Origin of the sequence: Sphingomonas sp. GM_Shp_1 (genome assembly GCF_026540895.1) — a bacterium.
Taxonomy (GTDB): Bacteria; Pseudomonadota; Alphaproteobacteria; order Sphingomonadales; family Sphingomonadaceae; genus Sphingomonas.
The window spans coordinates 1-57274 of sequence record NZ_JALNUR010000022.1; the positions used below are offsets into that span (position 1 = coordinate 1).

Consider the following 57274-nt stretch of genomic DNA (forward strand, 5'->3'; position numbering starts at 1 on the left):
CTCTTCGGCGCGCGCACGCTCCTCCTCGGCGCGCTGCTGACGCTCGGCATCCTCGCGGCGACGCGATTCTTCCTGCATCGCCAGGCGCTGTTCCTCGGCCTCACGCAGCAGGCGGGCCTGACGCTCCTGCGCCGTCTCGTTCGACGGAACGGGGCGCGGCGGGGCGACCGGCGCGGCCGCCACGGGGGCGGCCGGTGCCGGAGTCGGCGCAGGCGCGGTCGCCTCGGGGGCTCCACCCTGCGGGCCCAGGACGCGACGGCGCTTCGTCTCGACGATCACGGTGTTCGAGCGGCCGTGGCTGAAGCTCTGCTTCACCTTGCCGGTCTCGACCGTGCGCTTCAGCCCCAGGGGCTGGCGCATTCCGAGTTTCGGCTTGTCGTTGTCGGTCTCGCTCACTCAAAATCCTCGTGTACGGTCACGGCCGGTCGGTCACCAGTAAGGTCGGACGCCGATGCGCCTTGCGAGGCCGTTTCGCAAGGCGTTGCCACAGGGTCGGGTCCGATAAAATGCAGCCAGCGGTCGAGCGCTTCGCTCACCCGCTTTGCCGCGTTACGATCTGTCAGGCCGATGTGTACCACATTTTCGCGGCCCAACGCCAATGACAATATGGGGCGTGTGGCGGGCAGTGCCAACCCCTTGAGATCCGAACCTTCACGGTCCGATCCCACGCGCCACGCCTGAGCCAGCTTGCGGCACCCATCCTCGCCCGCATCGGACGCATGATAGAGCGCGTGCAACTGTCCCGAGCGCGCCGCCGTCGCGATCTTGTCCGATCCGGTCAAGAGCATCCCCGAGCGCGACTCGAGGCCCAGCCGGTCGAGCGCATTGCGCTCCAGCGCGGCGGTGATCAGGTCGGGCAAGTCGTCGGGAATGACGAACTCGCCCGTCTTGAACGCGCGCGCCAAGGCCCCCTTCAACCGCCCCTTCTGAATCGCGGTTTCCAGTTCGGCGCGAGTCACGCCGATCCAGCCGCCCCGGCCCGGCGCCTTGGCGCGGACATCGGGGAGGACCCGCCCGTCGGGCGCCAGCGCCAGACGGATCAGGTGCGGGCGTGCGTCATGCTCGCCCGACAGGATGCAGCGGCGGACCGGCCCGTCGATCGAGTCGCGGGCGGCCTTCGCGGCATTCCGGGGACCCCGGCCCTTTCCGGCCGGAGCGGTATTTACGCCCGCGCGCTCATTGTCCCGGTTCCGCATGCGCGTCTCCCGGGGGGTTCGAGGCGGGGGCGTCACGGTCGGCGATCAACTGACCGCCCGCACCGTAATTTTCGGTGGAGACCTCCTCGATCACGATCTGGACGGCGGCCGGGTTCTTGCCCAGCCGCTCCACCAGCGAACGAGTCACGTCGGCGACGATCTCGGCCTTTTGCTGCTTGGAGGCGGTGCCCGCCAGACGGATCGAGACGAACGGCATCAGGCTTCGTCGCCCTCCGCCTGAGTCGCTTCCTCGGCCACGGGCTCTTCCTCGTCGGTGAACCAGTGGGCGCGAGCGGCCATGATGATCTCGTTGCCCTGCTCGTCGCTCAGGCCATATTCGGCCAGGATGCCGCCCTTGGGGGCGGGACGCGGGGCGTCGTCGCCACGGCGACGCGGCTCGGCGCGCTTCTTCTCGACCAGTTCGTCGGTCGCCAGGTCGGCGAGATCGTCCAGCGTCTTGATGCCCGCCTTGCCCAGCGTGACCAGCATCGCCTCGGTCAGATACGGCATCTCGGCCAGCGCGTCCTCGACGCCCAGCGCACGACGCTCGTCACGGGCGGCCTGTTCGCGGCGGTCCAGCGCTTCCTGCGCACGGCTCTGCAGCTCCTGCGCCAGGTCTTCGTCGAAGCCCTCGATCGCGGCCAGCTCGTCGAGCTCGACATAGGCGACCTCTTCCAGTGCGCCGAAGCCCTCGGCGACCAGCAGCTGGGCGAGCGTCTCGTCCACGTCCAGTTCGTTCTGGAACAGCTCGGAATTCGCGACGAACTCCTTCTGGCGCTTCTCGGAGGCGTCGGCCTCGGTCAGGATGTCGATCGCCTTGGCGGTCAGCTGGCTGGCCAGGCGCACATTCTGGCCGCGACGGCCGATGGCGAGGCTGAGCTGATCGTCGGGAACGACGACTTCGATCCGGTCCTCTTCCTCGTCGATCACGACGCGGCTGACATTGGCGGGCTGGAGCGCGTTCACCACGAAGGTCGCGGTGTCGGGCGACCAGGGGATGATGTCGATCTTCTCGCCCTGCATCTCCTGCACGACGGCCTGCACGCGGCTGCCCTTCATGCCGACGCAGGCGCCGACGGGATCGATGCTCGAATCATGGCTGATCACGCCGATCTTGGCGCGGCTGCCCGGATCGCGTGCGGCGGCCTTGATCTCGATGATGCCGTCATAGATTTCGGGCACTTCCTGCGCGAACAGCTTCTTCATGAAGTCCGGGTGCGCCCGGCTCAGGAATATCTGCGGACCACGGTTCTCGCGGCGGACGTTCAGGATCAGCGAGCGGATGCGGTCGTTCACGCGGACGACTTCGCGCGGGATCTGCTGGTCGCGACGGATCACGCCCTCGGCGCGGCCCAGATCGACGACGATATGGCCGAACTCGACGCGCTTGACGACGCCGGTGATGATCTCGCCCTGGCGGTCCTTGAACTCGTCATATTGACGGTCGCGCTCGGCGTCGCGGACCTTCTGGAAGATGACCTGCTTGGCCGCCTGCGCCGCGATGCGGCCGAATTCGATCGGAGGCAGCGGATCGACGATGAAGTCGCCGATCTGGGCGCCCTTTTGCAGCTTCTCGGCGCCCTTCAGGTCGATCTGCTTGTAATAATCGTCGACCTGCTCGACCACCTCGACGACGCGCCACAGGCGGAGGTCGCCCGAGTTCGGATCGAGCTTCGCGCGGATGTCGTTCTCGGCGCCGTAGCGGGCACGGGCGGCGCGCTGGATCGCGTCCTCCATCGCCTCGATGACGATGCCCTTGTCGATCATCTTTTCCGAGGCGACCGCATTCGCGATCGCGATCAGTTCCGCCTTGTTGGCGGAAATGGCGGTAGCCATCAGTGCCGTCCTTCCGTGGTGGCGCCGTCCTGTTCGGGCGCGTCCTGATAATAAACCTCTTCCGCGCCCTCGACGGACAGCGGCACCGTCGCGGCGATCAGCCGGTCGGTCATGACGAGCTTGGCGTCCTCGATCGCGGCGAAGGGCAGTTCGTGGCGAACCTCCTCGCCATCGACGATGACGACACTGTCCCCCTCGACCCCGGCCAGGTCGCCCTTGAACTGCTTGCGGCCATTGCGCTTCTCGGCGAGCGTGATCCGCGCCTCATGCCCCGCCCAGTCGGCAAAGTCCTTCAGCCGGGTCAGCGGGCGGTCGATACCGGGCGAGGAGACCTCCAGCCGATACGCATGGTCGATCGGATCGCGGCCCTGTTCCTCCAGTGCGTCCATCACGTCGGAAATCCGGCGCGACAGGTCGGCGCAATCGTCGATGTTGAGCTGGCGCGTATCGGGACGCTCGGCCATCACCTGAAGCGTGGGGTCCGACGTGCCGCCATACATCTTCACGCGCACGAGCTCGAAGCCGAGCGCCTTGGCCTCGGGTTCGATGAGTTGCGTCAGAAGGGCGATGTCCGCCATGAAAGCTCCAGATGTGCCGGTGCGCTGCCGCGGAACCCGTCCCGCAGCCTCTTTCACCCGACGATGTAAGAGAATGCCGCATTCTATACGCGCAACTCTCTTGCGAAACAAGCGCGCATATCGAAACGTTACCCCGCATGATCGGGGCCGATACGGCCCCGGACGGGAGAGACGATGATGAGATTGCCGCTGCTCGCCACCCTGCCGGTGGCGCTGATCGCCTGTTCGGGCAATGGTCCCGGACCCGACGAGACGGGTGCGACACCGCCGGTCGCGGTCGCTCCCGGCGGCACGCCGTCCCCCTCGCCCTCCGCCTCCGCCACGCCGCCCGCGACGGTGGTCGACGGCCAGCCTTTCGGCCGCACCGTCATCGCCGATTTCGACGCGCCATGGGCGATGACCTTCCTGCCCGACCGGCGGATGCTGGTCACCGAGAAGGACGGTCGGATGCTGCTGGTCGGCGCGGACGGGCAACAGCGTCAGACGATCGCGACCATCCCGGTCGATTCGGCGGGCCAGGGCGGGTTGATGGACGTGGTCCTCGCCCCCGATTTCGCACAGTCGGGGCGCATCTATTTCAGCTATTCCGCCGCGGCCGAGGGCGGCAAGCGGGTCGTGCTGGCGCGCGGCCGGTTGCAGGAGACCAATGGCGCGGCCCGCCTCGCCGAGATCGAGGCGCTCTGGCGGGCCAGTCCGGCGGTGACCGGCGACGGCCATTATTCGGGCCGCATCGCCTTTTCCCCCGATGGCCAATATCTGTTCTTCACGGCGGGCGACCGGCAGAAATTCACGCCGGCACAGGACCCCAAGGCGACGCTGGGCAAGGTGCTGCGCCTGACCCCGGACGGCCAGCCCGCGCCGGGCAATCCGCTGGCCGCGCAAGGCTTCGACCCGGCGGTCTGGTCCTATGGCCATCGCAACCTGCTCGGCATCGCCTTCGATGCCTCAGGCAATTTGTGGGAGCAGGAAATGGGGCCCAAGGGCGGCGACGAGGTCAATCTGATCCTGCCGGGCCGCAACTATGGCTGGCCCAACGCCTCCAACGGATCGCATTATGACGGGCGCGACATTCCCGACCACCGCGCGGGCGATGGTTACGAAGCGCCCAAGGTCTGGTGGAACCCGGTCATCTCGCCGGGCGGGCTGATGATCTATTCGGGCTCGCTCTTCCCGCAATGGCGCGGCGACGCCTTTATCGGCGGACTGTCGAGCAAGTCGCTGGTCCGCGTCGACCTGAACGGCACCAATGCGGCCAAGGGCGACCAATGGGACATGGGCGCGCGCATCCGCGAGGTCGAGCAGGGGCCGGACGGCGCCATCTATGTGCTGGAGGATGGCGGCGAATCGCAAGGGCGGCTGATCCGCCTGACCCCGGCCACCCCCTCCTGATCCGGCTCGTCCCGCCCATCAGGTGGGGCGGCACGGCGCGAATGTCGGACAATTTACTTGACCGGCGCGGGCGGCAAGGCGATCCTGTGACCGGGCGGAGAAGGGCGAAAACGCCTCGCTTCCCCATAAGGGGAGACGCGTGAGATGCCATTGACCTACCGCATGCCGCCCAGTCGTGCGCGCACGGTCGAGGTGCATTCGCGCGACGCCCGGCTGTCGCGCGGCCTGTCCGGCACCAATTTGGAGCGCGCGGGCGACTATAATCTGCGCACCGTGCTCCAGGTGATCCGCATCCACGGCGAAACGACCCGGATCGCCATCGCCAACCAGACCGGCCTGACCCCGCCGACCATCGCCAACATCACCGGGCGGCTGACCGAGATGGGGCTGATCCGTACCGCCGGGCGGCTGCATCGCGGGCGCGGCCAGCCCGCGCTCAAGATCGAACTGTGCCCCGACGGCGCGTTCGGCATCGGCCTGACCATCGATCGCGACCATCTGGCCATCGCGATCCTCGATCTGAGCGGCAGGGTTCGCGCCCGCGCGACGCGAGAGATCGGTTTCGCCAGCCCCGACGACGTGCTGGCCTTCATCCGCGACACGCTGGGTCCCGCGCTGGTGGAGGGCGGCGTCGACCGTTCGCGGGTGCTGGGCGTCGGGGTGGCGATGCCGGACGGGGTCGACCGGTCGCTGCCCAACCAGACGCGCGGCTATGACGCCTGGGTCGGGGTCGATCTGGAGACGCTGCTCGCCCCGCTGCTGCCCTGGCCGATCCACCGCGACAACGACGCCGCCGCCGCCGCGCTGGGCGAGGCACAGTATGACCAGGATTTCGAGTGCCCCAGCTTCTTCTACCTGCTGATCACGGCGGGCCTGGGGGGCGGGCTGATCATCGACCGCAGCTATCATCGCGGCGCGCATCGCCGGTCGGGCGAGATCGGCCTGATGCCCGATCCCACCGCCGACCGGCCGGGCGCGGTGGTGCAGGACACCGTGTCGCTGGCGGGGCTTCAGGTCCGGCTGGCGGCGGCGGGCCTTCGGCTGGAGTCGCCCGAGACGCTCAGCGAGCATGACGACCCGAAGCTGTCCGCCGTGCTCAACCAGTGGATCGTCGATTCGATCGCCTCGCTGATCCAGCCCTTCGTCGCGGTCACGACCCTGTTCGATCCGCATGCGATCCTGATCGGCGGACGCCTGCCCGCCTGGCTGCTCAACCGGCTGGCGGAGGGGTTGCGCCAGGCGCTGGCGGGGATCGAACTACCCGCCCGCCCGGTCATCCGTCCCGCCCGCACGGCACAGGACGCCCCGGCGATCGGCGCGGCGATGCTGCCCTTCATGGACCGGCTGCTGCCGTCCGACTCGATCCTGATCCAAGCCGGGCGGGGTTAGCCCCTCCCCCTACTCCAACCCTAACCCCGTTCGGCCTGAGCGAAGTCGAAGGCCAAGGGAATCCCGCGCCTCCAAGGCACCGGGAACGGTCCGGCGTGGCCTTCGACTTCGCTCAGGCTGAACGAGGGTAGGGAAAGAACAAAAGGGCCCGCCTCCCCTTTGGAAGCGAGCCCTTCAGGCATCTTACCAAGTCCAGCGGCTATCAGCCCGCCATATCCTCCAATTCGCGACCGCGCGTTTCGTTGACCATCGCGCGAACGAAGAAGAACGAGACCGCCGCGAAGAAGGCATACCCGAAATAGGTCACGCTCAGGCCCGGCGACACGGCCAGCGCCGGGAAGCTGACCGAGATGGCGGCATTGGCGATCCACTGGGCGAAGCCCGACACCGCCAGGCCCGAACCGCGGATCTGGTTCGGGAACATCTCGCCCAGCATGACCCACATCACCGGGCCCCAGCTCGCGTTGAAGAAGATGACGTACAGGTTCGCCGCGACCAGCGCGATCACGCCATTGTTGCCGGGCAGGGTCACGCCGCCGTTCGCACCGGTGACGGCGGTCGAAAAGGCATAGGCGACGATCGCCAGCGTCACCGCCATGCCCGCCGATCCGATCAGCAGCAACGGCTTGCGCCCGATCTTGTCGACGGTCGCGATGGTGAACAGGCAGGCCGCGATCGACAAGACGCCCGACAGGATGTTGGTCTGAAGCGCATAATCCTCGGAGAAGCCGACCGCTTCCCACAGGGTCGCGCCGTAATAGAAGACGACGTTGATGCCGACGAGCTGCTGGAAGATCGCCAGACCGATGCCCGCCCACAGGATCGGGCGAATCTTGCCGGTGGTCTTGTCGACCAGATCGGACAGCTTGGGCTTGTGATGATCGGCGGCCAGGCTGGCGCGGATCTCCGCCACCTTGCGGGTCGCCTCGGCCTGGCCGAACAGCTTGGTCAGGACGGTGTGCGCCTCGCCATCGCGGCCCTTGGCGACCAGGAAGCGCGGGCTTTCCGGGATGATCGACAGCGCCGCGAAATAGATCGCCGCCGGGATCGCCTGAAGCCAGAACATCCAGCGCCAGGCGGGATAGCCCAGCCAGAATTCGGCGGTCGAGCCACCGGCATAGCGCGCCAGCGCGAAGTTCGCGACGAAGGCCCCGGTCAGGCCGGTGATGATCATCACCTGCTGCACGCTCGACAAGCGACCGCGAATCGCGGCGGGCGTCACTTCGGAGATATAGACGGGCGAGATGACACTGGCCGCGCCGACGCCCAGACCGCCGATGATGCGCGCGAAGATGAAGATGGCCGAGCTGCTCGCCGCCCCCGCCAGCAGCGCGCTGACCAGGAACAGGCCGGCGGCCAGCATCATGACGTTGCGGCGGCCGATCGCATCGGCCAGGCGGCCCGCCCCGAACGCACCGATCGCCGAGCCGACCAGGATCGCGCCGACATTGACGCCGACGCCCAGGCGACCGAGATCGAAGGCGGCCTCCAGCCCCTTCTGGGTGCCGTTGATGACCCCCGAATCATAGCCGAACATGAAACCGCCGATGGTCGCGACGGCGACGATCGCGGTGATGAAACCATGATTGACGCTGCCAGCGTCCAATCCCCTTGTCTTGTCGGTCACCTCGGGCCCTCTCCTGATCCGTGCATGGCGTCTTCGCCTATCGACACGGCAATGCTCTGTCACCGGCGCGATATGCGACCGGTCATCATGGTAACGCTATCTTAAAACACCGCGCCGTCAAGCATGCGCATTTACCGCCATTCCCCCATTGCGACGGAATGTCCCCGCGCATCAGATTTCGCGCGGGCGGCGACGCGGGGCGGCGTCCGACTGGCGGCGGATCAGGCTGTAGTCGAGCAGACGGTGCGGGGCGGCATCGCCATTCTTCTGCCGGATGACGGTCGCCATCATCTCCACCGCCGCGCGCGCCATATCGGCGATCGGCTGGTGGATGGTGGTCAGTTCGGGCCAGATCGTCGTCGACAGGGTGGTGTCGTCGAAGCCGCACACGGTCAGGTCGCTCGGCACGTCCAGCCCGCGCCGGTGCGCCACCGCCACGCTGGCCGCCGCCATGTCGTCGTTGGAGGCGATGATCGCGGTCGGCGGCTCGGGCAGGTCGAGCAACCGCTCGGCAGCGTCCAGCCCCGAGCGATAGGTATAGAGGCCGGGCGCGACCAGATCCTCGTCGAACGGCACGCCCATCGCCTCCAGCGCGGCGCGGAACCCCTCGTAACGCCGCGCGCTGGCGGTCAGATTGGGGTTGCCGCAGATGAAGCCGATCCGACGATGGCCCAGCGTCATCACATGCCGGGTCATCTCCTCCGCCGCCGCGCGGTCGTCGATCTGAACCGCCATGGTCGTGTCGGGCATCTCCTCGGGCGCGCGACCGGTCGCGACCACCACCGAGGGCACCCCCGCCTCGCGCAGCAGCGCCAGCACCGCCTCCGCCTCGCAAAGGGGCGGCGGCAGGATCACGCCGTCGATACCGCCCTTGATCAGGTGGCGCGCCACCTCGACCTCGTGATCGCCGATCTCGCATTTCTCGACCACCATCTGCACGTCGAGGCGTGACGCCTGGTCGAGCGTACCGAGCAGGAATTCGCTGAGGAATCCCTGGCTGGGGTTGCTGTAGAGCATGCCGATGCGGATCTGCGCCGCCCCCGCCAGGCTGCGCGCGGCGGGGTTGGGGGCGTAGTTGAGCTGGGCGATCGCCGCCTCCACCTTTTCGCGGGTGGCGGGGCGGACATTGGCCTCGTTGTTGATGACGCGCGAGACGGTCATCAACGAAACACCGGCGGCGCGGGCGACGTCACTGATCGTGGGAGCGCTGCTGCCGCGGCGCGAAGTCCTGATGCTCATAACGTTTACGCTTCCACCTTTCGGGCGCGAGACGCAATGCTTTGCGCATGTTTCTGTAAGGAGTGCCCCGATGGTAGCGCTTGATTCCCCCGGGCCGGACGTCTAGGGGCCGCATCAGCATCAAGAGTCGGGCCGTCGCCCGGCACCAACCTGCCCCCCGGCAAGGTGGTGCCTCTCCGACAAGGAGGGGGATGTGGCCAGACCGGCAACAACGGGACGATCAGCCACTTTCTCCTCCATCCGACTCGCCCGATTGGACGAAGGATTTGTGATGGACGTGGCCCCCCAGCAATTTGCGAGCGACAATTACGCGGGCATCTGCCCCGAAGCCTGGACCGCGATGGATCAGGCCAATCGCGGCTATGTCCCCGCTTATGGCGAGGACCCCTATACCGACCGCGCCGCCGACGCCTTTCGCACGCTGTTCCAGACCAAGTGCGAGGTGTTCTTCGCCTTCAACGGCACGGCGGCCAATTCGCTGGCGCTCGCCGCGCTCTGCCAGAGCTACCACAGCGTGATCTGTTCGGCCTCCGCGCATGTCGAAACCGACGAGTGCGGCGCGCCGGAATTCTTCTCCAACGGCTCCAAGCTGCTGGTCGCGCAGACCGACGACGGCAAGCTGACGCCCGAGGCGGTGCGCGCGCTCGCCACCGGCCGCTCGGACATCCACTTCCCCAAGCCGCGCGCGGTGACGATCACCCAGCCGACCGAGACGGGGCAGGTCTATACGCTGGCCGAGATCCATGCGCTGTCGGCCACCTGCCGCGATCTGGGGCTGCGGCTGCATATGGACGGCGCGCGCTTCGCCAATGCCTGTGCCGCGCTCGGCTGCTCGCCCGCCGACATGACCTGGCGCGCCGGGGTCGACGTGCTGTGCTTCGGCGGGACCAAGAACGGCATGGCGGTGGGCGAGGCGATCCTGTTCTTCGACCCCGTGCTGGCGGAGGATTTCGACTATCGCTGCAAACAGGCGGGGCAGCTGGCGTCCAAGATGCGCTATCTGGCCGCACCCTGGATCGGGATGCTCGACAGCGGCGCATGGCTGTCCAACGCCGCGCACGCCAATGCCTGTGCCCGGCGGCTGGCCGACCGGGTGGCGGGCCTGCCAGGCATCGCGCCGATGTTCCCGGTCGAGGCCAATGCGGTGTTCCTCAGCGCGCCGCCCGCCGTGCTGGATGGCCTGCGGGCACGCGGCTGGCGCTTCTACACCTTCATCGGCGGCGGCGCGCGCTTCATGTTCGCCTGGGACGCCGACCCGGCGCGGGTGGACCAGCTGGGCGACGACATCGCGGCGGTGGCGGTGGAGGCGTTGCAGGCGGCTTAAGGCCGGATCGACGTTCCTATTCACGCGAAGACGCGAAGACGCGAAGAATGTGTTCGCGCGGAGGCGCGGAGAACGCAGAGAGGTTGAGCCTGAGGCGACGGATTCATGCGGCGCGCTACCGAGAGGGTATGATGTCTCTGCGCCCTCCGCGCCTCTGCGCGCAAAAAAGGATTGGTGTCTTCGGTTGAATTCCTGGGCGGGATCGACCTTCAAGCAGGAGAGGCCCCCTTCCTCCCCTGTAAGGGGAGGGGGACCATGCGCAGCATGGTGGAGGGGTGTCCCCGCTATCGAGAGCGCGACACCCCTCCATCAGGCCTGACGGCCTGCCACCTCCCCTGCCAGGGGAGGAATGGGTGAATGACGATTGGCTCCAGGCTTCGCCCCGACAACCCGCGCCCGTCGGCCATGAGGATGCAGTGATCCTATCGGCTCGTCTGGAACCGGCCATCCAGACGGTCGCCGATGGACCAGAGTGGCTCCGGCACCGGTCGGCGGCATTCCCGGGTTTCGCAGATCGTCACCACGGACGAGCTTTGGTCGGCCTCGTCGTGGTACGCCCATTCCGCGCCGCGTTCCGATGCGCCGCTACGGCGCGGTTTCGGCCGCGAGGCGATCCAGCCAGGCTTGCGCCTGCTTGGGCTCACCGACGGCCTCTGGCCCAACCGGGCCGCGTGACGCGAGAAATTCGGCGTGAAGCGCAAAGGGCGGCAGGCCCAGCTGGGTTCTTGCCGCGTCGATCTCCTCGCCCATCTCGGTCAGTTGCGCCACGATCGGAGCCGCCGCCGCACGGGCCGTCCGGTCCTTGCGATGGTCGAACAGCCCCCATTTGCCCGCCGCGGTCGTCTTCAGCGCGGCGATCAGTGCCTCGCGATAGTCGCGTTCCATATCCTCGCGGAGCGCGTCGAGCCGCGCCAGTCGATCACCCTTGGCCATCTCCGTGCCTTAGGCGGCGGTCATCGGGTCGGCAATCTCTGCTCGGTGGCTCAGCGGGCGGACGCCAGTTCGATTTCCACCCGGCGGTTGCGCGCACGGCCCGCGCTGTCGTCGCTGCCATCGGGCTTTGCATTGGGGGCGATGGGGCGCGTCTCGCCCAGCGCGATGAGCTTCATGTCGGCGCGGGCGATCCCCTTGCCCGCCAGATAGTCGCGCACCGCCTCGGCCCGCTTGCGCGACATGATGCGATTGGCCTCGTCATCCCCCTCGCTGTCCGAATGGCCGCTGAGCACGATATGGCCGCCCTTCACCCTGGGATCGGCGGCGAGCCGGTCGAGCGCCGCGCGGGCATCCCGGTCCAACGCCGCGCCGCCCTCGGCAAAGCCGATGGTCGACAGGCTGGCCCCGGGGTTGGCAGCGACCTCACCGGGCAAGGCGTCGGATTTGGGGGGCACGGCCCCGCTGGTATCGGCGGAGGGTGACGGGTCGGGGACCGGCAGTTCGATCGACACGCCCTTGGCCCCCGCCGCGCGGGCGACCGCCGTATCGCCGGTGTCGCATCCGGCCAAAGCCAAGGCGAGCCCGGTCATGGCCGCCAGCCCCCCCGATCGCATCCGCATTCGCATCCCCCTTGCCCGGTCCGGCCCCGACCGATCCGCTCGGATGTGAACCATAAGGGGACGATTGCTGCGGCGCAAACCGGAGAAGCGCGACACGATGCTTGGGGGAACGGACCAGATCGAGACAGGCGTGCCGGGCTATTCCCCGGTGGGGGGCGGGATGACGCCGCGCTCCTCGCTCAGGATACGCCACCCCGCCAGGAACAGCGCGGCGACCACCGGGCCGACGACGATGCCGCTCAGCCCCAGCATCTCGATCCCGCCCAGCGTGGTCAGCAGCACGATCCAGTCGGGCAGGCCAGTGTCGCGTCCGACCAGGATGGGCCGCAGGATATTGTCGGCCAGGCCGATGACCAGCACGCCCGAGGCGACGACCACCGCCCCCTGCCAGATCGCACCCGTCGCCAGCAGGTAAATGGCAACCGGCACCCAGATGATCGCCGGACCGATCGCGGGCAGCAGCGCCGCGATCGCCATCAGCACGCCCCAGAGCAAAGCGGCGGGCACCCCGACGATCCAGAAGGTGATCGCCCCCAGCGCGCCCTGGACCAGCCCGACAATGACCGACCCCTTGATCGTCGCGCGCACCACCGCGACGAAGCTGTCGGCCAGCCGGACGGCCACCCCCTGCTCCAGTGGCAAGGCACGGACGAAATTCGGCCCCAGCCGGTCGCCGTCGCGGATCAGGAAGAAGGCGACATAGAGGCCGACGCCGAAGGCCAGCGCGAAGGCGAAGGCGTTGCGCCCGATCGACAGCGCCTGGGTCGCGATCTGGCTGACGCTGCTGCTCAATGTGCGCGAGACGCGCTGTTGCAATCCCTCGAAACTGCCGATGCCCGAACTGTCCATCATCTGGCGAAGACGGCTGGGCAGCGCGTCGCGCACCTGCTGGAAATATTGCGCGAAGTCGATCTGGCCGCTGCGCATCTTCAGATAGACGCCTGATGCCTGATCCACGACCATGCTGCCGATCAACAGGGTCGGCACGACCACCGCGAAGGTGATGATCAGCATGGTCAGCCCGGCGGCGGTGTTGCGCCGCCCCCCGGTCTTCTCCAGCAGCCAGTGGAACAGCGACCGGAACAGGATCGCCGCCAGCCCCGCCCACAGCAGAGCGACGAGAAAGCCGGAAACGACCGCGATCAGGCCGATGGTGATGAGCGCCAGGAAGAGGATGAATCCTCCCCGTTCGATCTTCTGCCGGTCGATGATCATCCTAACCCTCCCCCATTCGCATCGCGGCCTAACCGTCACGTCGCCGCAACGGTTCCGTGACTTGGGTTAATCGGATGACGGGGTGTCATCGATTTTGAGCACGGCGGTAAAGCCGCCCTCCCCCGGCCCGTTCAGCCTGAGCGAAGTCGAAGGCCACGCCTGAACCTTTCCTGGGATACCGGGGAAAGGGATTCCCTTGGCCTTCGACTTCGCTCAGGCTGAACGGCTTGAAAAAGCCCGATCCTCCCCTGCAAGGGAGGGGGACCATGCGCAGCATGGTGGAGGGGTGTCGCCCTCTCGATGGCGCGACACCCCTCCGTCAGGCCTTCGCCCTGCCACCTCCCCTTCCAGGGGAGGAATGGCCAACCTTACTCCGCCGCCACCGCCTCGACGCTGTCGTCGAGCGGATGCGCCAGGCGGGTGAGCATTTCCTTCGGGCAGACCTGCCAGAAATGCCCGGCGACGCGGTCCCAGTCCTCCAACAGGCCCTTCGACCACTTGCTGTCGGTACGCTCGGCATGTTCGGCGACCAGATCGCGGAGCACGCCCTCCCAATGCGCGGAAGCCAGACGCTGCCACACGATATTCTCGGGGTTGGCGCGGCGCGGGAAACGCTCCTCCGGATCGTAGATGAAGGCCATGCCGCCGGTCATCCCCGCCCCGAAGTTCGCGCCGACTTCGCCCAGCACCACCGCGATGCCGCCGGTCATATATTCGCAGCCATTGGCGCCGCAGCCCTCGACCACCACGGTCGCGCCCGAATTGCGCACCGCGAAGCGCTCGCCCGCCTGGCCCGCCGCGAACAGGCGTCCGCTGGTGGCGCCGTAGAGGACGGTGTTGCCGATGATCGTGTTCTTCTGGCTGGCCAGCGGCGAGCTGACCGCCGGGCGCACGATGATCGTGCCGCCCGACAGACCCTTGCCGACATAGTCGTTGGCGTCGCCGAACACTTCCAGGGTCACGCCTTTGCACAGGAACGCGCCCAGCGACTGGCCCGCGCTGCCCCGCAGACGCACGGTGACATGCCCGTCGGCCAGCTTGCTCATCCCGAACTTACGGGTGATCTCGCTCGACAGCCGCGTGCCGACAGCGCGGTGGGTGTTGCGCACCGAATAGGTCAGCTGCATCTTCTCGCCGCGCGAGAAGACGGCTGCGGCATCCTTGATGATCTGCGCATCCAGGCTGTCGGGCACTTCGTTGCGGAAGGTCGACAGGCTGAACCGCCGCTCGGCATCGGTCGCATCGACCTTCGCCAGCACCGGGTTGAGGTCGAGATCGTCGAGATGCTCGGCACCGCGGCTGACCTGGCGCAGCAGCTCGGTCCGCCCGATCACCTCGTCCAGCGAACGGACGCCCAGCCGCGCCAGGATGTCGCGCACTTCCTCGGCGATGAAGGTCATCAGGTTGATGACCTTTTCCGGTGTGCCGGTGAACTTGGCCCGCAGCCGCTCGTCCTGCACACAGACACCCACCGGGCAGGTGTTGCTATGGCACTGGCGCACCATGATGCAGCCCATGGCGACGAGGCTCAGCGTGCCGATGCCGAATTCCTCCGCGCCCAGGATCGCCGCGATCACGATGTCGCGCCCGGTCTTCAGGCCGCCATCGGCGCGCAACCGGATACGCCCGCGCAGGCCGTTCAGGGTCAGCGTCTGGTTGACCTCCGACAGCCCCATTTCCCACGGGGTCCCGGCGTACTTGATCGAGGTCTGAGGGCTGGCGCCCGTGCCGCCGACATGGCCCGAGACCAGGATGACGTCGGCATGCGCCTTCGCCACACCCGCCGCGACCGTGCCGATGCCCGCCGAGCTGACGAGTTTCACGCAGACGCGCGCACGCGGGTTGATCTGCTTGCAGTCATAGATGAGCTGCGCGAGATCCTCGATCGAGTAGATGTCGTGGTGCGGCGGCGGCGAGATCAGGGTCACACCCGGCGTCGCATGGCGAAGCTTGGCGATGAACTCGGTCACCTTGAAGCCGGGCAACTGCCCGCCCTCACCGGGCTTGGCACCCTGCGCGACCTTGATCTCGATCTCGTCGCAGGCGTTCAGATATTCCGCCGTCACGCCGAAGCGACCGCTCGCGATCTGCTTGATCGTCGAGTTGGCGTTGTCGCCATTGTCATAGGGCTGGTAGCGCAGCTTGTCCTCGCCGCCCTCGCCCGACACGGCCTTCGCGCCGATCCGGTTCATCGCGATGGCCAGCGTCTCATGCGCCTCCGGCGACAGTGCGCCCAGCGACATGCCCGGCGTCACGAAGCGCTTGCGGATCTCGGTGATCGCCTCGACCTGATCGACCGGCACGCCTTCCGAGGGGAAGTTGAACTGGAGCAGGTCGCGCAGATAGACCGGCGGCAGGTCGCCGACCCCGCGCGCGAATTGCAGATAGGTCGAATAGCTGTCGGTCGCTACCGCCGACTGAAGCAGATGCATCAGCTGCGCCGAATAGGCATGGGTCTCCCCCCCATCACGCTGGCGATAGAAGCCACCGATCGGCAGCGTCGCGACATGCTGGTCCCAGGCGGCCTCGTGGCGGAGCATCGCCGAATAATGGAGCGAGTTGTAACCCTCGCCCGAAATCTTGGCGGGCATGCCGGGGAACAGGTCGTTGACCAGCGCGCGCGACAGGCCCACCGCCTCGAAGTTATAGCCGCCGCGATAGCTGGAGATCACCGCGATCCCCATCTTGGCCATGATCTTGAGCAGGCCGTCCTCGATCGCGGTGCGATGGTTGGTCAGGCATTGTTCGATGCTAAGGTCGCCGAACAGCCCGCGTTGGTGGCGGTCGACGATGGCGGCTTCGGCCAGATAGGCGTTCACCGTAGTCGCGCCGACGCCGATCAGCACCGCATAATAGTGCGTGTCGAGGCACTCGGCCGAGCGCACGTTGATCGACGCATAGGAGCGCAGGCCCCGGCGGACGAGATGCGTGTGCACCGCCGCCGCCGCCAGCACGCCCGCGATCGCCACGCGGTCTTCGGAGACATGCTCGTCGGTCAGGAACAGCTCGGAACGGCCTTCGCGCACCGCCTGTTCGGCCTGGTTGCGGATACGCTGGATCGCGGCGCGTAAGCGATCGGGACCGCCATCGGCCTCGAAGGTGCAGTCGATCTCGGCCGCCGAACGCCCGAAATGCGCCTTCAGCCGGTGCCAGTCCGCGCCGGTCAGGACCGGGGACGGCAGGACCAGCACGCGCTCACGCCGATCCTCGGTGTCGAGGATGTTGGCGAGATTGCCGAACCGGGTCTTCAGCGACATCACATAGCGTTCGCGCAAAGAATCGATCGGCGGGTTCGTGACCTGCGAGAAATTCTGGCGGAAGAACTGGCTGATCAGGCGCGGCTTGTCGGAAATGACCGCCAGCGGCGTATCGTCGCCCATCGAGCCGATCGCTTCCTTGCCCCCCTCGGCCATGGGGGACAGGATCAGCTCCATATCCTCCATGGTCTGGCCTGCCGCGACCTGACGGCGCAGCATTTCGGCGCGGGGCATCCGCACCAGCGCCTGCTCCTCGGTCGGCTGGGGCAGCTGGTCCATGGTCAGGAACTCGCCGATCATCGCGGCATAGTCCTGCTCGCCCGAAATCTGGTCCTTGATCGCGCGGTCGTCGTAGAGCTTGCCCTCGGCCAGATCGACGGCGATCATCTGCCCCGGGCCCAGACGGCCCTTGGCGGTGATGGTCGACTCCGGCACCACGACCATGCCGCTTTCCGAACCCACGATCAGCAGGCCGTCGGCGGTCAGCGTATAGCGAAGCGGGCGCAGCGCGTTGCGGTCCATGCCCGCCACCGCCCAGCGGCCATCGGTCATGGCGAGCGCGGCGGGGCCGTCCCACGGCTCCATGACGGAGGCGAGATACTGGTACATGTCGGCATGCGCCTTGGGCGCGTCGAGATCCTTCTGCCATGCCTCGGGCACCAGCATCAGCTTGGCGGTCGGCGCGTCGCGGCCCGACCGGCAGATCGCCTCGAACACCGCGTCGAGTGCGGCGGTATCGGACGCGCCCGCCGGGATCACCGGCTTGATGTCCTCCGAATTGTCGCCGAACGCGATCGAGGCCATGCGGATCTCGTGGCTGAGCATCCAGTTCTTGTTGCCACGGATCGTGTTGATCTCACCGTTATGCGCCAGGCAGCGGAACGGCTGGGCCAGCCACCATTGCGGGAAGGTGTTGGTCGAATAACGCTGGTGGAAGATCGCCACGCGGCTCTCGAACCGATGGTCCTGCAGGTCGGGATAGAAGACCGACAGGCTCTCGGCGAGGAACAGCCCCTTGTAGATGATCGAGCGGCAGGACAGCGAACAGATATAGAAGCCGCTGATCTGCGCCGCGATCACCCGCTTTTCGATGCGACGGCGGACCAGATACAGGTTCTTCTCGAACTCGGCGGCATCGACCTCGTCGGGCATCGGCCCGGCGATCATGATCTGCTCGATCTCGGGCCGGGTCGCCTGCGCCTTCAGGCCGATGACCGACACGTCGACCGGCACCTGGCGCCAGCCATAGATGGTATAGCCCGCCTCAATGATCACGCTCTCGACGATGGTGCGGCAGGTCTCCTGCGCGCCCAGGTCGGTGCGCGGCATGAAGATCATGCCGACCGCGAGACGGTTGGGCAGCACCTTGTGCCCCGACGCCGCGATGGCATCGTCGAAGAAGCGGTGCGGCAGGTCGACATGCAGCCCCGCGCCGTCGCCGGTCTTGCCGTCCGCATCGACCGCGCCACGGTGCCACACGGCCTTCAGCGCATCGATCGCCGACTGGACGACCCGGCGCGAGGGCTGGCCATCGGTGGCCGCGACCATACCGACGCCGCACGCATCGCCCTCGAACTCGGGGCGGTACATGCCATGCTCGGCGAGATATTGGCGCTGGTCGGTCATCATGTCTTGTCCTGCTGGAACGTCCTGCATCGGGGTGGCATCGCGCATCATGCCGCTTGCCTTTCGCGCGCGGCGGTCTTGGCTCGCGCCTTCAGCCACTGGTGCATCGCCTTGGCGACGTCGCGGCCGTCGCGGATCGCCCAGACCACCAGCGACGCACCGCGCACGATGTCCCCGGCGGCGAACACGCCGTCCAGGCTGGTCATCAGCGTACGGCCATCGACCAGCACGGTGCCCCAGCGGCTGACGCCCAGTTCGGCCGTCCCGAACAGGCTCGGCAGATCCTCGGCATCGAAGCCCAGCGCCTTGATGACCATGTCCGCCTCCAGCAGATGGTCGGCACCCGGCTCGGCCTCCGGCGCGCGCCGTCCGCTAGCGTCCGGCGCACCCAGCCGCATCTTGGCGGCGCGCACGCCCGTCACCGTCTCGCCCCCTTCGAAGCCGAGCGGCGCGGAGAGCCAGACGAACTCGGCGCCTTCCTCTTCCGCATTGGCGACTTCGCGCTGCGAGCCCGGCATGTTCGCGCGGTCGCGGCGATAGAGGCACTTCACCGACTTGGCGCCCTGGCGGATCGCGGTGCGGACGCAGTCCATCGCGGTGTCGCCGCCGCCGATCACGACGACATTCTTGCCCTCGGCATTGAGCGAGCCGTTCTCGAACGCCTCGACCGCGTCGCCGAAGCTCTTGCGGTTGGACGCGGTCAGATAGTCGAGCGCGGCGATCACGCCGTTCGCGCCCGAACCGTCCACATCGACATTGCGCGCCTTGTACACGCCGGTCGCGATCAGCACCGCGTCATGGCGGCGGCGCAGTTCCTCCAACGTCGCATCCTCGCCGACCGAGAAACCCTCGTGGAAGACGATGCCGCCCGCCTTCAGCCGCTCGACCCGGCGCATGACGACGGGCTTTTCCAGCTTGAAGCCGGGGATGCCATAGGTCAGCAGGCCGCCCGCCCGGTCGTGCCGGTCATAGACATGGACCTCATAGCCCGACACGCGCAGATATTCGGCGGCGGTCAGGCCCGCAGGCCCCGCGCCGATCACCGCGACCGACTGGCCCCGCTCCGGCCCCGGCACCAGCGGCTCGACCCAGCCTTCTTCCCAGGCGGTGTCGGTGATGAACTTCTCGACCGATCCGATCGTGACCGCGCCGTGGCCCGAAAATTCGATGACGCAATTGCCCTCGCACAGCCGGTCCTGCGGGCAGATGCGACCGCAGATCTCGGGCATGGTCGAGGTGCTGTTGGACAGCTCATAAGCCTCGCGCAGCCGCCCCTCGGCGGTCAGGCGCAGCCAGTCGGGGATATGGTTGTGCAGCGGGCAATGGACCGAGCAATAGGGCACGCCGCATTGCGAGCAGCGCCCGGCCTGATCCTCCGCCGCCGGGGGCGCATAACGTTCGGCGATCTCGCGGAAATCCTCCGCACGAACCGTCGCGGCCCGCTTCGCAGGATAAGCCTGATCACGGCCTACAAACTTCAGCATAGAATCGTTCGCCATATGCGCCTCCGAAGAGCCGGATATTGCGCGAACGACCTTATGTCACCTCGAAATCGACATATAGGACATAGTATATGCCCTATTTATATGCCCCGAACCGGGCGGAAGCCGCTTATTGCGACCAACCCGCAATAAATAAGGTCCGGTTCGGTATCAATGCATGCTCAATAGGGCCAGAGCGATGCCGCCCGCCACGATTCGGTACCAGGCAAAGGGGCCGAAACCATGTTTTCCCACGATTCCAACGAACCAGCGCACCACCAGCAACGCGACGACGAACGCCACGATAAAGCCGATCGCGATCTCCAGCGGTCCGACGCTGTTCCCCGCGCGCATGGCATCCATATGCCCCGCCGTCTCCACGACGCTGGCGCCCAGCATGGTGGGGATGGCGAGGAAGAAGCTGAACTCCGCCGCCGTGCGCCGCTCGACGCCCAGGGTCAGCGCGCCCAGGATCGTCGCGCCGGAGCGGCTGACCCCCGGAATCATCGCCAGACACTGAAGGAAGCCGACGCCCAGCGCCGTCCGGGCCGGAACCGCCGCGATGCCGCGCGTATTGCCGGGCTTCACCAGCCGCTCGATGACCAGGATCGCGACGCCGCCGACGATCAGGGCGACCGCCACGACCTTGGGCTGGAGCAGCAGCGCCTCGATATGCTTCTTCGCCAGCACGCCGATCACGGCGGCGGGGATGAAGGCGATCAGCAGGTTGCGCACGAAGCGGATCGAGCCGGGATCGCGCTTGGCCAGCCCGACCAGCACCGTCCAGAAGGTCCGCCAATAGAGGACGACGACCGCCAGGATCGCGCCCAGCTGGATGACGATGTTGAACATCTGCCACCGTGCGTCGTCATAGCCGAGCAGCGCGCCCGCCAGGATCAGGTGGCCAGTGGACGATACCGGCAGGAATTCGGTGACCCCTTCGACAATGCCGAGGATGATGGCGGCTATCAGATCGTTCACGCGAGTCCCCAAAAAATAAGCCCCGCCGCCATAGGGCGACGGGGCGATGAGCGAAACGGCAAAGACGGCGAGACCGGGACGGTTCAGGCCGCCAGGGTCTCCGTCCGTCGTCCAAAACGCCCCGCCTTGCGGAACCGCACCAGATAGTCGGGTGCGACCGTCGCGAGCGGTGCGGGCGTGACGCCCAGTTCGGCCAGACCCGGCGCACCGGCGGCGGCGACATTGTCCTGTTGCAGCATCAGCCACTGGTCCCGGCTGATCGGCGAGCCCGGCAGGCGGGCCAGCAGCGCACCGGCAAAGTCTGGCAGTTCGACGAAATTCGGCTTGCGACCCAGCGTCTTGGCGATCCAGCGGACCAGCTCGCCCATCGAAATCACGTCCGGCCCGCCCAGCTCATAGGTGCGGCCGCCATGCGCTTCGGGATCGCGCAGCGCGGCGGCCACCGCCTCGCCCACGTCCCCGGCGAAGACCGGCTGGAACTTCACGCCCGCGCGCAGGATCGGGACGATCGGGGCCGACACCATGCCCGCGAACCGGTTCACGAACTGATCCTCGCGACCGAACACGATCGAGGGGCGAAGGATGGTCGCGTCCGGGAAAGCCTGACGCACCGCCGCCTCGCCCTGCCCCTTGGAGCGGGCATAGGCCGCCGCGCCATTCTCGTCCGCGCCGATCGCCGAGACATGGACCAGCGCGCCGACACCGGCATGGCGAGCGGCTTCGGCGACGGCGCGCGCGCCATCGACATGGATACGCTGCATATTGCCGCCCATCACGCCGACCAGATTGACGACTGCATCCGCCCCCTCGACCGCGCGCGCCACCGTGTCCGGCCGGGCGATATCGACCGCGACGAACTGGGTCTGGCCCAGGCCGCCCTGGGTGCGCAGGAAATAGGCCTGACGCGGATCGCGCTGCGCGATCCGCACCCGCGTTCCGTCACGCATCAACTCGCGTGCGACATAGCGGCCCAGAAAGCCCCCGCCGCCGATCAGCGTCACCAGCTTGTTCGTCATGCCCGTCCTTATTCGCCAGATTTTTCGTGCAACGCCCCTTTGCCCCGCAAAAAAGCCGTTGACAAGGATTCGAACCCTCCCCTAAAGGCGCGGGCCTACCCCGTGCCCAGATGGCGGAATTGGTAGACGCACCAGCTTCAGGTGCTGGCGATCGCAAGGTCGTGGAGGTTCGAGTCCTCTTCTGGGCACCACTTTCCAACATTGGTGGAAAATGTGAGGCGGCTGTCGAAAGACGGCCGCCGACACGTGCTTGTCGCGTTACTTTCGCGCGACGGGCCGAATTCGGTACCGATGTTTTCGGTCCCCCGGACCGGGCGACGATCGGGGCAACAATATGCTTGCCAATATTCCCCCCTTTGCGGATGACCGACCCGACAGCCGCAAGACAAGTTCGGTGACGGGGCGAAAGCGACGATGGTCCTGATCAAGACGGGATTGATCTATTTCGATCAGGCGATCCGCCAGGGATCGATCCGCAAGGCGGCGGAATCGCTCAACATCGCCTCATCGGCGGTCAATCGTCAGTTGTTGCAGCTGGAGGACGAACTTCAGGTGCAGCTGTTCGTCCGTATGCCGCGCGGCATACGCCCGACCGCGGCGGGCGAGGCGCTGCTCAGCTATATCCGGCGCTGGAAGCGGGAGAGCGTCGCGCTGCATCACGAAATGCTGCGGCTGCGCGGCGGGGAGCGGGGGCTGATCCGCATCGCCGCCGCCGAGAGCCTGGCCGACCAGCTCGTGCCCCGCGCCATCGCCCGCCACCAGGAACGCTTTCCCCTGATCGAATTCTCGCTACTGGCCGGGGACAATCACCGGGTGAAGGCGGAATTGCTGGCCAAGGAGGCGGACGTCATCTGCGCGTTCGACCTGACGGGCACCCCGCGCACCGCGACCGTGGCGCATGTCCAGACACCGATCGGCGTCATCGTACCGCCGGGCCACCCGCTCGCCGCGCTGGACCGGGTGACGCTCGCCGACTGTATCCCGCATCCGGTGGTGACGCCGAACGACGACTGGCTGAAGCAAAGCGTCCTCCACGACCTGTTCGACGCCAGCGACGTGCCGCTGAAGCGCATCGCCACGGTCGAGCGGATCGACACGCTGAAGAACCTGGTCCGCGCCGGCATCGGCATCGCCTTCCTCTCGCGCATCGGGCTGGAGCGCGAACTGACGGCGGGCGAGCTGTGCTGGGTGCCGCTGGCCGAGGGGATCGTCCGCCCGGCCAGCGTCTCGATGCTGCTGCAACGCGGGCGGGTGCTGCCCATCTATCTCAGCAGTTTCGTGGATATCCTGAAGGAGGAATTCGCGCTGCTCGGCGAATGACCGCCTATGCCGCCGCGCTCACCGCCACGGGCTCGGCCTCCGCCGCATCGGCCAGCCGCCGGGCCAGGAAGGCGCAGGCGATCAGCTGCCACTGGTGAAAGACCATGACCGGCAGCAGCACGATGCCGACCTGCGCGGGCGGGAACAGCACGCCCGCCATCGGCACGCCGGTCGCCAAGCTCTTCTTCGACCCGCAGAAGCGCATCACGACCGCGTCCGCCGGGGCCAGCTTCATCGCGCGCGCCATCACCCCGGTCAGCACCAGCACCACCGCCAGCAGCAGCGCACACCACCCCACCAACTCGGCCAGTTCCGCCGCCCCGACCCGCGACCACAGCCCCTCGCTCACCGCCGCGCCGAACGCGGTATAGACGACCAGCAGGATCGACCCGCGATCCAGCGTGGTGACCAGCCGCTTGCGCGCCGCGATCCACCCGCCGATCCAGGGGCGCAGCAAATGCCCGGCCGCGAACGGCACCAGCAATTGCAGGACGATGGTGCGCACCGAATCGAAGGACATCGCGACCCCGCCGGCGCCGGGCAACAGCAAGGCGGCCAGCGCGGGCGTGACGGCGATGCCCAGCAGGTTGGACAGCGACGCGCTGCACACCGCCGCCGCGACATTGCCGCGCGCGATGGCGGTAAAGGCGATCGAGGACTGCACCGTCGAGGGCAGCAGGGTCAGGAACAACAGGCCGGTCGCCAGGTTGGGCGCGGCCAGCCCGCCGATGACGAGGCCGAGCAGCGGGAAGATCACGAAGCTGGTCGCCAGGATTGCCGAATGCAGCCGCCAGTGCCGCACCCCCGCCAGCAGCGCGCTGCGCGACAGCTTCGCCCCGTGCACGAAGAACAAGGCGACGATGGCGGTATCGGCGACGATGTCGAAGAAGGGGACGCCGACCCCGCGCGGCGGCAGCAGCGTCGCGATCAGCACCGTCGCCAACAGCATCAGCACATAGGGTTCGATGGTGGCGAGCAGTCGGCGGATCATCGCGTCACTCCGGTACGAAACATGAAGGTCAACTGCCCCGATAGGTGGAATAGCTGTAGGGAGAGACGAGCAGCGGCACATGATAATGCCCCCCCGCCCCGGCGATGCCGAAGTCGATCGTCACCCGGTCCAGAAACGGCGGATCGGCCAGCGCGACCCCTTCGCTACGAAAATAATCCGCCACCGCGAAGCGCAGCGCATGGCGTCCCGACGACAGACGCAGCCCGGCCAGTTCCGGGCAGCGTCCATCGGCGTTGGTCAGCCCCTCGAACAGCCGCACGCCTTCCCCGTCGAGCAGGGTGACGACGACCCCCGCCGCCGGGCCGCCGCGCACCGTGTCGAGGACATGGGTGGACAGGGTCGCGCTCATGCCGACGCCGCCATGCGCGGCCAGGAGCCGATAAATTCGGGCTCGTCATAGTCCAGATAGGCCGCCATCATCGCGTCGCGGTCGTCGACGAACAACTGGTCGGCCACCCCCGCGACCAGCCGGGGCAGCGCGTGGCGAAGCCCCGACAGCGCCGAGGCGGACAGGCCCAGGCTGATCAGCCCCGAATAGTTGAACGCGAACAGCCCGTGCAACGCCGCCGCATGGGTGGGTTCGCGCGGCAGGAACTGGAAATTCGGGCCCAGATAGGGATGCGCGTCGATCAGCGGGTTGGCCCCTTCTACGGGGCGATAGCGGTCCGACCAGCGCGCGATGCCGTCGGCGACCAGCGCCAGTTCGGGCCGCAAGGCGGGATCGGTGACGAGGCCGGTGGACAGGACGAGGAAGTCGAACGTCTCGGTCCCCCGCGGAGTCGTCACCGCCACCCCCCCGCCGCTCTCCGCCACGTCGAGCCACGGCGTGCCGAGATGCAGGTGGAAGCCCGGCAGCGCCGAGGCGCGGTCGAACGTGTCGTTGGTCGGCGGCTGGCTGCGGTCGAAAAAGGCGACCATCATCCGGTATTTGGCGTCGTCGTCCAGCGCGGCGAAGCGACCGACGATGCCGCTGCGCTCCATATGCCGGATCGGATTGACGCGCGGCAAGGCGGGGCGGCGGACGAAGACATGCGCCTCCGCCACCCCGGCGGACAGCGCGGCATGGGCATTGTCGAACGCCGAGGCCCCCGCCCCCAGCAACGCGATCCGCTTGCCCGCCAGCGCGGCATAGTCGATGGCGGCGGAGGTATGGGCATAAAGCGTCGGGGCCAGACGGTCGCGCACCATCGGGGGGACGTGCCAATGGCCACCGCCCTGGATGCCGGTCGCCAGCACCACCTTGCGCGCGAGCAGCGGCGCATCGTCCGCCAGATGGACCCGGAACCTGCCCCCTAAGGGCTCGATCAACGTCACCCGCGCCTCGTTGCGCACCGGCAGGTTCAGCACCGCGCGATACCAGCGCAGATAGGCCATCCAGTCGCGCCGGGGGATCTTGTCCAGCGCCTCCCACCCCTCCGGCCCATGCTGCGCCTCCCAAAAGGCGCGGAAGGTCAGCGAGGGGATGCCGAAGTCGATGGCGGTCAGATGCTTGGGCGTGCGCAGCGTCATCATCCGCGCATAGGTGTCCCACGGCCCCTCATAGCCCGCCGGATTCTCGTCCAGCACCAGTATGTCGGACACCCGCTCACGCATCAGGCCGAAGGCCGCGCCCAGCCCGCTCTGCCCGCCGCCGACGATGATGACGTCGTGGACATGGCCCTCCGCATCGCTCTGCGGCCGAGTCCAGGCGGGGCCGCCATGCGCCAGGCGTTCGAGATCGGTCGCGACCTGCTGCGCCAAAGCGGCCAGGCCGATGGGATGGGTCATGACAGGGTCTCCAGTCGCAGGCGGACGATATGGCCGATCTCGGTCAGGGCGGTGGCGATCTCCGTCTCGCGGTCATGCTCCAGCCGCTCGGCCATGGCGCGAAGGATGCCCGCCCGGTCGGTCCGCCGGACGCAGATGACGAAGGGAAAGCCGAACCGCTCGCGATAGGCGGCATTGAGCGCATGGAAGTGCTCGAACTCCTGCGGGGTCATGCGGTCGAGCCCGGCGGACGCCTGTTCGCTCCGCGATTCGGCGGTCAGCGTGCCCGCGATGGCGGCGCGCCCGGCCAGTTCGGGATGGGCGCGGATCACCGACAGGCGCTCCTCGGGCGTGGCGTCGTCCAGCACCGCCATGATGGCTTCCGCCAGGTCGGGAAAGGGCCGCCGCGTCGCCACTCTCTCTACCACCCAGGGCGAATGTTCGACCACGCTGGCATAGCGGGCGACGAAGGCTTCGTCCGACAGGGTGTTGAAATCGGTCATGACCCGTTCCCCTCGATGGAGACATGCGCGGCCACCACCTTCCACCCATCGGCGAAGCGGACCCATGTCTGGCTCTGCCGCCCGCGCCTTGTGTCGCCGTCGCGGAAGAACTCGGCATTGGCGGTGGCATGGTCGCGGCCGAAGCTGTGGATCGCGACCTGGCCCAGCCGACGCTGCGGCGATCCGCCGCGCCCCTTTCGGAATTCGCGAATGGCCTCCGCGCCGTACAGCACCTCGCCCACGCCATAGCGGATGGTGCTGGGGTGATCGTGGAACAGCCGGTCCATCGCGGGCACGTCATCGGCCATCAGCGCGGCCTCATAGGTCAGGAAGGCGGCCGTCACCTCGGCCACCACTTGCGGGTCGTCGATTGTCATGCGGGGTGCACCTGTTGCCAGTGGCGGGCGATATCGATGCGGCGCGCGATCCAGGCGTCGCCGCTGGCGATCACATGGTCGACGAAGCGGGCCAGCGCCGCCGCGCGAGCCGGTCGCCCCGCGACGCGCCCGTGCAGCCCGATGGACATCATCCGGCCGCCCTCGGCGCGCAACTGCTCGAAGGTATCGCGTAGGTAGCGGAAAAAGGGCTCGCCATCGGCAAAGCCGTTATAGGCGACGAACTTCATGTCATTGGCGTCGAGCGTATAGGGTACGATCAACTGCGCCCGCCCGCCATTGGCCTCGGCATGGCGACGATCCCAATAGGGCAAGTCGTCGGCATAGCTGTCCGCATCATAGACGAACCCGCGCTCGGCGGCGACCAGGGCGGCGGTCGCGGGCGAGGTGCGCCCCTGATACCAGCCAAGCGGCCGTGTGCCGGTCAGCCGGGTGTGCAGCGCGATCGCCTCGGCGATATGCGCGCGCTCCACCTCGGGCGGGACATATTGATAGTCGATCCAGCGAAAGCCGTGGCTGGCAATCTCCCAATCGGCGGACAGCATCGCATCGACCGTCGCCGGATTGGCGGCCATGGCGGTGGCGACAGCAAAGGCCGTGACCGGCACCTGCCGCTCGGCGAACAGGCGATGCAGCCGCCAGAACCCGGCGCGCGCGCCATATTCGTACAGGCTTTCCATCGCCATGGCGCGCGCGGGGTGGCTGGCCGCGCCGACCATCTCCGACAGGAACGCCTCGGACCCGGCATCGCCGTTCAGGACGCTGTTCTCCGCGCCCTCCTCGACATTGACGACGAACTGCACCGCGACGCGCGCACCACCGGGCCAGCGGGGATCGGGCGGCGTCGGGCCATAGCCCACCAGGTCGCGCGCGGCGCTCATGCGGCATAGCTTTCGAGCGCGGCATCGACCCCGGCCCCAGCGGGCAGCGCCAGCCCCTCGGCCCTGAGCACCGCCTCCAGCGCGGCGAGGGTCAAAACCACCTTATGCTTCATGGCGTTATATCCCATCGCGCCGATCCGCCACATCCGGCCCTGGAGCGGGCCGAAGGCGGTGCCGATCTCGATCTCGAAATCCTGGCGCATCCGGGCGCGCACCCGCTCGCCGTCCACCCCTTCCGGGATCAGGATGCCGGTGACGTTGGTCATGCGGAAACGGTCGTCGCCGAACACCTCCAGCCCCAGCGCCCGTGCGCCCGCCACCACCGCCCGACCCGCCGCCGCATGGCGCGCGAACCGCGCCTCCAGCCCTTCGCCCAGCGCGATCCGGGCGCATTCGCGCGCGCCATACAGCATGGTCGTCGCCTCGGTATGGTGGTTCAGCCGCTTTTCCGACCAATAGTCCATGACCATGGCGAGATCGAAATAGTTGGAGCCGATCCGCACGCCCCCCGCATCGGCCAGGTCGTCGCGGCGAATGCCCTTTTCGACATGGCGACGGCTGAGGATATGCTCGGCGGCGCGGGGCGAGACGGTGATCGGCGCCGAGCCCGACGGACCGCCCAGGCATTTCTGCAAGCCGCCGGTCACGATGTCCGCGCCCCAGCGGTCGGTGGCGATCTCCATGCCCCCGATGGTCGCGGTCGCATCGACATAGAGATACGCCCCCGCCGCGCGGGCCAGTGCCCCCACCCCGTCGAGCGGCTGCGCCATGGTGGTCGAGGTATCGCCATGGACGCAGGCGACGACCATCGGCTCGGTGCGGGCAATGGCCTCGGCAATGGCGTCGAGCGGCACCGTCTGCCCCCAGGGCACCGACAGCCGCTCGACCTGCGCGCCGATCCGCTCGCCGATTTCCTGCAACAGCAACCCGAAACGGCCGAAATCAATGACCAGCAGCCGGTCGCCGGGCGCGAGCAGCGACACCAAGGACGCCTCGATGGCGGCGCGCGCGGTGCCGTCGACCAGGAAGGTCCAGTGATTGTCGGTGCCGAACACCGGGCGGTACAGCGCCATCACCTGGTTCATGTAGCCGGTCATTTCCGGGTCGAACTGGCCGAGCAGATCGGCGCTCATCGCGCGCAGCACACGCGGATGGGCATTGACCGGCCCCGGCCCCATCAACAGGCGCTGCGGCGGGTCGATTTCGCCGAAAAGGTCAGGCGTCACGATATTTGTCTCCCAAAAGCGCGATAAAGCCGCGCATCGCGGCCAGGGCGGCATCGGCATCCGCCGGATCGACATGCTCGGCCGGATGATGGCTGACCCCTCCGGCACAGCGCAGGAACAGCATCGCGACGGGGCCGAGCGCCGCCATCGCCATCGCGTCATGCCCCGCCCCCGACATCAGCCGCCGGGCAGGCTGCCCGGTCGCCCGGATCGCGGTGTCGAGCAACTTCATCAGCCGCGGATCGCACGGGGTGGGGGGCAAGTCGTGGATCGTCGCGACGGTGAGCGCGACGTCGCGCTCGCGGGCGATGGCCTGCATCGCCTCGCCGATGGCGGCGGCGGCCCGGTCGCGCCGCGCGGTGGTCCCGGCGCGGATGTCGACGGTGAAGCGCGCCTCGCTCGCGATCACATTCGCCGCGCCCGGCGCGACCGCCATCCGCCCGACCGTCGCCACCAGTTCGGAATTGTCGGCCAGCGCAATGTCCTCGATTGCCGCGACCATCCGGGCACTGGCGGCCAGCGCGTCACGACGCAGGGGCATCGTCACCGTCCCGGCATGGCCTGCCACGCCCGTCACCGTCACCTCCAGACGGAGTTGCGCCGCGATGCCGGTGACGGTGCCCAGCGCCAGCCCCTCGGCCTCCAGCACCGGGCCCTGCTCGATATGCGCCTCCAGATAGGCGAGCATGGTGCCCGGCGCGCGGGCGGCGGTGGCAAGCGCCTCCGCCCGGCTACCGAACTCGCCGAGCGCAGCATCGACACTGATCCCTTCCGCATCGGCCATGTCGGCCGCACCGGGCGGCAACGTACCCGCGACCGCGCGGCTGCCCAGCATCGCGGCAGGGAAGCGCGACCCCTCCTCGTCGCCGAAGCCGATCACTTCGATGGCGAAGGGTAGACGGCGGCCCTCGGCATTGAGCGCCGCGACGCATTCGATGCCTAGCATCACGCCCAGCGGCCCGTCATAGGCCCCACCGTCGCGGACGCTGTCCAGATGGCTGCCGATCACCAAAGCGGGGGCGTCGGGGCGATCCCCCTCATAGCGGCCGACCAGATTGATCGCGGCGTCGCGGCGCACCGTCATGCCCGCCTCTTCCATCCACGCACCCACCCGTTCGATGGTCACACGATAGGCGGGGGTCAGCCAGCCGCGAAACAACCTGTCGGGCGAGTCGCTATAAGGGGCGCGCGACAGTTCGAGGCAGCGGGCGGCCGCTCGGGCCCCGGATGCGCTCACCATGTCGCCACCATCCCGTCGCTGCGCGGGTCGGTCGCGCCCTCGATCAGGCCGCCCGGATGGCGCAGGATCGCCCCGGCATGGCCCATCATCGACGACCAGCCGGGGACCGTCTCGACCACATGGCCCGCCGCGCGCAGTTGCTCGTAGAGCGCCGGGTCGAACCCCTCTTCGATCTTCAGCGTGGTGCTCTGCTCGCCCCAGGTCCGCCCCAACAGCCAGCGCGGCGCATCCACCGCCGCCTGCAAGGGCTGGCCGAAGACAGCATGGCGGGTGAAGATCGCCGCCTGGGTCTGCGGCTGCCCCTCGCCCCCCATCGTGCCATAGGCCATGACCCGACCGTCCTCGAACCGGGCCAGCGCGGGATTCAGCGTGTGGAAGGGCCGCGCGCCGGGCCGCAGACGGTTGGGGCCGTCGCCGTCCAGCGCGAAAGAGCATCCCCGATTCTGCCAGGTGATGCCGGTGCGCGGCAGGACGATACCCGATCCGAATTCGAAATAGGTGCTCTGGATGCAGCTCACGACCTGCCCGCGCGCATCGGCCGCGCCGAACCAGGTGGTGTCGCCCAACGCCGGGGGATGCGGCCAGGGCGCGGCGCGGTCCGGGTCGATGGCGCCCGCCATCCGGTCGAGCGCGGCCGCATCGTCCAGCAAGGCCTGCGCATCGACGGTCATCGTCGCCGGATCGCCGACATGCGCGTCGCGCCAGCGAAACGCCTGTTTGGTCGCCTCGACCAGCCGATGGACATGATCGAACCCGTCATACGTCGCCGCCCCCAGCCGGTCGAACAGCGCCAGGATCAGGAGTGCCGCCACCCCTTGCGTCGGCGGCGGCAGGTTGAACAGGCGCGCGCCCGTGATGTCCACGGCGAGCGGCTCGACCGCCCGCGCGGCGAAGGCGGCGAGGTCGGCGGCCGCAAGGGGGCTGCCGAGGGTCGCAAGGTCGGCGGCGATGTCCTGCGCCAGCGCCCCCCGATAAAAGCCGTCCAGCCCCTCGCCCGCCAGCCGCTCCAGCGTCGTCCCGAGAGCGGGCTGGCGGAAGATGTCACCCTCGGCAAGCGGTCGCCCCTCGGGCTCGAACACCCGCGCATAATCGCCGGGCAGATCGCGCAGCGCCGTCGAGGCGGCGGCGGCGACCTGCGCGCCTCCGGCGGTGACGGCCACCCCGGTCCGTGCATGGTGGATCGCATCGCGCAACAGCCGGTCCAGCGAAAGGGTCGCACCGCTTTGCGTCAAGGCCGCCTGCCATCCCGCAACGGTGCCTGCCACGGTGTTCGCCGCCAGGGGCCCGCGCCACGGGATCGTCGCATGGTCACGGTACAAAGCCCGATCCGCCGCCAGCGCCGCCGCGCCGCATCCGTCGATGGCCCAGGTCCGTCCGTCCGGCTCGGCGACCAGCCAGAAGCCGTCGCCGCCGATCCCGGTCATATGCGGATAGACGACCGCCAGGCAGGCGGCGGTCGCCACCGCCGCCTCGACCGCCGAGCCCCCCTCGGCCAGCACGTCGCGCCCGGCCTGCGCCGCCAGATGATGCGGCGCGCTGACCATGCCGCGTAAGGAACGGGGAGTCGCGCGCATCATGCCGCCTCCCTCGGGGCGGGCGTACAGGCGACCAGCCCCGCCGCGACCAGGTCCGCCGCCGTCTTGAACAGCAATGCCTCGCGCCCCGGAGCGGCGATCAACTGCACTCCGATGGGCATCGCTGCCTCGGGCTGGCGGAGCGGCACCGACAGGATCGGCACGCCCGCCAGGCTTAGCGGCTGGGTATGCAGGCCCAGATCGGCGCGCGCCGACAGGGTCTGGCCGTCGATCACGATGGTCGTCGCGTCGATCCGGGGGGCGGGCATCGGCGTCGCGGGGGCGAGCAACAGGTCGTGCGTGGCCAGCGCCTCGCCCAGTTCCTCGGTGAAGCGCCGCGCCACCGCCTCCGCCTCGCGCACCGCCGCGACCGGCTGGAGCGCGCCCGCGATCAGCCGGTCGCGCGTTGCCGGGTCGAACGCCATCGCGTCATGGCGCAGCGCCGCCAGATGGCGATGCCCGCCCTCCGCCCCGGTCAGCACGAACCCGGCCGAGCGCGCGGCAGCAGCGGAGGGCAACTCGACCGACGGCCCCGCCCCCAGATACTCGGCGATCCGCGCGATCCCGGCGAGCACCGCCGGATCGGCCAGCCCCGCAAACCATCCGCCCAGCGCCGCGACCCGCAGCGGTCCCGCAACGGGCGACAACGTCCCGCCCATCACCTCATGCGCGACAGCCAGATCCTCGGGCGAACGGGCAAAGCAGCCCACCGTGTCCAGCCGCTCGACAAAGGGATAGACGCCCTCGACCGACAAGGCCCCGAAACTGGGCCGCAAACCATAGATGCCGCACAGGCTGGCGGGCACGCGGATCGACCCGTTGGTGTCCGATCCCAGCGCCAGCGGCACCAGCCCCGCCCCCACCAGCGCCGCCGATCCACCCGACGATCCGCCAGCCAGCCGCTCGGGGTCGTGCGGGTTGCAGGTGGTGCCGTAATGGGTGTTCTCGGTCGAGAAGCCATAGGCGAACTCGTCCATATTGGTCGTCGCGACCAGCACCGCTCCGGCCGCGCGCAGTCGGACGACGACCTCGGCATCGCGGGTCGCGGGCGGCGCGGCAGCCCGTTGCCGCGCCCCGGCGGTGGTCGTCTCTCCGGCGATGTCGAACAGATCCTTGACCGCGAAGGGCACCCCCGCCAGCGGCCCCGGATCGCCCCCGGCGGCGACCCGCGCATCGACCCGCTCGGCATCGGCCAGCGCATGGCCATGCAACAACCGGGTGGCGGCGTTGAGCGCGCCTTGCGCGGCTATGCTGTCGAGCGTCTCCACCGCCATCGCTCGCGCGGAACGCCGCCCCGCGCGGACATCGGCGGCGATGCCGAGAGCCGTGTCCATTACTGCGCCTCCCCCTGGGCCGCGTCCCTGACGACGGCATGGTGCCTCGCCAGCAGCCGCTGATTGGCCACCACCCCCTTCACCGCCGCCGCTGGCAGGACCAGTCCCAGCCGCTCGGCCAGCAGCATGGCGAGCCGCCGTTCCTCTTCGGTCGCCTGGGTCATGGGGTCGTGCCTCCGTGAATGATCCGTCAAGGTGTTAGCGTCGCCGAACCACTCTCCAGAAGCGCAATATTCCGCCCCGAGCGTACGCATTTTTCGCGCACTCCCGGCGCGACATCAATCGAAGGACTGGCGCTCGAACCGGTCGAAGTCGCGTTCCAGCCGGGCCTCAAGCCGCGCCTTGGCATGGGTAGCGGTGAAGGCGCGGCAGCTGTCCGAGGCAAGGTCGCGACAGGCCGCGACGCGGGGACCGCCTGCGCGGTCCTGCCACAGGCTCGCGCCCGGCAGGAACGCATAATGGAGCGAATCGCGGGCCATCTGCTTCAGGTCGGGGTAGCGCAGCTTTTGCTCGGTCACGGCGCGCAGATATTCGTTGGTCATGTCGCTGCGCGAGACGCCTTCGTCGTCGGTCGACAGCACCACCGGCACCCCCGCCTGGCGATAGAGCGACAGCGGATGGTCACGCCCCTTCACGCCCAGGATCACCGCATTGCTGGTCAGGTTGATCTCCACCGCCACCCGGTCGCGCGCCATGCGGGCCAGCAGCGCGCGGGCATCGGTTTCATAGGCGATGTCGACGCCGTGCCCGATCCGCTTGGCGCCCGCGACCTCCACGGCATCGTGGATGTGGAACGCCAGGTCGCGCGGCGGCACCAGCCCCAGCGTCAGCTCGCCCGCATGGAGCGACAGCGGCACCGCCGGATAACGCTGCTTCAGGAAGCGCAGCATCCGCATGTGCAGCGCATAGTCGCGGATCGCGACCGGATCATGTTCGGGCGCGACGATGTTGACCGCGACGAAACGCGGATCGGCCTGCACCAGCGCGAAGCCCAGCGCGAGCTCGGCGAACACCTGCACCGGCGGCCGGGTGCGGATGGCCGCGTATTGGTAGCGAATTTCGGTCGCGCAAGACGGCTTCGGGGTGGCGGTGGCGCAACCGTCGATCGCCGCGACCTCGGCGTCATAGCGGTCATATTCCGCGCGGGTCGCCTGCACCGCGCCCGGCAGTTCGGGCGCGATGCGGTCGTACAGCGCGGCGAGATCCCGCACATCGCCCTCGCCGATCTTCGCCAGCAGCGGCTGCGTCGCCACCGAGCCGGTGCTCAGCTCGGCATAGGACACGCCGTCGGCCGCCGCCTGTTGCCGGGCGAGCGCGATCACCTGGCCCCCGTGCCGCGCGGCGATGGGCCAGAAGGCGGCGAAAGTCGAAAAGAAGCGGTCATAGCCCGTCACGCGCGGGTCGCCGGTCCCTGCCTCATGGCCGCGCGTGGAGAAGCCGTCGATGAATCCCGCATAGCGCGGGTAATCCCGCTCCAGCCCCGCCGCCGCGACCCGGCCCGGCGCGTCGCAGGGCGGCGGCGCGACGCCGACCGGCTCGGTCGACAGGCACAGCCCGTCCGCCGCCGCCCAGCGCAGCATATCCTCGGCATAGATCGCACCGCCCGCATGATTGTGCAGGTCGCCGCCCTTGGGCATGGCTTGCAGGAACAGGCGCAGGCGCGGCGGGCTGTCGGCAATACGGTCGAGATAGGCTGCCGCCCTGCCCTCGGGCGTCTCCGGGGTACGCGACACAGCCGCCCCGCCGGAAAGACCCATGGCCAGGATCATCACGCTCGCCGCACCGGCACGCACACGCGCCCAGCCGCCATTGCCACCGGCGTTCATCCGCTATTCCCCCTTGATGATGCCCGCCTGTCTAGGGACCGCGTCCGGCTGCGCCCATCGCAATATCCGGCACGTCGCGTTGCCGGAAAACGCGCGGTGGCCGACCCATATCGCGTACGCTTCCCTCTCCCCTGGACAGGGGAGAGGGTTAGCGGAGCTTGCCAGCTATGCTGGCTAGCGCAGCTTGGGTGAGGGGTCGAGCGAGCCCACAGGCTCGCGCGCTCGCACCTGCGAGCGCCCACCCCTCACCCAGCTCCGACTAAGCCTTTGCTCCCGCAAAGGCCAAGTCTGCGCAACCCTCTCCCCTCTGCGAGGGGAGAGGGAAGGTTAGGTATCGAGGAACGGCGAAGGGTGCGCGCATTTTTGCAACGATGGATGAAAATGATTGATGTAGATCGCGCGGCCTCTCGCTGGCATCACGGGAAGGACGGGGTTTTCCGGGGGATGGCATGACGGACAGGGCGAGTGACGAACGGGCGGAGTCCAATTTGCTGGAACGCCGCTTCCAGCTGACCGCGCGCGGCACCTCGGCCCGGACCGAGATATTGGCGGGCGTCACCACCTTTCTGACCATGGCCTATATCGTGCTGGTCAACCCGGTGATCCTGGGACAGGCCGGAATGCCGGTCGCCGCCGTCGCCGCCGCCACCTGCTTCGCCGCCGCGTTCGCCTCGATCCTGATGGGTATGGTCGCCAATGTGCCGCTGGCGCTGGCGCCGGGCATGGGCCTGAACGCCTATTTCAGCTTCACCGTGGTGCAGCAGATGGGCATCCCCTGGCCGATCGCGCTGGGATGCGTGCTGATCTCGGGCTTCTGCTTCCTGGTGCTCACGCTGACCGGGGTGCGGCAGTTGATCGTGTCGGTCATCCCGCCGCATCTGTTCGCGGCGGTGGCGGGCGGGATCGGCCTGTTCATCGGGTTCATCGGGTTGAAGAATGCCGGGATCGTCGTCGCCAGCCCCGCGACCCTGGTGGCGCTGGGCCCGCTGACCCAGCCGGGGGCGGCGCTGGCGCTGCTCGGCCTGGTGCTGATCGGGGTCTTGAGCATCTGGAACGTGCGCGGCGCGATGTTGATCGGGATCGTCGTCACCACCGTCATCGCCTGGATCGCCGGGCAGGTCACGGTGAAGCCCGAGCCCTATAGCCTGACCATGTTGACCGAGACCGCGTTCCGGGTCGACCTGGCGGGCGTGTTCGGGGTCGGCGGGCGGCATGGGCTGGGCCTGTTCGAGATATTGTTCGTGTTCCTGTTCGTCGACCTGTTCGACAATATCGGCACGCTGGTCGCGGTGACCAAGCGCGCCGGGCTGATCGACGCGGGCGGACGCATCCCCAAGCTGAACCGCATCCTGCTGACCGATGCGGTGGCGACGATGGTCGGCGCGGTGGTGGGGACCAGCACCGTCACCAGCTATGTCGAGAGCGCGGCGGGCGTACAGGCGGGCGGGCGCACCGGGCTGACCGCCGTGGTCACGGGGGTGCTGTTCCTGCTCACCATGTTCGTCGCCCCCTATGCGCAGCTGGTGCCGCTGGCCGCCACCGCGCCCGCGCTGATCGTGGTCGGCGGGCTGATGCTGTTGCCGCTGGTCGAGATCCACTGGGACGATCCGCAGGCGGCGATCCCGGCCTTTCTGACGGTCGCTATGATCCCGCTGACCTTCTCCATCGCCAACGGCTTGGCCTTCGGCATCACCGCCCATGCCCTGTTGAAGGCGATGCGCGGGCAGGCGACGCGGGGCGACTGGTTCCTGTTCCTGCTCGCCGCGCTGTTCGTCGCGCGCTTCGTATGGATGGGGGGAGCGTGAGGCGATGACGATCCGCTTCCTCCTCGACGACGAGGTCGTGACGGTCGCCGACGCCGATCCGACCGCGACCCTGCTCGACCATCTGCGCTATCGCCTGCGCCGCACCGGCACCAAGGAGGGTTGTGCCGAGGGGGATTGCGGCGCCTGCACCGTGCTGCTCGGCGAGGCGGTGGGCGAGACCGTCGCCTGGCGCGCGGTCAATGCCTGTATCCTGTTCCTGCCGATGGTCGACGGCAAGGCGGTGATGACCGTCGAGAGCCTGTCGCAGGGGCGCGCGCCGACCCCGCTCCAGTCGTGCATGGCGCGCAACGGCAGCTCGCAATGCGGTTTCTGCACGCCGGGCTTCGTCATGTCGTTGCACGGCCGGGCGATCGGGGCGGCGGGGCATGACCTGCCGGTCGCCGATGTGATCGCGGGCAATCTGTGCCGGTGCACAGGATATGGCCCGATCCTGGCCGCCGCCGAGGAGACCCCGCCCGCCCCGCGCGACGACCGGGCGCTGGTCGCCGCGTTGCGCGACCTTCGCACCGACGAGGCGACAGGCTGGTTCGCGCCGCGCTCGGTGGACGATCTCGCCGCGCTGTTGCTCGAACGCCCCGATGCGCGGTTGATCGCCGGGGCCACCGATGTCGGGCTGTGGGTGACGAAGGGGCTGCGCGATATCGGCACCCCGGTCTTCATCGGCGACATCCCCGAGTTGCGCAGGATCGAGGAGAATGCCGCCGGGGTCACGCTGGGCGCGGCGGTGCGTTATGCCGAGGCGCATGGGGCGCTCGCACGGCTGCACCCCGATCTGGGCGAGCTGGTGCGGCGGATCGGCGGATTGCAGGTCCGCAATGCCGGGACCATCGGCGGGAACATCGCCAATGGCTCGCCGATCGGCGACGGGCCCCCGGCGCTGATCGCGCTCGGTGCCTCGCTGGTCCTTCGCCGGGGCGAGGAGCGCCGGACGCTGGCGCTGGAGGATTATTTCCTCGCCTATGGGCGGCAGGACCGCGCGCCGGGCGAGTTTATCGAGCGGGTCCACATCCCCCACCCCGCCCCCGATGCCATCGTCCATATCTCGAAACTCTCGCGCCGGTTCGACAGCGACATCTCGGCGGTGTGCGGCGCGTTCCACCTGAAGATGGAGGACGGCATCGTCGCGGAGGCGCGGGTCGCGTTCGGCGGGATGGCCGCGACCCCGCGCCGCGCGGGCGGTTGCGAGGCGGCGCTGACCGGCCTGCCCCTGTCCGAAGCGACCATCGCCCGCGCGGTCGCCGCGCTGAACGAGGATTTCGATCCGCTGACCGATGTGCGCGGCAGCGCGGCCTATCGGCGCGAAGCGGCGGGCAACCTGCTCTGGCGGCTCTGGCACCGTGAACGGGGCGAGCCCGTGTCGGTGCAGGCGCTCTGCCGATGACCGCGCCCAAACCCTCGCTCCCGCATGACAGCGCGCCGCTGCACGTCACCGGCGCGGCGCGCTATATCGACGACGAGCCCGAGCCCGCCGACCTGCTCCACCTCGCCTTCGGCCAGGCGACGGAGACCCATGCCGCGATCACCGCCATCGACCTGGACGCGGTGCGCGCCGCCCCCGGCGTGGTGGCGGTCTTCACGGCGGCAGACATTCCCGGCCATAACGATGTCAGCCCGGTCGCGCATGACGACCGGCTGCTGGCCGATGGCGAGATACTGTATCGCGGCCAGCCGGTGTTCCTGGTGGCGGCGACCAGCCGGGACGCGGCGCGGCGGGCGGCGCGGCTGGGCAGGATCACCTACGCCCCCCGCCCGGCGCTGCTCTCGATCACGGAGGCGCGCGCCGCCGCATCGCTGATCGAACCCACCCAGCGCATGGCGCGCGGCGACGCCGCCGCCGCGCTGGCCGCCGCGCCGCATCGCCGGTCGGGCGGCTTCACCATGGGCGGGCAGGATCACTTCTACCTTGAGGGCCAGGTCGCGCTCGCGCGGCCGGGCGAGGACGGGCAGGTCCATATCGCCAGCTCGACCCAGCATCCCAGCGAAGTGCAGCATCTGGTCGCCGACCTGCTGGGCGTCAGTTCCGCCGACGTCACGGTCGAGGTCCGCCGCATGGGCGGCGCGTTCGGCGGCAAGGAGACCCAGGCCGCGCCCTTCGCCGCCGCCGCCGCGCTGGTCGCCGCCAAGACCGGGCGGCCCGCCAAGTTCCGCTGCGACCGTGACGACGACATGGTGCTGACCGGCAAGCGCCATGAGTTCGAGGTCGGCTATGATGTCGGCTTCGACGAGGACGGTCATGTGCTGGGTCTGTCCCTGACGCTGGCGTCGCGGTGCGGCGCGACCGTGGACCTGTCGCCCGCGATCAACGACCGCGCCATGTTCCATGCGGACAATAGCTATTGGCTGCCCGCCATCGAGATCGTCTCCGAACGGCTGAAGACGCACACCGTCTCCGCCACCGCCTTTCGCGGCTTTGGCGGGCCGCAGGGGATGCTGGCCATCGAGCGGGTGATGGATGTCGTCGCCGCCGCGCTGGGTCGCGATCCGCTGGATGTGCGCACCGCCAATCTCTATGGGCCGGGGCGCGACGTGACACCCTATGGCATGACCGTCGCCGACAATATCGCGCCCGCGCTGATCGACCGGCTGCGCCATGACAGCGATTACGATGCCCGCCGCGCCGCCGTGCGCGACTTCAACGCGCGCCACACCGTCCTGAAAAAGGGCATCGCGCTGGCGCCGGTGAAGTTCGGGATCAGCTTCACCACCACCCATCTGAACCAGGCGGGCGCGCTGGTGCACCTTTATGCCGATGGCAGCATCCAGGTGAATCACGGCGGCACCGAGATGGGCCAGGGCCTGTATATCAAGGTCGCGCAGGTGGTGGCGGACGTCTTCGCCGTGCCCGCCGATCGGGTGCGCATCACCGCGACCCGCACCGACAAGGTGCCCAACACCTCCGCCACCGCCGCGTCCTCGGGCGCGGACCTGAACGGCATGGCGACGTTCCGGGCCGCCTCCACCATCCGCGACCGGCTGGCGGGCGTCGCAGCGTCGATCGGCGGCTGCACGCCGGAGGAGGTGCGCTTCACGCCCGAAGGAGTCGTGGCGGGGGCGGAGACGATCCCCTTCGCCACCTTGTGCCGCAAGGCGCATCTGGCGCGCGTGTCGCTGTCCTCGACCGGCTTCTACGCGACGCCCGACATCGCCTATGACCGCGCCGCGCATCGCGGGCGGCCCTTTTATTATTTCGCGTACGGCGCGGCCTGTGCCGAGGTGGTGGTCGACACGCTGACCGGCGAGCATCGGGTGCTGGCGGTCGACATCCTCCACGATGTCGGGCGGTCGCTCAATCCGGCGATCGACCTGGGCCAGATCGAGGGTGGGTTCCTGCAAGGCCAGGGCTGGCTGACCACCGAGGAGCTGGTCTTCGCGGCGGATGGCCGGTTGCTGACCCATTCGCCCGCCACCTACAAGATTCCCACCGCCGCCGACCGGCCCGGCCGCCTGTCCATCACCCTGTGGGACGGCGAGAATGTCGAGCCAACCATCCACCGCTCCAAGGCGGTCGGCGAGCCGCCCTTCATGCTCGCCCAATGCGTCCTGTCGGCGCTGGGCGAAGCGGTGGCCGCTACCGCGCCCGAACGGCGCGCCTTCCCCCCGCTCGACGCCCCCGCTACGCCCGAGGCGATATTGCGCGCGATCGCGGCCCACAGGGCATGACGGCCTGGGCGGCGCGGCTGCGCGCGGGGGACGCGCCGCTGGCGCTGGTCACGATCCTCGCCACCGAAGGCTCCGCGCCGCGCGGGGCGGGGACGCGGATGGTGGTGAGCGACACCGCGTCCTTCGACACGATCGGCGGCGGCGCGCTGGAGCACCGGGCCATCGAACAGGCCCGCGCGATCCTGGCCCATCCCCCGGGGAGCTGGCGGGTGCAGGATTATCCGCTCGGGCCGCTGCTCGGCCAATGCTGTGGCGGGCGGGTGCGGTTGCTGATCGAGCGGGTCGACCCCGCCGCGCTCGACTGGATCGAGGCCGTGGAGACCAGCACGACGCTCACGACCGAATTGCATCCGACGCACATCGCCCGCCGCCCGGACCCCATGGCGGTGGTCCGGCCCCTGTCGGCGCGCGGCGAGCGGCCCGCCGCGGGCGCCTGCTGGGCGGAACGACCCGGCCAGTGGCAGCGACCGCTCTATCTGTTCGGGGCCGGGCATGTCGGACAGGCGATAGCGCGCCGCATCGACGGCCTGCCCCTGCGGCTCGCCTGGTTCGACAGCCGGGAGACGATGGCCGATCTGCCGGGCGTGACCATCGTCGAAGAGGACCGCCTGCCCGACTGTATCGCCGAAGCGCCGGACGAGGCCGCGATCCTGATCCTGACCCATGACCATGGGCTCGACTATGCGCTCACCCGCGCCGCGCTGACGCGGTCGCCGCTCGCCTTTGTCGGGCTGATCGGATCGGCGACCAAGCGCGCCCGCTTCCTCGCCCGGCTGGCCCGCGAGGCAGTGCCGGACGAAGCCATCGCCCGGTTGACCTGCCCCATCGGCCTGCCGACCATCGCGGGCAAGGAACCCGATGTGATCGCGCTGTCGGTCCTTGCCCAGCTTCTGGCGCTCGGGCCCGCTGCCACCCCCGCCATGCCAGAGTTGCCATGACCCTACGCCTTTTCCGTGCCGAGCTGCTGTCGGTCGCCACCGATCCCGCCAAAGACCCCGATGCGATTCGGCATGAGCCCGACGGGCTGCTCGCGGTCGAGAACGGGCTGGTCGTCGCGCGCGGCGATTACGCCACCCTGGCCCCGCGCTTCGCCGGGCTGTCGGTCGAGCAACTCCCCGGTCTGGTCGTGCCCGGCTTTGTCGATGCGCATGTCCATTATCCGCAGATGGACCGGATCGCCTCACACGGCGAACAGCTGCTCGACTGGCTGGAGCGGCATATCTTTCCCGCCGAGATGGCCTTTGCCGATCCCGGCCATGCCGCCAGCGTCGCCAGCGCCTTCCTGACCGAGTTGCTCCGCCACGGCACGACCAGCGCTTTGGTCTTTCCGACCGTGCATCCGGGATCGGTCGATGCGCTGTTCGACGCGGCGCTGGAGCGGCGGATGCGCATCCTGTCGGGCAAGGTGCTGATGGACCTCGGCCCCGAGGGGCTGCGCGACACGGCCGAAAGCGCGCGAGCGGACAGCGAGGCGCTGATCCGCCGGTGGCGCGGGCGCGGGCGGCTGGGCTATGCGGTGACGCCGCGTTTCGCGCTCACCTCCTCGGACGAGCAACTCGTGCAGGCCGCCGCCGTGCTGGAGGCCCACCCGGACGTGCTGCTGCACACCCATCTGGCCGAGAACCGGCACGAATGCGCCGCCGTCGCCCAGCGTTTCCCGGACGCGCACGACTATCTCGACGTCTATGACCGGTTCGGGCTGGTCGGCCCCCGCTCGGTCTTCGCACACGGCATCCACCTGACCGACCGTAGCTGCGCCCGCATCGCCGAGGGGGGGGCGGGGATCGCGGTCTGCCCGACCTCCAATCTCTTCCTGGGGTCGGGCTTCTTCAATTTCGGACAGGCCGACGCGCATGGGATGCGGCTGGGTCTGGGCAGCGACATTGGTGCGGGCACGTCCTTCTCGATGCTCCACACCGCCGGGGTCGCCTATCAGGCGGCGCTCGCCCGCGAGATGCGGCTCGATCCGTTCCGCGCGCTGTATCTGGCGACGGCGGGCAGCGCGGCGTTGCTCGGCATCGCCGACCGGGTGGGCGGGCTCCAGCCGGGGCAGGAGGCCGATTTCGTCGTGCTGGACGAGGCGGCCACGACGCTGCTCGCGCGGCGGACCGCCGGGGCCGATCTGGCGGCGCGGCTGTTCGCGATGCAGGTGCTGGGCGACGACCGCACCGTGCGACGCACCTATGTGCTGGGCGAATGCGCCTGGGATCGGGGGATGGGATGATGCGGGTGTTGAAGATTCTGCTGTGGAGCCTGTTGCTGGGGGCGACAGCGCCCGTGCTGGCGCAGGCACCGGAGGGTCGCCGGATGGTGATCGTCGACGACGAAGGCTTCGGTCTGGGCCATGTGATGCTGCTCGACGCGCCGGGTGTCGAGGTGCTGGGCATCACCACCGTATCCGGCAATGTGTGGGCCAACCGCGCGACCGCCATGGCGCTGAAGGGCGTCGAGCGGATGAACCGCAACGTTCCCGTCGTACAGGGCGCGACCTATCCGCTGGTCAATTCCGAGGCGCTGACCGAACGCTGGGAAGCGCTGTACGGCAAGCTGACCTGGAAGGGCGCGTGGATGAAGCAATGGGTCGAGCCGACCCAGCAGAGCACCCCGCCCTATCACCGCGCCGACGATCCCGTCGACCTGCCCGGCGGCAACCCGACCCGCCGCCCCTCGCCCGAGATCGCCGCCAATTTCCTGCTCCGCATGGTGCACGAGCATCCGGGGCAGGTGACGATCATCGCCATGGGGCCGCTGACCAATCTGGCGCTGGCGCAGCGGCTCGACCCGGCCTTTGCCGGACTGGCCAAGGAGCTGGTCTATATGGGCGGCAGCTTCAATCCGCGTCAGGTGCGCAAGGGCGTATCGGCGGACCAGTTCGCGCGCGAGTTCATCCACTCCCCCCGCCGCGAGTTCAACGCGCGCTTCGATCCCGAAGCGGCCAGCATCGTGTCGCGCAGCCCGTGGCGGCGCATCACCGTGGTGCCCTCCGACCCGTCGACCGCGACCGAGTTGACCCCGGCGCTGATCGCCAAGCTCCGCGCCGTATCGCCGCCCGCCATCGCCGCCTGGATCGGCGGGATGGAGCCCGGCTTTCCAATGTGGGACGAGATCGCCGCCGCGGTCTGGCTGGACCCGACGCTCGTCACCGGGCGGCAGAGCGCCTTCGTCGACTATAATACGCAGTTCGGGCCCGGCTATGGCGACACGCTGTCGTGGAATGAGGGCTATCAGCCCGGCCTGGGCGAGCAGCGCGCCGAGGTGGTCCGCGCGATCGATCCCGTCCGGCTGGAGGCGCTAATGCTGCGCCTGATGGCGCGGCCCGCCCGGCGGTAGAGGGGATCAGCATTCACCTATTCCTCCCCTTGCAGGGGAGGAATGGCCCCCCTTCCACGCCCGTGGATCAGCCTCTACGACGCAGGCGGGATGTAGGCGAACTGGCTGAATCGCGCCTCGATTTCGCGCATCACCATCGCGGCGGCGTACGAGGGCGTCCGCGCCGTCGCCGTGCATAGCGCCAGCGTCATCGGGCGCAGCACCTTATCCGTGATGCGGGTAAAGGCCAGCGTGCCGGCGCGAACCTCGGTCGTCACGTCCAGCGAGGTGAGGATGCCGACACTGTCCCCCTCCTGGATCAGCGAGGCGATCATCTGGATATTGTCCGAGGTCACGCGCCGGTGGAGCGTGACGCCCGACGTCCCCTCCAGCACCGCAACCTGCTGGTGCACCGCCAGCGGCGCGGCGGGCAGGATCACCGACTGGCCGTCGCAATCGGAGAAGCGGACACCCGCCTTGCCCGCCAGCGGATGGCCCGGCGGCGAAACGACGCCCAGCACCACATCGACAAAGGCACGCACCGTCAGGTCCTGATAGGATTGCGGATCGAACAAGATGCCGAAATCGACATCGTTGGCGGCGATGGCGCGCCGCACCTGTTCGTTGCCCAGCACATGGACGCCCATGGTGATGCCGGGGTGGCTCTGCTGGATCGCATGGATCGCGGCGGGCATATGCCCCTTGGCCAGCGCGTCGATCACCGCGATGTCGACATGACCGCGCTTCAGCCCGCGCAAGTCCTCGATCTGCGCCAGCGTGTCGCCCAGTTGCTTCTGCCAGCGCCCGCCCGCCGCCATCATCACCTCGCCCGCCGCAGTCAGGCGCAGGCCGGTGGGAAGCCGCTCGAACAGTTGGACGCCCAGCCGCGCTTCGGCGTTCAATATCTGCCGGTCGATGGCCGAGGCCGAGACCGACAGTTCATCCGCGGCGCGCCGGATCGACCCCAGCCGCCCGACCGCCATGAAATACCGGATGAAGCGCGATAGGGCGGGCATGCGCTAATTTTTGCAACGGATCGTCGTCATCATTGCGTTTGAATGCAACGACGGTGCGCCGTACGTCAATCGTCAAAGTCGGGCGTGCCACGCGAAGCCGACAGGCGATGTCCGCAAAGGACGGGCACTTAGGGCACGAACCGGCAGGGCCAAGGGAGAGGCGGGGACATTAGCGACGGACCGGTCCGAGGAAACGGATCGGACGTCACAGGGGGCTGACCATGATGATACGCGCTTGCTCGCATTCCACCATTTCGCATGCCCTGAAGCCGCGGCGCGGCGCGGGGCTCGCACTTGCCGTGTCGCTGTTGTGCGGGACGGCGCTGGCCACGCCCGCTTATGCGCAGGACAGCACGGCACCCGCCGCCGCCGAGCCCGCCGCCCAGGACGGCAGCGAGATCGTCGTCACCGGCTCGCTCGACGCGCTGCCGGTCAAGGACGTCGGCTCGGTCTTCGGCTTCGACAAGACGCTGGTGGAAACGCCGCGCTCCGCCTCGACGATCAGCGACGAGCAGATCGAGCGTTTCGGCATCACCGACATCTATGACCTGGTGTCGCAGTCGCCGGGCACCTTCACCAACTCCTTCTTCGGGGTGGGCGGCGCGCTCGATATTCGCGGCACGCCGGGCGAGACCTATTTCCGGGGCGTCCGGCGGCTCGACAATGCGGGCAATTATCCGACGCCGATCGCCGCCGCCGACCGGATCGACATCGTGCGCGGCCCCGCTTCGCCCATCTATGGCCCGTCCAAGACCGGCGGTTACCTGAACTTCGTGCCCAAATCGGCGCGGGTCGCGGGCGGCGCGCTGCTGAGCAAGCCGACCGGCGAGGTCAGCTATACCGGCGGCAGTTGGGACCGGAACAACCTTCGCGCCGAGGTGCGCGGTCCTGCCAAGATACTGGGCGCCGATCTGGGCTATAGCCTCTATGCCGAGATCGAGGATTCGGGCAGCTATTACCGCAACATGTCGACCAAGCAGACCATCCTGCAAGGCTCGTTCGACCACCAGCTGACCGACCGCATCCGCATCGAATTCGGCGGCCAGTACCAGAATTTCAAAGGCCAGCAGAATGGCGGCTGGAACCGCCTGACCCAGAAGCTGGTCGATGACGGCACCTATATCACCGGCACCGCCAAGCCGCTCGACACCAATGGCGACGGCCAGATTTCGCAGGGCGAGATCAACGCATCGATCCCCGGCGGCCTGTCGATCTTCGGCAATTTCACCTGCCCGAACAGCACGTCCAGCCCCTTCGCCAGCGGCTTCACCAATGCCTGTTTCACCCAGACCTATCCGCAGTTGAACCTGGTCAACACCGGCACCACCACGCTCAGCCGTCGCGACGTGCTGACCGGCGTGAACGACAAGCTGACCAACAAGCAGACGACCCTCTATTACGACATCACGTTCGAGGGTGCGGACGATCTGACCGTCAAGAACCAGCTGTTCTTCGACAACACCGAGAATATCAACAACAATGATTACGGCTTCTCGCAGCGCGTCAATTCCTATGTCATCGAGGACAAGATCGTTGCAGCCAAGTCGATCCAGACCAGCCTCGGCAAATTCTCGGCCCAGTTGTCGCCCTCGATCCGTTACGTCAATTTCAACTATGGCGACGATTTCGATTACGAATATTTTCACCGCGTCGACCTGACCCAGGGCTATACCCCGGCGTCGAACCGGCTGCTGTCGAACGAGTGCAATTGCGGCTATACCGACCGCGTCTTCGGCCACACCACCGATTACGGCATCGCCGCACTGGTCGACCTGGATTTCTCCTTCGGCCTCGACCTGCTGCTGGGTGGCCGGTACGACAAGGTCGACGCGTCTTCGCGCTATGACCCGACGGTGATGGACCGGGTGCCGACGCGCGTCTCGGCCAAGGGCAGCGACGATGGCTGGTCCTGGACCGCCAGCGCGTCGTACAAACTGCCCTTCGGCATCATCCCCTATGCCACCGCGTCGCAGCAATCGACGATCATCGTCGGCCAGGGCGCCGAAGTCCTGCCCGAAGCGGTGGCGTCGGGCTTCATGTCGACCTCGCGCCTGTATGAGGGCGGCGTGAAGGGAAGCTGGCTGAACGACACGCTCTATGCCGCGCTGTCGGTCTACAAACAGGAGCGGACCGACTTCAACATCCAGTCGATCACCGTCAACCAGGCGGTCGAGACGACCGGCGTGGAGGCGGAGGCGCGCTGGGCGGTCGACCGGCATTTGCTGGTCACCGGCGCCTATACCCATACCGAGGTCGTCAACCTGACCGCGCTGGAAGCGGGGACGCTGTTTGGCTTCTTCGGTATCGAGGATCTGGTCAACGTCACCGATCCGACGCTGCACCTGGGCGGCCAGCCGATCGGCCTGATCCCGATCCCGGACCGCAATGCCGCGCGCCGGGCGGGCATCCCCGCCAACCTCTATTCCGCCACGGCGACCTATGCCTTCGACAACGGCCTGTCGCTCAGCGGCAGCGTGGTGAAGGTGGACTCGGTGTTCTCCGGCCAGTCGCAGGCGGTGCGCCTGCCTGGCTATACGCTGGTCGACCTGTCGAGTTCGTACCAGACCGGCCCGTGGCTGTTCCGCGTGGTCGTCAAGAACGCGACCAATGCACGCTATTTCCGCGCCAACTTCACCGAATTGTTCGGCAGCACCATCGTCCTGCCCGAACGCCCGCGCAGCTTCCTGGCGTCGGCCGTCTATAAATTCTGATGGTGCGTGGCGGGGGTAGCGGACGGACCGCTTCCCCCGCCCGGCCGGAGTATGATCATGGTTCCTTTCCTCACCGGCCTGCTTCTCGTCGCCACGGCCACCGGGGCACAGGCCCCCGCCCAGCCTCCAACCAAGCCGCCCGCCCCGCTATGCGCCATCGCCGCGCCCTGCGCCCGCCCGCTGCCGGTGCGCATGGTGGTCGTCTCCATGTTCGAGATCGGCAAGGACGAGGGCGACACCGCCGGGGAGTTCCAGCTGTGGAAGACCCGGCGCAACCTGCGCCAGCGCATTCCCTTCCCCCACGGCTATCACGACCTGTATTACAACCCGGACACGCAGATATTGGGCGTCGTCACCGGTGTCGGCTCGGTCCGCTCGGCGGCGGCGATCACCGCGCTGGGCCTCGACACGAGGCTGGACCTGTCGCGCGCCTATTGGCTGGTCGCCGGGATCGCCGGGATCGACCCGGAAGATGCCTCGATCGGATCGGCGGCCTGGGCGCGCTATGTCGTCGATGGCGACCTGGCGCATGAGATCGATGCGCGCGAGATTCCCGCCGACTGGAAAAGCGGCTATTTCCCGCTGGATCGCAAAGGACCGAACGACCCCACCCCGCCACGCACCGATGGCGGCGAGGTCTTCGCCCTCAATCCGGGACTGACGGAATGGGCCTATCGGCTGACCCGCGATACGGCCCTGCCCGACGATCCCTCGATCGCCCGCGAACGCGCGCGCTATACCGATCATCCCAATGCGCGAAAGCCGCCCTTCGTGCTGATCGGCGACCAGTTCTCGGCGATGACCTTCTGGCACGGCGCGCTGCTCAATCGGTGGGCCAATGACCACACCCGCTATTTCACACGAGGAAAGGGCGAGTTCGTGACCAGCGCCATGGAGGAGACGGGCACGCTCCAGGCCATCGCCTATCTCTCGAAGATCGGACGCGTCGACAAGGACCGTGTCCTCGTGCTGCGCGCCGGGAGCAACTATACCATGCCGCCGCCGGGGGTCGCGGCGGCGGACTATCTGCTGCGCGAGAATGAGGGCTATGCGGGCCTCGGTGCGTCGGTGGAGAGCCTTTACCGGGTCGGCAACCGCGTGGTCGAGGAACTGCTCGCCCATTGGGATCGCTACGGCCAGACGCCGCCGAAATGACGCTGACCGTCCTGCACTCGGCCGCCGCGCTCGTCACGATGAACGACGATGCGGAGGAGATCGCCGATGGTGCCATCGCCTGGCAGGACGGGGTCATCGTCGCGGTCGGTACGACCGAGGCGCTCACCCCGCTGCGCCGCACCGCCGACCGGACGGTCGACGCGCAAGGCTGCGTCGTCACGCCGGGGCTGGTCAACACCCATCACCATCTGTTCCAGTCGCTGACCCGCGCGGTGCCGGGCGCCACCGACGCCTCGCTGTTCGGCTGGCTGCGGCGGCTCTATTCGATCTGGGCGCGTTATCGCCCCGACGACCTCTATGCCTCGACCCGGCTGGGTCTGGCCGAGCTGGCGCTGGCCGGGTGCACACTCAGCACCGACCATCTGTATCTCTATCCGAACGGGGTGACGCTGGACGACAGCATCGCCGCCGCCGCCGCGATCGGCCTCCGCTTCCACCCGACGCGCGGCGGCATGAGCGTCGGTGAGAGCGCGGGCGGCCTGCCCCCCGATGCGCTGGTCGAGCGCGAGGATGCCATCCTGGCCGACACCATCCGGGTGATCGACCGCTTCCACGATCCCGCCCCCGGCGCGATGGTCCGCATCGGGGTCGCGCCCTGTTCGCCCTTTTCGGTCAGCGAGGGGCTGATGCGCGACGCGGCGCTGCTCGCGCGCGACAAGGGGGTGATGCTCCATACCCATCTGGCCGAGGATGAGGACGATGTCGCCTTCTCGCTCGCCCGCTTCGGCTGCCGCCCCGGCGTCTATGCCGAGCGGCTGGGCTGGACGGGCCGCGACGTGTGGATGGCCCACTGCGTCAAGCTGGACGCCGACGAGATCGCGCTGTTCGCCGCGACCGGCACCGGGGTCGCGCATTGCCCTTGCTCCAATTGCCGACTGGGGTCGGGGATCGCACCGGTGACGCACATGCTCGCCGCCGGGGTGCCGTTGGGGCTGGGCGTGGACGGATCCGCCTCCAATGACAGCGGACATCTGTTGCAGGAGGCGCGGCAGTCGCTGCTGCTCCAGCGTGTTGCCAACGGGGCGGAGGCCTTTGCCCCGCGCGCAGCCCTGCGGCTGGCGACACGCGGCGGTGCGGAAATGCTGGGCCGCGACGATTGCGGCGCGCTGACGGTCGGTCGACGCGCCGACCTGGCGGTGTGGGACATGGGCGCGGCCGCCTCCATGGGGGCCTGGGACTTAGTGGCCGGGCTGGTCCTCTGCCCGCCCGGCGGGGTGCGCGACCTGTTCGTCGAAGGCCGGGCGGTCGTGTCGGAGGGCGCGCTGGTCGGCGTGTCAGAGGCCGAGATCCTCGCCGATGCCCGGCGCTCGGTGGCCCGGCTACGCGACGCCGCCTGAATATATAATTCCTCCCCTGCAAGGGGAGGTGGCAGGCCGTCAGGCCTGACGGAGGGGTGTCGCGCTATCGAAAGGGTTACACCCTTCCGTCACGCTTCGCGCGACACCTCCCCTTGCAGGGGAGGAATGGAGCTAAATCACCTCCGCCTCGCTGCTCACCCGACTCCCGAAAAAGGCGTTCAGCCCGACTGCGCTGATCGACGCGAGCACGATGCCCGAATGCAGCAGCGGCGCGAGCGCGCTTGGCATCGCCTGGAAGAAGCGCTCGGAAAGGACGGGGATCAGGCCGACCGCGATCGACACCGCGATTGTGACCAACCGCTCGAAGGTCAGTTCCACCGACCCCAGGATGCGGATGCCGGTCGCCGCGATCATCCCGAACATCACCAGCGCCGCCCCGCCCAGCACCGGCAGGGGCACCGCCGCGACCAAAGTCGCCAGCTTCGGGCAGACGCCCAGCGCCAGCAGGATCACCCCCGCCCCCGCACACACGAAACGCGACCGCACACCCGTAATGCTCAACAGCCCGATATTCTGCGCAAAGGAGGTATAGGGAAAGGTGTTGAACACCCCGCCCAGCAGCGTCCCGACCGCATCGCCGCGCAAGCCCCGCACCATCTGCCGCCGCTCGACCGGGCGGCCGACCATCTGCCCCGCCGCCATGAACATGCCGAAGGATTCGATCATCACCGTCATCATGACGAGGCACATGGCAATCGACGCCGACCAGTCGAAGCTGGGCGCGCCATATTGAAACGGCATCACCAGCGCGAACCACGACGCCTCGCGCACCGGGGTCAGGTCGACCTGCCCCATGGCCCCGGCGATGACGGTCCCCACGACCGTACCGGCCAGCACCGCGCCGCTGCGCACCAGGCCATGGCCGAAGCGCATCAGGCACAGCACGACCACAAGCGTCAGCAGCGCCAGCAACAGATGCAGCGGCGCGCCATAGCCGGGATCGGTCGGCTGCCCGCCCGCGCTCCAGTTGATGCCGACCCGCATCAGGCTGAGCCCAATCGACAGGATCACGGTTCCGGTGACAGCAGGCGGGAACAGCCGCGAGAGCCGTCCGACAAACGGCGCGACCAGGAAACCGAACAGCCCCGCGACGATGACCGCCCCGTAAATCCCCCGCAGCACCATGGCGGGCGGCGTACCCCCGGCATGGCCCGCCGCGATCATCGCCAGCATCGGGCTGATCGACGCGAAGGTCACGCCCATGACGATGGGCAGGCGGATGCCGACGAGCGGCAGGCCCAGCGTCTGGATCAGCGTGGCGAAGCCGCAGGCGACCAGATCGGCGCTGATGAGCATCCCCAGTTGCGCGGGCGGCAGGTCCAGCGCCCGCCCGACCACCAGCGGCACCGCCACCGCCCCGGCATACATCACCAGCACATGCTGAAACGCCAGCGGCACCAGCCGACGGGCGGGCGGCACCGCGTCGACGCCATCGTCGATCGGCGCGACCGCCGCCTCGACCGTTTCGCGCTCTGCCATGGACGATCCCGCCAGGGGCAATTCGTGCGTCGCCGATGGCATGGGGGCCGATGGCATGGGGCCGGTCTCCGTCTGTCCGCTGGGTAACGATGCCATGGTATCGACAGGGAGCGTCCCGCCACCAGCGCCGAATCTGGAACGAAGCGATCGCAAAAAGGCATCGCTCACCACAAACCTGCGAACCGCACCGGGCCCCGTCGACATTCCTTCGATTCCTCCCCTGCAAGGGGAGGTGGCAGGCCGAAGGCCTGACGGAGGGGTGTCCCGCTTGGCGAGGTTGGTGGAAACTCGCGACCGGATACACCCCTCCACCATCCTTCGGATGGTCCCCTCCCCTTGCAGGGGAGGAATGACGGTGCGGCCCGGAAATCCTGGCTGCGGACTATCGCCCGCCCCCGCTATTGCGCATGATCATCGCGACATACCTTCGGACGGAACCTGCCATGACCGACGACGACTTCATCACCGCCCTGCCGAAAGCCGAGCTGCACCTGCATATCGAAGGCAGCCTGGAGCCCGAACTGATGTTCGCGCTGGCGCGGCGGAACCGGGTCGCCATCCCGTTCGGCTCGGTGGAGGAGGTGCGCGCGGCCTATGCCTTTTCCAATCTCCAGGATTTCCTCGACATCTATTATGCCGGGGCGGACGTGCTGCGCGAGGCACAGGATTTCCACGATCTGGCGGTCGCCTATTTCGACCGGGCGGCGGCCGACGGGGTGGTCCATGCCGAGATCTTCTTCGATCCCCAGACCCACACCGATCGCGGCATCCCCTTCGACACGGTGATGGAGGGGCTGCTCTCCGGCATGGCGGCAGCGCGCGAGCGCCATGGGCTGACGTCGAAGCTGATCCTCTGCTTCCTGCGCCATCTGGACGAGGAGGCCGCCTTCGCCACCTTCGCACAGGCCGAGAAATGGCTGGACCATATCGACGGCGTCGGCCTGGATTCCTCCGAGGTCGGCCACCCCCCGTCGAAATTCGCGCGGGTCTTCGCCGCCGCCGGGGACGCCGGGCTGAAGCGCGTGGCCCATGCCGGGGAGGAAGGGCCCCCCGCCTATGTGCATGAGGCGCTCGATTTGTTGCGGATCGACCGACTCGACCATGGCAACCGCGCGCTGGAAGACCCGCTGCTGACCGCCCGGCTGGCGCGCGAGGCGATGACGCTGACCGTCTGCCCCTTGTCCAATCACAAGCTGTGCGTGGTGAAGGACATGACGGACCATCCCATCGACCGCATGTTGCGCCTCGGCCTGCGGGCGACGATCAACTCGGACGATCCGGCCTATTTCGGCGGCTATGTCGGCGACAATTACCGCGCCGTCGCCCGGAGCCGCGGGCTGTCGCGACCGGACCTGATCACGCTGGCGCGCAACAGCTTCCTGGGATCGTTCCTGGACGATGGCGCGATCGCCGCGCATCTGACCCGGCTGGAGGCTTTCGCCAGCGAGGCCGGATGACGCGATGGTTGCCCTTGGCGCATTGGGACATCAAAAGGGCTATCTGATCCGGGGGGAACGGCGCGGCCGTTCGCCCCTGCAACGATGATGGAAGTTTCGTGACCACCAAAGTCTATCTGTCCGCCGACCGCCTGCTCGAGGATTCCTTCCGCCTGGCCAATCTGGTCTTCGACAGCGGTTTCCGCCCGACCCATATCGTCGGCATCTGGCGCGGCGGCGCGCCGGTGGGCATCGCGGTGCAGGAATTGCTGGAATATCGCGGCGTCGAAAGCGACCATATCGCGATCCGCACCGCCTCCTATACCGGCATCGACCAGCAGGATCCGCAGGTCCGCATCTATGGCCTGGGCCATCTGGTCGATGTGCTCAACCCCGAGGATCGCCTGCTCCTGATCGACGACGTGTTCGATTCGGGCCGCTCGATCCGTGCGCTGCTGAAGGAACTGAAGGACCGGTGCCGACGGAATATCCCGGACGAGGTGAAGGTCGCGACCGTCTATTACAAGCCGTCGCGCAACGTGACCGACCTGAAGCCGGACTATTTCGTCCACCAGACCAATGACTGGCTGATCTTCCCGCACGAGATCAACGGGTTGAGCGAGGACGAAATCCGCGCGCACAAGCATGGGGCGGACATCATCCTGCGCTGAGGGGCTTCAGCGCGCCATCGCCTTCACATTGCGCGATATATCGGCCTGGCCCAGGGCCTCGGGATGCGGGGTGATCGGCGATCGGCGGATCGCCACGATCACGTCGCCATCGCCCTGATCGAAACGGCGCTGCATGACCCGATAAGCCCCGCCGGTCACCGTGCGGAGCAGCACCGCGCTGTGCGGATAGGCCTCGCGGTGCCGGTCGCGCACGATCACCGCCCCCGCCACGCCGATCCGGTCGAGGATCGCCGCGGCCTCTTCCGGCGTCCGCGCGATCAGGTGATAGCCGCGCCCCATGAAATCGCTGCCCGACAGCCATTGCGACGACCGCACGGCCCACAGGCTACGACGGCCGCGATCCTGATAGGCGGCCTCGGCGATGATCGCGCCCTCCCCGCCCGCGCGGCCATCGACCATCCAGATGCCCGGTGCCGCCCGCATCGTCGCGACGATGGCGGGCGCGCCCATGTCGCGCTTCGGCGCCAGATGGACCAGCGCCGTCACTGGTGACACCAATGCGGTCAGCGCCAGGACCACGGCAAGGGGCCTCGCCATCCCTCCTCGCCGCCAGACCAGCAGGATCGCCGTCGCAATCAGCGTGACGGCCCAGGGGAGAGCGGGCAGCACATAGCGCGGATCGAGCGCCACGGGCACGATCGACTGAAAGGCCAGCGTCGCGACGATCACCGCCAGCGCCAGCCGGACGACCGGCCTCGCCCCCTTGGCCCGCCACCCCAGCACCGCCCCCGCGACCATCAGCGCGATACCGACCCATCCCAGATCCTCGACCAGCGCAGCGACATTGGTGGACAGCGCCAGCCACGCATAGGCAAGGCCCGGGGCATAGTTGAATCCGCCCGCCGAAATGCGGAACGACACCGCATACCAGGGCGCGACGACCAGCAGGGTCGCCACCGCCACCACCCATAGCCGCCGGTCGCGCAGGATCGCCCAACGCCGCGCGAGCAGGATTTCCACGGCAGGGACCAGCGCGATCAGCGCGCCATTGCCCTTCACCAATGGCGCGAAGGCCGCCAGCGCACCGAACAGCGCGAACCGCCGCCAGCCGGGCGCCTCCGCCGCGCGCAGCCACGCGATCGCGCCCAGCCCGACCACCAGCGCCACCGGCTGGTCGAGCAGAAAGGACCGCGCGCTGTCGACCGCCAGCGGTGACGCCAGCATGGCGAGGGCCGCCGCCAGGCCGATCCGGGGCGCCCCCATCCGGCGCATCGCCCACAGCACCAGAAGCGCGGGCCATCCCGCCACGACCGCGCTGAGGATCGCCGCCGCGAAGGGCGAGGGCCATGCCAGCGCGAAGAGCGGCGCCCACAGCGCATACCAGCCCGGCGGCCAATGCCCGATCGAAAGCTTGGGATAATGCGCATAGAAATCGCGCGCGAAGGTCATCGGGCTGGGCAGACCGGCGCGCAGCCAGTCGGCAAGGAACAGCGTGTTGACATAATGGGCCGATTCGTCGGGCCCCAGAAAGCTGCCCGTGATCCCGCCCGTCATCCAGGCGAGCGCCAGCGACGCCAGCCCCAGCAGCATCGCCGCACCGACCGCCCCGGCATATCGCATCGCGCGCTTCCCATCCCCCGTCACATGGCGAGCGATAAAGCGATACGGACCGGCGATATAGGGAAATCTGGATGCCCCGTGAGGATTCGAACCTCAATTAACGGAGTCAGAGTCCGTGGTCTTACCTTTAGACGACGGGGCATCGAACAGGGGTGGGCCTCTAGGCGGGCGAATCACCCTTGTCAACCGGATTTCCGCCGCTTGCCCCCCTCGCCGTCTTGTCGCGCGCGCGGCGACTCGCTACCTTGGCGGTCAAGCACCGGCGGACGCTCAAGTCCGTGACGGATAGAACAGAATAAAGTGAGATACGGCGATGGGGGATGTTCCCACCCGAAGGCCGTACCGGCAGGCCAAGCCCCCTGCCCGTCCGGCACCGCCCCGGCCCCAACGTGGCCGATGGTCCGATGCGCAGGCCTATGCCGCGCTCGATCTGGGCACCAACAATTGCCGCCTGCTGATCGCACGGCCGCAGGGCGGCGGTTTCGCAGTGGTCGATGCCTTTTCGCGGATCGTGCGGCTGGGCGAAGGGCTCGCCACGACCGGGCGGCTGTCCGATGCCGCGATAGACCGCACCATCGCCGCGCTTCGCGTGTGTGCCGACAAGCTGCGGCGCCGCAACGTCACCCTGTCGCGCGCGGTCGCGACCGAGGCGTGCCGGCGCGCCGCCAACGGCCCCGCCTTCATCGCCCGCGCGCTGGCGGAAACCGGCATCCATCTGGACATCATCTCCGCCGAGGAAGAGGCGCGGCTGGCGGTGCTGGGCTGTCACGCGCTGATCGAGCCGGGGGAGGACCCCGCGCTGGTGTTCGACATCGGCGGCGGCTCGACCGAGCTGGTGCTGGTCGATACGCGCGGGTCCGCCCCGCGCATCCTCGACTGGCATTCCGCGCCCTGGGGCGTGGTCTCGCTGACCGAAAGCGCCGGCGGTGGCGAGGGCGAGGCGGGGCGGCTGGCCGCCTATGCCCGGATGCGCGAGATCGTGGCGGACAGCTTCGCCGACTTCACCCGGCGCCTGCCGCGCGACCTGAAGCGCCCCCGGCTGCTCGGCACCAGCGGGACGGTGACGACCCTGGGCAGCGTCCATCTGGGGCTCAGCCAATATGACCGCGCCGCCGTGGACGGGCTGATCGTGCCGACCGCCGCGATGCGCGCGATCAGCGCCGATTTGTCGCGCAAGAGCCTGGCGGCGCGCGGCAAGGTGGCGTGCATCGGGCCGGAGCGCGCCGATCTGGTGGTCGCGGGCTGCGCGATCCTGGAGACGATATTGGACCTCTGGCCCGCCGAGCGGCTAGGGATCGCCGACCGTGGGATTCGCGAAGGGATCCTGCGCCGTTTGATGGGAATCACCAGACCGTGAGCAGAGGTAATTCGGGGCTGCACCAACGGGTGCGCACGGCCCGGAACCGCACCGCCCAATCGACCCGCTGGCTCGAACGCCAGCTCAACGATCCCTATGTCCGCCGCGCCAAGGCGGAGGGGTATCGCAGCCGTGCGGCCTATAAGCTGATCGAGCTGGACGAGCGGTTCGGCTTCCTGCGCGGCAAGAAGCGGATCATCGACCTTGGCATCGCGCCGGGCGGCTGGAGCCAGGTGGTGCGGCGCAAGCTGCCCAACGCCAGCGTGGTGGGCATCGACCTGTTGCCGGTCGACCCGATCGACGGTGTCACCATCTTCGAGATGGACTTCATGGACGATGCCGCGCCCGATCGCCTGATGGAGGCGCTGGGCGGCGCGCCCGACCTGGTCATGTCGGACATGGCGGCCAACACCGTCGGCCATCCGCAGACCGACGCGCTGCGCACCATGGGACTGGTCGAAACCGCCTTCGCCTTCGCCTGCGACGTGTTGTCGCCCGGCGGGGTGTTCGTGTCGAAGGTGTTCGCGGGCGGCGCCGATTCGCAACTGGTCGCCGAGATGAAGCGCCACTTCGCCACGGTGAAGCACGCCAAGCCGCCGTCGAGCCGCAAGGGCTCGGTCGAATGGTTCGTCGTCGCGCAGGGGTTCAAGGGGCGGAAGGCCGCGCCGGTCGAGGACGATTCGGAGGACTGAGCGTCGCAGGCTTTATGAGGTTCGCGCGGAGACGCGGAGGAGGTTGGCCTCGGTCGGAAGACCGGCTGCTCCCCACGAGCGTTGGTGCAGGACGAGCTATGCCAGCAAACCAACACCTCCGCGTCTCCGCGCCTCCGCGCGAACCTCCTTCTTCCCACCTCCGTTCAGCCTGAGCGAAGTCGAAGGCCACGGGATGACCTTCGTGGCCGAGCGCGGGGCGTGCACTTCGACTTCGCTC

At 68.5% G+C, this 57274-nt stretch carries 46 protein-coding genes, 2 tRNA genes and 1 riboswitch; of the genes, 18 read left to right on the forward strand and 30 right to left on the reverse strand.

The annotated features are described in order from the left end of the window. The 5 genes from OXQ33_RS11955 to rimP all read right to left on the reverse strand — a co-directional run. The coding region (locus OXQ33_RS11955) for a translation initiation factor IF-2 associated domain-containing protein (protein WP_267434919.1) at window positions 1–396 on the reverse strand (396 nt) is incomplete at its 3' end. Continuing rightward, complete coding sequence (locus OXQ33_RS11960) at window positions 393–1100, reverse strand: DUF448 domain-containing protein (RefSeq protein ID WP_267434963.1); 708 nt, start codon at window positions 1098–1100, stop codon at window positions 393–395. The genes OXQ33_RS11960 and OXQ33_RS11955, both read right to left, overlap by 4 nt. A gap of 76 nt (window positions 1101–1176) precedes the next feature. Next, entirely contained in the window at window positions 1177–1413 is a 237-nt protein-coding gene (locus OXQ33_RS11965) for a 4-oxalocrotonate tautomerase family protein (RefSeq protein WP_076710289.1), read from the reverse strand. Beyond that, window positions 1413–3032: a transcription termination factor NusA gene (gene nusA, locus OXQ33_RS11970; RefSeq protein WP_267434920.1), complete on the reverse strand. Its 1620-nt coding sequence runs from the start codon at window positions 3030–3032 to the stop codon at window positions 1413–1415. Before nusA ends, OXQ33_RS11965 begins: the two co-directional genes overlap by 1 nt. After that, window positions 3032–3610, reverse strand: coding sequence for a ribosome maturation protein RimP (rimP, locus tag OXQ33_RS11975; RefSeq protein WP_267434921.1), 579 nt, complete (start codon window positions 3608–3610; stop codon window positions 3032–3034). The genes nusA and rimP overlap by 1 nt, the downstream gene beginning before the upstream one ends. Before the next feature lie 177 nt (window positions 3611–3787). Here rimP and OXQ33_RS11980 point away from each other — a divergent pair, with 177 nt between their 5' ends. Further along, window positions 3788–4999: a PQQ-dependent sugar dehydrogenase gene (locus OXQ33_RS11980; protein ID WP_267434964.1), complete on the forward strand. Its 1212-nt coding sequence runs from the start codon at window positions 3788–3790 to the stop codon at window positions 4997–4999. A gap of 162 nt (window positions 5000–5161) precedes the next feature. Next, on the forward strand, window positions 5162–6388 hold the full coding sequence (locus OXQ33_RS11985; RefSeq protein ID WP_267434922.1) for an ROK family transcriptional regulator: 1227 nt from the start codon (window positions 5162–5164) through the stop codon (window positions 6386–6388). 202 nt (window positions 6389–6590) lie between these two features. On the opposite strand, the gene OXQ33_RS11990 is transcribed toward OXQ33_RS11985, so the two are convergent. Further along, complete coding sequence (locus OXQ33_RS11990) at window positions 6591–8015, reverse strand: sugar porter family MFS transporter (RefSeq protein WP_267434923.1); 1425 nt, start codon at window positions 8013–8015, stop codon at window positions 6591–6593. 171 nt (window positions 8016–8186) lie between these two features. Continuing rightward, on the reverse strand, window positions 8187–9254 hold the full coding sequence (locus OXQ33_RS11995) for a LacI family DNA-binding transcriptional regulator (protein ID WP_267434924.1): 1068 nt from the start codon (window positions 9252–9254) through the stop codon (window positions 8187–8189). 112 nt (window positions 9255–9366) lie between these two features. After that, window positions 9367–9477: riboswitch (SAM-I-IV-variant riboswitch) on the forward strand. Between the two features lie 48 nt (window positions 9478–9525). Between OXQ33_RS11995 and OXQ33_RS12000 the strand changes: the two genes are divergently transcribed. Further along, window positions 9526–10578 (forward strand): low specificity L-threonine aldolase, encoded by a 1053-nt coding sequence (locus OXQ33_RS12000; RefSeq protein WP_267434926.1) that lies wholly within the window; start codon window positions 9526–9528, stop codon window positions 10576–10578. A 585-nt stretch (window positions 10579–11163) separates the two neighbouring features. On the opposite strand, the gene OXQ33_RS12005 is transcribed toward OXQ33_RS12000, so the two are convergent. From OXQ33_RS12005 to OXQ33_RS12035, 7 genes are all read right to left on the reverse strand, one after another. Continuing rightward, on the reverse strand, window positions 11164–11511 hold the full coding sequence (locus OXQ33_RS12005) for a hypothetical protein (RefSeq protein ID WP_267434927.1): 348 nt from the start codon (window positions 11509–11511) through the stop codon (window positions 11164–11166). A 50-nt stretch (window positions 11512–11561) separates the two neighbouring features. Continuing rightward, window positions 11562–12101: an OmpA family protein gene (locus tag OXQ33_RS12010; RefSeq protein WP_267434928.1), complete on the reverse strand. Its 540-nt coding sequence runs from the start codon at window positions 12099–12101 to the stop codon at window positions 11562–11564. 168 nt (window positions 12102–12269) lie between these two features. After that, window positions 12270–13346, reverse strand: a complete 1077-nt coding sequence (locus OXQ33_RS12015) for an AI-2E family transporter (RefSeq protein ID WP_267434929.1) — start codon at window positions 13344–13346, stop codon at window positions 12270–12272. Between the two features lie 368 nt (window positions 13347–13714). Next, entirely contained in the window at window positions 13715–18232 is a 4518-nt protein-coding gene (gltB, locus tag OXQ33_RS12020; protein ID WP_267434965.1) for a glutamate synthase large subunit, read from the reverse strand. A 44-nt stretch (window positions 18233–18276) separates the two neighbouring features. Beyond that, window positions 18277–19728: an NAD(P)-dependent oxidoreductase gene (locus OXQ33_RS12025; protein ID WP_267434930.1), complete on the reverse strand. Its 1452-nt coding sequence runs from the start codon at window positions 19726–19728 to the stop codon at window positions 18277–18279. A gap of 153 nt (window positions 19729–19881) precedes the next feature. Beyond that, entirely contained in the window at window positions 19882–20691 is an 810-nt protein-coding gene (locus OXQ33_RS12030) for an undecaprenyl-diphosphate phosphatase (RefSeq protein WP_267434931.1), read from the reverse strand. Between the two features lie 83 nt (window positions 20692–20774). After that, on the reverse strand, window positions 20775–21707 hold the full coding sequence (locus OXQ33_RS12035) for a complex I NDUFA9 subunit family protein (RefSeq protein WP_267434932.1): 933 nt from the start codon (window positions 21705–21707) through the stop codon (window positions 20775–20777). Window positions 21708–21811: 104 nt separating this feature from the next. Here OXQ33_RS12035 and OXQ33_RS12040 point away from each other — a divergent pair. Beyond that, window positions 21812–21898 (forward strand) — tRNA-Leu (locus OXQ33_RS12040). A gap of 223 nt (window positions 21899–22121) precedes the next feature. Continuing rightward, on the forward strand, window positions 22122–23027 hold the full coding sequence (locus OXQ33_RS12045; RefSeq protein ID WP_267434933.1) for a LysR family transcriptional regulator: 906 nt from the start codon (window positions 22122–22124) through the stop codon (window positions 23025–23027). Window positions 23028–23031: 4 nt separating this feature from the next. Here the strand turns inward: OXQ33_RS12045 and OXQ33_RS12050 are convergent, their stop codons facing one another. The 12 genes from OXQ33_RS12050 to OXQ33_RS12105 form a co-directional block, all read right to left on the reverse strand. Beyond that, window positions 23032–24018, reverse strand: a complete 987-nt coding sequence (locus OXQ33_RS12050; RefSeq protein ID WP_267434934.1) for a bile acid:sodium symporter family protein — start codon at window positions 24016–24018, stop codon at window positions 23032–23034. Between the two features lie 28 nt (window positions 24019–24046). Then, window positions 24047–24388 carry a hydroxyisourate hydrolase gene (uraH, locus tag OXQ33_RS12055; protein ID WP_267434935.1) on the reverse strand — a complete coding sequence of 114 codons (342 nt, stop codon included), beginning with the start codon at window positions 24386–24388 and terminating at the stop codon, window positions 24047–24049. Next, entirely contained in the window at window positions 24385–25806 is a 1422-nt protein-coding gene (locus tag OXQ33_RS12060) for an NAD(P)/FAD-dependent oxidoreductase (protein WP_267434936.1), read from the reverse strand. The genes uraH and OXQ33_RS12060 overlap by 4 nt, the downstream gene beginning before the upstream one ends. Beyond that, window positions 25803–26288, reverse strand: a complete 486-nt coding sequence (gene uraD / locus OXQ33_RS12065) for a 2-oxo-4-hydroxy-4-carboxy-5-ureidoimidazoline decarboxylase (RefSeq protein ID WP_267434937.1) — start codon at window positions 26286–26288, stop codon at window positions 25803–25805. The genes OXQ33_RS12060 and uraD overlap by 4 nt, the downstream gene beginning before the upstream one ends. Beyond that, the gene (gene hpxZ, locus OXQ33_RS12070; RefSeq protein WP_267434938.1) at window positions 26285–26665 is read right to left on the reverse strand and encodes an oxalurate catabolism protein HpxZ; all 381 of its coding nucleotides are present in this window, start codon (window positions 26663–26665) and stop codon (window positions 26285–26287) included. Before hpxZ ends, uraD begins: the two co-directional genes overlap by 4 nt. Further along, a complete protein-coding gene (gene puuE, locus OXQ33_RS12075; protein WP_267434939.1) occupies window positions 26662–27564 on the reverse strand; it encodes an allantoinase PuuE in 903 nt (300 codons plus the stop codon). The genes hpxZ and puuE overlap by 4 nt, the downstream gene beginning before the upstream one ends. After that, entirely contained in the window at window positions 27561–28742 is a 1182-nt protein-coding gene (locus OXQ33_RS12080; protein WP_267434966.1) for an alanine--glyoxylate aminotransferase family protein, read from the reverse strand. Before OXQ33_RS12080 ends, puuE begins: the two co-directional genes overlap by 4 nt. 37 nt (window positions 28743–28779) lie before the next feature. After that, window positions 28780–30030: an allantoate amidohydrolase gene (locus OXQ33_RS12085; RefSeq protein WP_267434940.1), complete on the reverse strand. Its 1251-nt coding sequence runs from the start codon at window positions 30028–30030 to the stop codon at window positions 28780–28782. Continuing rightward, window positions 30024–31604, reverse strand: coding sequence for a gamma-glutamyltransferase (locus tag OXQ33_RS12090; protein ID WP_267434967.1), 1581 nt, complete (start codon window positions 31602–31604; stop codon window positions 30024–30026). The genes OXQ33_RS12085 and OXQ33_RS12090 overlap by 7 nt, the downstream gene beginning before the upstream one ends. After that, on the reverse strand, window positions 31604–32938 hold the full coding sequence (locus OXQ33_RS12095; RefSeq protein WP_267434941.1) for an AtzE family amidohydrolase: 1335 nt from the start codon (window positions 32936–32938) through the stop codon (window positions 31604–31606). Before OXQ33_RS12095 ends, OXQ33_RS12090 begins: the two co-directional genes overlap by 1 nt. Further along, window positions 32938–33102 carry a hypothetical protein gene (locus tag OXQ33_RS12100; protein ID WP_267434942.1) on the reverse strand — a complete coding sequence of 55 codons (165 nt, stop codon included), beginning with the start codon at window positions 33100–33102 and terminating at the stop codon, window positions 32938–32940. The genes OXQ33_RS12095 and OXQ33_RS12100 overlap by 1 nt, the downstream gene beginning before the upstream one ends. Before the next feature lie 114 nt (window positions 33103–33216). Continuing rightward, window positions 33217–34764: an adenosine deaminase gene (locus OXQ33_RS12105; RefSeq protein ID WP_267434943.1), complete on the reverse strand. Its 1548-nt coding sequence runs from the start codon at window positions 34762–34764 to the stop codon at window positions 33217–33219. A 449-nt stretch (window positions 34765–35213) separates the two neighbouring features. Here OXQ33_RS12105 and OXQ33_RS12110 point away from each other — a divergent pair, with 449 nt between their 5' ends. From OXQ33_RS12110 to OXQ33_RS12135, 6 genes are read left to right on the forward strand one after another with little or no spacing between them, the layout of a single operon-like run. Continuing rightward, window positions 35214–36569 carry an NCS2 family permease gene (locus OXQ33_RS12110; RefSeq protein WP_267434944.1) on the forward strand — a complete coding sequence of 452 codons (1356 nt, stop codon included), beginning with the start codon at window positions 35214–35216 and terminating at the stop codon, window positions 36567–36569. A gap of 4 nt (window positions 36570–36573) precedes the next feature. Continuing rightward, complete coding sequence (gene xdhA, locus OXQ33_RS12115; RefSeq protein ID WP_267434945.1) at window positions 36574–37971, forward strand: xanthine dehydrogenase small subunit; 1398 nt, start codon at window positions 36574–36576, stop codon at window positions 37969–37971. Further along, window positions 37968–40250, forward strand: coding sequence for a xanthine dehydrogenase molybdopterin binding subunit (xdhB, locus tag OXQ33_RS12120; protein ID WP_267434946.1), 2283 nt, complete (start codon window positions 37968–37970; stop codon window positions 40248–40250). Before xdhA ends, xdhB begins: the two co-directional genes overlap by 4 nt. Next, complete coding sequence (xdhC, locus tag OXQ33_RS12125; protein ID WP_267434947.1) at window positions 40247–41188, forward strand: xanthine dehydrogenase accessory protein XdhC; 942 nt, start codon at window positions 40247–40249, stop codon at window positions 41186–41188. Before xdhB ends, xdhC begins: the two co-directional genes overlap by 4 nt. Next, window positions 41185–42474 (forward strand): guanine deaminase, encoded by a 1290-nt coding sequence (guaD, locus tag OXQ33_RS12130; RefSeq protein WP_267434948.1) that lies wholly within the window; start codon window positions 41185–41187, stop codon window positions 42472–42474. The genes xdhC and guaD overlap by 4 nt, the downstream gene beginning before the upstream one ends. Beyond that, window positions 42474–43580: a nucleoside hydrolase gene (locus OXQ33_RS12135; RefSeq protein WP_267434968.1), complete on the forward strand. Its 1107-nt coding sequence runs from the start codon at window positions 42474–42476 to the stop codon at window positions 43578–43580. The genes guaD and OXQ33_RS12135 overlap by 1 nt, the downstream gene beginning before the upstream one ends. A gap of 74 nt (window positions 43581–43654) precedes the next feature. On the opposite strand, the gene OXQ33_RS12140 is transcribed toward OXQ33_RS12135, so the two are convergent. Next, on the reverse strand, window positions 43655–44575 hold the full coding sequence (locus OXQ33_RS12140) for a LysR family transcriptional regulator (RefSeq protein ID WP_267434949.1): 921 nt from the start codon (window positions 44573–44575) through the stop codon (window positions 43655–43657). Between the two features lie 221 nt (window positions 44576–44796). Between OXQ33_RS12140 and OXQ33_RS12145 the strand changes: the two genes are divergently transcribed. The 3 genes from OXQ33_RS12145 to OXQ33_RS12155 are packed head-to-tail and all read left to right on the forward strand — an operon-like array spanning window position 44797 to window position 49799. Beyond that, window positions 44797–47286 (forward strand): TonB-dependent receptor, encoded by a 2490-nt coding sequence (locus OXQ33_RS12145; RefSeq protein WP_267434950.1) that lies wholly within the window; start codon window positions 44797–44799, stop codon window positions 47284–47286. A gap of 57 nt (window positions 47287–47343) precedes the next feature. Continuing rightward, window positions 47344–48441 carry a purine nucleoside permease gene (locus tag OXQ33_RS12150; protein WP_267434951.1) on the forward strand — a complete coding sequence of 366 codons (1098 nt, stop codon included), beginning with the start codon at window positions 47344–47346 and terminating at the stop codon, window positions 48439–48441. Further along, complete coding sequence (locus OXQ33_RS12155; RefSeq protein WP_267434952.1) at window positions 48438–49799, forward strand: 8-oxoguanine deaminase; 1362 nt, start codon at window positions 48438–48440, stop codon at window positions 49797–49799. The genes OXQ33_RS12150 and OXQ33_RS12155 overlap by 4 nt, the downstream gene beginning before the upstream one ends. Before the next feature lie 132 nt (window positions 49800–49931). Here the strand turns inward: OXQ33_RS12155 and OXQ33_RS12160 are convergent, their stop codons facing one another. Beyond that, complete coding sequence (locus tag OXQ33_RS12160; protein WP_267434953.1) at window positions 49932–51299, reverse strand: nucleobase:cation symporter-2 family protein; 1368 nt, start codon at window positions 51297–51299, stop codon at window positions 49932–49934. Window positions 51300–51742: 443 nt separating this feature from the next. Between OXQ33_RS12160 and OXQ33_RS12165 the strand changes: the two genes are divergently transcribed. Both OXQ33_RS12165 and OXQ33_RS12170 read left to right on the forward strand, forming a co-directional pair. Continuing rightward, on the forward strand, window positions 51743–52756 hold the full coding sequence (locus OXQ33_RS12165; protein ID WP_267434954.1) for an adenosine deaminase: 1014 nt from the start codon (window positions 51743–51745) through the stop codon (window positions 52754–52756). A gap of 98 nt (window positions 52757–52854) precedes the next feature. Further along, entirely contained in the window at window positions 52855–53406 is a 552-nt protein-coding gene (locus OXQ33_RS12170; protein WP_267434955.1) for a phosphoribosyltransferase family protein, read from the forward strand. A gap of 6 nt (window positions 53407–53412) precedes the next feature. Here the strand turns inward: OXQ33_RS12170 and OXQ33_RS12175 are convergent, their stop codons facing one another. Both OXQ33_RS12175 and OXQ33_RS12180 read right to left on the reverse strand, forming a co-directional pair. Continuing rightward, on the reverse strand, window positions 53413–54987 hold the full coding sequence (locus tag OXQ33_RS12175) for a glycosyltransferase family 39 protein (protein ID WP_267434956.1): 1575 nt from the start codon (window positions 54985–54987) through the stop codon (window positions 53413–53415). Between the two features lie 68 nt (window positions 54988–55055). Continuing rightward, window positions 55056–55129, reverse strand: a tRNA-Gln gene (locus OXQ33_RS12180). A 171-nt stretch (window positions 55130–55300) separates the two neighbouring features. Here OXQ33_RS12180 and OXQ33_RS12185 point away from each other — a divergent pair. Together OXQ33_RS12185 and OXQ33_RS12190 are read left to right on the forward strand one after the other, a co-directional pair. After that, complete coding sequence (locus OXQ33_RS12185; RefSeq protein ID WP_267434957.1) at window positions 55301–56344, forward strand: Ppx/GppA phosphatase family protein; 1044 nt, start codon at window positions 55301–55303, stop codon at window positions 56342–56344. Beyond that, window positions 56341–57036, forward strand: coding sequence for an RlmE family RNA methyltransferase (locus tag OXQ33_RS12190; RefSeq protein WP_267434958.1), 696 nt, complete (start codon window positions 56341–56343; stop codon window positions 57034–57036). The genes OXQ33_RS12185 and OXQ33_RS12190 overlap by 4 nt, the downstream gene beginning before the upstream one ends. Window positions 57037–57274 lie beyond the last annotated feature (238 nt).

What these genes read in the sequence shown, in the direction of transcription:
- OXQ33_RS11965 (WP_076710289.1), bottom strand. Translation starts at nt 1,413, where the DNA reads ATGCCGTTCGTCTCGATCCGTCTGGCGGGCACCGCCTCCAAGCAGCAA.
- nusA (WP_267434920.1), bottom strand. Translation starts at nt 3,032, where the DNA reads ATGGCTACCGCCATTTCCGCCAACAAGGCGGAACTGATCGCGATCGCG.
- rimP (WP_267434921.1), bottom strand. Translation starts at nt 3,610, where the DNA reads ATGGCGGACATCGCCCTTCTGACGCAACTCATCGAACCCGAGGCCAAG.
- OXQ33_RS11980 (WP_267434964.1), top strand. Translation starts at nt 3,788, where the DNA reads ATGAGATTGCCGCTGCTCGCCACCCTGCCGGTGGCGCTGATCGCCTGT.
- OXQ33_RS11985 (WP_267434922.1), top strand. Translation starts at nt 5,162, where the DNA reads ATGCCGCCCAGTCGTGCGCGCACGGTCGAGGTGCATTCGCGCGACGCC.
- OXQ33_RS11995 (WP_267434924.1), bottom strand. Translation starts at nt 9,254, where the DNA reads ATGAGCATCAGGACTTCGCGCCGCGGCAGCAGCGCTCCCACGATCAGT.
- OXQ33_RS12000 (WP_267434926.1), top strand. Translation starts at nt 9,526, where the DNA reads ATGGACGTGGCCCCCCAGCAATTTGCGAGCGACAATTACGCGGGCATC.
- OXQ33_RS12005 (WP_267434927.1), bottom strand. Translation starts at nt 11,511, where the DNA reads ATGGCCAAGGGTGATCGACTGGCGCGGCTCGACGCGCTCCGCGAGGAT.
- OXQ33_RS12010 (WP_267434928.1), bottom strand. Translation starts at nt 12,101, where the DNA reads ATGACCGGGCTCGCCTTGGCTTTGGCCGGATGCGACACCGGCGATACG.
- OXQ33_RS12015 (WP_267434929.1), bottom strand. Translation starts at nt 13,346, where the DNA reads ATGATCATCGACCGGCAGAAGATCGAACGGGGAGGATTCATCCTCTTC.
- gltB (WP_267434965.1), bottom strand. Translation starts at nt 18,232, where the DNA reads ATGATGACCGACCAGCGCCAATATCTCGCCGAGCATGGCATGTACCGC.
- OXQ33_RS12025 (WP_267434930.1), bottom strand. Translation starts at nt 19,728, where the DNA reads ATGGCGAACGATTCTATGCTGAAGTTTGTAGGCCGTGATCAGGCTTAT.
- OXQ33_RS12035 (WP_267434932.1), bottom strand. Translation starts at nt 21,707, where the DNA reads ATGACGAACAAGCTGGTGACGCTGATCGGCGGCGGGGGCTTTCTGGGC.
- OXQ33_RS12045 (WP_267434933.1), top strand. Translation starts at nt 22,122, where the DNA reads ATGGTCCTGATCAAGACGGGATTGATCTATTTCGATCAGGCGATCCGC.
- OXQ33_RS12050 (WP_267434934.1), bottom strand. Translation starts at nt 24,018, where the DNA reads ATGATCCGCCGACTGCTCGCCACCATCGAACCCTATGTGCTGATGCTG.
- uraH (WP_267434935.1), bottom strand. Translation starts at nt 24,388, where the DNA reads ATGAGCGCGACCCTGTCCACCCATGTCCTCGACACGGTGCGCGGCGGC.
- OXQ33_RS12060 (WP_267434936.1), bottom strand. Translation starts at nt 25,806, where the DNA reads ATGACCCATCCCATCGGCCTGGCCGCTTTGGCGCAGCAGGTCGCGACC.
- uraD (WP_267434937.1), bottom strand. Translation starts at nt 26,288, where the DNA reads ATGACCGATTTCAACACCCTGTCGGACGAAGCCTTCGTCGCCCGCTAT.
- hpxZ (WP_267434938.1), bottom strand. Translation starts at nt 26,665, where the DNA reads ATGACAATCGACGACCCGCAAGTGGTGGCCGAGGTGACGGCCGCCTTC.
- puuE (WP_267434939.1), bottom strand. Translation starts at nt 27,564, where the DNA reads ATGAGCGCCGCGCGCGACCTGGTGGGCTATGGCCCGACGCCGCCCGAT.
- OXQ33_RS12080 (WP_267434966.1), bottom strand. Translation starts at nt 28,742, where the DNA reads ATGGGGCCGGGGCCGGTCAATGCCCATCCGCGTGTGCTGCGCGCGATG.
- OXQ33_RS12085 (WP_267434940.1), bottom strand. Translation starts at nt 30,030, where the DNA reads ATGGTGAGCGCATCCGGGGCCCGAGCGGCCGCCCGCTGCCTCGAACTG.
- OXQ33_RS12090 (WP_267434967.1), bottom strand. Translation starts at nt 31,604, where the DNA reads ATGCGCGCGACTCCCCGTTCCTTACGCGGCATGGTCAGCGCGCCGCAT.
- OXQ33_RS12095 (WP_267434941.1), bottom strand. Translation starts at nt 32,938, where the DNA reads ATGGACACGGCTCTCGGCATCGCCGCCGATGTCCGCGCGGGGCGGCGT.
- OXQ33_RS12100 (WP_267434942.1), bottom strand. Translation starts at nt 33,102, where the DNA reads ATGACCCAGGCGACCGAAGAGGAACGGCGGCTCGCCATGCTGCTGGCC.
- OXQ33_RS12105 (WP_267434943.1), bottom strand. Translation starts at nt 34,764, where the DNA reads ATGAACGCCGGTGGCAATGGCGGCTGGGCGCGTGTGCGTGCCGGTGCG.
- OXQ33_RS12110 (WP_267434944.1), top strand. Translation starts at nt 35,214, where the DNA reads ATGACGGACAGGGCGAGTGACGAACGGGCGGAGTCCAATTTGCTGGAA.
- xdhA (WP_267434945.1), top strand. Translation starts at nt 36,574, where the DNA reads ATGACGATCCGCTTCCTCCTCGACGACGAGGTCGTGACGGTCGCCGAC.
- xdhB (WP_267434946.1), top strand. Translation starts at nt 37,968, where the DNA reads ATGACCGCGCCCAAACCCTCGCTCCCGCATGACAGCGCGCCGCTGCAC.
- xdhC (WP_267434947.1), top strand. Translation starts at nt 40,247, where the DNA reads ATGACGGCCTGGGCGGCGCGGCTGCGCGCGGGGGACGCGCCGCTGGCG.
- guaD (WP_267434948.1), top strand. Translation starts at nt 41,185, where the DNA reads ATGACCCTACGCCTTTTCCGTGCCGAGCTGCTGTCGGTCGCCACCGAT.
- OXQ33_RS12135 (WP_267434968.1), top strand. Translation starts at nt 42,474, where the DNA reads ATGCGGGTGTTGAAGATTCTGCTGTGGAGCCTGTTGCTGGGGGCGACA.
- OXQ33_RS12140 (WP_267434949.1), bottom strand. Translation starts at nt 44,575, where the DNA reads ATGCCCGCCCTATCGCGCTTCATCCGGTATTTCATGGCGGTCGGGCGG.
- OXQ33_RS12145 (WP_267434950.1), top strand. Translation starts at nt 44,797, where the DNA reads ATGATGATACGCGCTTGCTCGCATTCCACCATTTCGCATGCCCTGAAG.
- OXQ33_RS12150 (WP_267434951.1), top strand. Translation starts at nt 47,344, where the DNA reads ATGGTTCCTTTCCTCACCGGCCTGCTTCTCGTCGCCACGGCCACCGGG.
- OXQ33_RS12155 (WP_267434952.1), top strand. Translation starts at nt 48,438, where the DNA reads ATGACGCTGACCGTCCTGCACTCGGCCGCCGCGCTCGTCACGATGAAC.
- OXQ33_RS12160 (WP_267434953.1), bottom strand. Translation starts at nt 51,299, where the DNA reads ATGGCAGAGCGCGAAACGGTCGAGGCGGCGGTCGCGCCGATCGACGAT.
- OXQ33_RS12165 (WP_267434954.1), top strand. Translation starts at nt 51,743, where the DNA reads ATGACCGACGACGACTTCATCACCGCCCTGCCGAAAGCCGAGCTGCAC.
- OXQ33_RS12175 (WP_267434956.1), bottom strand. Translation starts at nt 54,987, where the DNA reads ATGCGATATGCCGGGGCGGTCGGTGCGGCGATGCTGCTGGGGCTGGCG.
- OXQ33_RS12185 (WP_267434957.1), top strand. Translation starts at nt 55,301, where the DNA reads ATGGGGGATGTTCCCACCCGAAGGCCGTACCGGCAGGCCAAGCCCCCT.